General features: G+C 63.5%; 61 protein-coding genes and 1 tRNA gene (2 of these 62 only partly in view). 35 read left to right on the top strand and 27 right to left on the bottom strand.

Going from position 1 to position 54,486, the window contains the following annotated elements; genetic code table 11:
* The 5 genes from LB554_RS23440 to LB554_RS23420 form a co-directional block, all read left to right on the top strand.
* Positions 1–2,068, top strand: the end of a protein-coding gene (locus LB554_RS23440) for a hypothetical protein (protein ID WP_224587166.1). Its footprint begins 11,312 nt before the window's first position; 2,068 of the gene's 13,380 nt are visible here — the last part of the coding sequence; the start codon falls outside the window, past its left edge; the stop codon is at positions 2,066–2,068.
* Between the two features lie 222 nt (positions 2,069–2,290).
* Positions 2,291–2,788: a phage tail protein gene (locus LB554_RS23435; RefSeq protein WP_140793226.1), complete on the top strand. Its 498-nt coding sequence runs from the start codon at positions 2,291–2,293 to the stop codon at positions 2,786–2,788.
* Positions 2,789–2,800: 12 nt separating this feature from the next.
* Complete coding sequence (locus LB554_RS23430; RefSeq protein WP_140793228.1) at positions 2,801–3,304, top strand: phage tail protein; 504 nt, start codon at positions 2,801–2,803, stop codon at positions 3,302–3,304.
* A gap of 12 nt (positions 3,305–3,316) precedes the next feature.
* On the top strand, positions 3,317–3,838 hold the full coding sequence (locus LB554_RS23425) for a phage tail protein (RefSeq protein ID WP_140822928.1): 522 nt from the start codon (positions 3,317–3,319) through the stop codon (positions 3,836–3,838).
* Between the two features lie 193 nt (positions 3,839–4,031).
* Positions 4,032–4,559 carry a GNAT family N-acetyltransferase gene (locus LB554_RS23420; RefSeq protein WP_224587164.1) on the top strand — a complete coding sequence of 176 codons (528 nt, stop codon included), beginning with the start codon at positions 4,032–4,034 and terminating at the stop codon, positions 4,557–4,559.
* 250 nt (positions 4,560–4,809) lie between these two features.
* Here the strand turns inward: LB554_RS23420 and LB554_RS23415 are convergent, their stop codons facing one another.
* Positions 4,810–5,085 (bottom strand): DUF6916 family protein, encoded by a 276-nt coding sequence (locus tag LB554_RS23415; protein WP_140719629.1) that lies wholly within the window; start codon positions 5,083–5,085, stop codon positions 4,810–4,812.
* 306 nt (positions 5,086–5,391) lie between these two features.
* On the opposite strand from LB554_RS23415, the gene LB554_RS23410 reads away from it, so the two are divergent.
* Both LB554_RS23410 and LB554_RS23405 read left to right on the top strand, forming a co-directional pair.
* Positions 5,392–6,198, top strand: coding sequence for a SapC family protein (locus LB554_RS23410; RefSeq protein ID WP_224587162.1), 807 nt, complete (start codon positions 5,392–5,394; stop codon positions 6,196–6,198).
* A gap of 90 nt (positions 6,199–6,288) precedes the next feature.
* On the top strand, positions 6,289–6,489 hold the full coding sequence (locus tag LB554_RS23405) for a DUF2934 domain-containing protein (protein ID WP_140618224.1): 201 nt from the start codon (positions 6,289–6,291) through the stop codon (positions 6,487–6,489).
* 48 nt (positions 6,490–6,537) lie between these two features.
* Here the strand turns inward: LB554_RS23405 and LB554_RS23400 are convergent, their stop codons facing one another.
* Positions 6,538–7,272, bottom strand: coding sequence for a hypothetical protein (locus LB554_RS23400; RefSeq protein WP_224587160.1), 735 nt, complete (start codon positions 7,270–7,272; stop codon positions 6,538–6,540).
* Positions 7,273–7,421: 149 nt separating this feature from the next.
* On the opposite strand from LB554_RS23400, the gene LB554_RS23395 reads away from it, so the two are divergent.
* Together LB554_RS23395 and LB554_RS23390 are read left to right on the top strand one after the other, a co-directional pair.
* Entirely contained in the window at positions 7,422–7,604 is a 183-nt protein-coding gene (locus LB554_RS23395) for a helix-turn-helix domain-containing protein (protein WP_224587174.1), read from the top strand.
* A gap of 297 nt (positions 7,605–7,901) precedes the next feature.
* Positions 7,902–10,211, top strand: a complete 2,310-nt coding sequence (locus tag LB554_RS23390; protein WP_224587158.1) for an SIR2 family protein — start codon at positions 7,902–7,904, stop codon at positions 10,209–10,211.
* A 489-nt stretch (positions 10,212–10,700) separates the two neighbouring features.
* Here LB554_RS23390 and LB554_RS23385 read toward each other — a convergent pair.
* Positions 10,701–10,775: transfer RNA gene (locus LB554_RS23385), tRNA-Gly, on the bottom strand.
* A gap of 211 nt (positions 10,776–10,986) precedes the next feature.
* On the opposite strand from LB554_RS23385, the gene LB554_RS23380 reads away from it, so the two are divergent.
* The 4 genes from LB554_RS23380 to LB554_RS23365 all read left to right on the top strand — a co-directional run bounded on the left by LB554_RS23380 (position 10,987) and on the right by LB554_RS23365 (position 13,702).
* Positions 10,987–11,484, top strand: coding sequence for a prolyl-tRNA synthetase associated domain-containing protein (locus tag LB554_RS23380; protein WP_015314918.1), 498 nt, complete (start codon positions 10,987–10,989; stop codon positions 11,482–11,484).
* Between the two features lie 84 nt (positions 11,485–11,568).
* Complete coding sequence (trxA, locus tag LB554_RS23375) at positions 11,569–12,582, top strand: thioredoxin (RefSeq protein WP_224587156.1); 1,014 nt, start codon at positions 11,569–11,571, stop codon at positions 12,580–12,582.
* Positions 12,583–12,688: 106 nt separating this feature from the next.
* A complete protein-coding gene (locus LB554_RS23370) occupies positions 12,689–13,360 on the top strand; it encodes an LON peptidase substrate-binding domain-containing protein (protein ID WP_224587154.1) in 672 nt (223 codons plus the stop codon).
* Between the two features lie 102 nt (positions 13,361–13,462).
* Positions 13,463–13,702 carry a Trm112 family protein gene (locus LB554_RS23365; RefSeq protein WP_140618229.1) on the top strand — a complete coding sequence of 80 codons (240 nt, stop codon included), beginning with the start codon at positions 13,463–13,465 and terminating at the stop codon, positions 13,700–13,702.
* 77 nt (positions 13,703–13,779) lie between these two features.
* On the opposite strand, the gene LB554_RS23360 is transcribed toward LB554_RS23365, so the two are convergent.
* The 4 genes from LB554_RS23360 to ccmA all read right to left on the bottom strand — a co-directional run bounded on the left by LB554_RS23360 (position 13,780) and on the right by ccmA (position 15,973).
* Positions 13,780–14,355, bottom strand: coding sequence for a DsbE family thiol:disulfide interchange protein (locus LB554_RS23360; RefSeq protein WP_224587153.1), 576 nt, complete (start codon positions 14,353–14,355; stop codon positions 13,780–13,782).
* Entirely contained in the window at positions 14,352–14,519 is a 168-nt protein-coding gene (ccmD, locus tag LB554_RS23355) for a heme exporter protein CcmD (protein ID WP_023774434.1), read from the bottom strand. Before ccmD ends, LB554_RS23360 begins: the two co-directional genes overlap by 4 nt.
* Positions 14,520–14,649: 130 nt before the next feature.
* Entirely contained in the window at positions 14,650–15,315 is a 666-nt protein-coding gene (ccmB, locus tag LB554_RS23350) for a heme exporter protein CcmB (RefSeq protein WP_023774435.1), read from the bottom strand.
* Positions 15,316–15,364: 49 nt separating this feature from the next.
* A complete protein-coding gene (gene ccmA / locus LB554_RS23345) occupies positions 15,365–15,973 on the bottom strand; it encodes a heme ABC exporter ATP-binding protein CcmA (protein WP_015314925.1) in 609 nt (202 codons plus the stop codon).
* 285 nt (positions 15,974–16,258) lie between these two features.
* Here ccmA and acnA point away from each other — a divergent pair, with 285 nt between their 5' ends.
* Both acnA and LB554_RS23335 read left to right on the top strand, forming a co-directional pair.
* A complete protein-coding gene (gene acnA, locus LB554_RS23340) occupies positions 16,259–18,949 on the top strand; it encodes an aconitate hydratase AcnA (RefSeq protein ID WP_224587151.1) in 2,691 nt (896 codons plus the stop codon).
* Positions 18,950–19,332: 383 nt separating this feature from the next.
* Positions 19,333–20,142, top strand: a complete 810-nt coding sequence (locus tag LB554_RS23335; protein ID WP_224587148.1) for a DUF1223 domain-containing protein — start codon at positions 19,333–19,335, stop codon at positions 20,140–20,142.
* A gap of 60 nt (positions 20,143–20,202) precedes the next feature.
* Here the strand turns inward: LB554_RS23335 and LB554_RS23330 are convergent, their stop codons facing one another.
* From LB554_RS23330 to LB554_RS23305, 6 genes are read right to left on the bottom strand one after another with little or no spacing between them, the layout of a single operon-like run.
* On the bottom strand, positions 20,203–21,588 hold the full coding sequence (locus tag LB554_RS23330; RefSeq protein WP_224587146.1) for an NAD(P)/FAD-dependent oxidoreductase: 1,386 nt from the start codon (positions 21,586–21,588) through the stop codon (positions 20,203–20,205).
* Between the two features lie 20 nt (positions 21,589–21,608).
* Entirely contained in the window at positions 21,609–22,721 is a 1,113-nt protein-coding gene (locus LB554_RS23325) for an ABC transporter ATP-binding protein (RefSeq protein WP_224587143.1), read from the bottom strand.
* A complete protein-coding gene (locus tag LB554_RS23320; protein ID WP_140660404.1) occupies positions 22,718–23,515 on the bottom strand; it encodes an ABC transporter permease in 798 nt (265 codons plus the stop codon). Before LB554_RS23320 ends, LB554_RS23325 begins: the two co-directional genes overlap by 4 nt.
* Positions 23,515–24,378 (bottom strand): ABC transporter permease, encoded by an 864-nt coding sequence (locus LB554_RS23315; RefSeq protein WP_015314931.1) that lies wholly within the window; start codon positions 24,376–24,378, stop codon positions 23,515–23,517. The genes LB554_RS23320 and LB554_RS23315 overlap by 1 nt, the downstream gene beginning before the upstream one ends.
* 23 nt (positions 24,379–24,401) lie before the next feature.
* Entirely contained in the window at positions 24,402–25,472 is a 1,071-nt protein-coding gene (locus LB554_RS23310) for an extracellular solute-binding protein (RefSeq protein ID WP_181171355.1), read from the bottom strand.
* A gap of 35 nt (positions 25,473–25,507) precedes the next feature.
* Entirely contained in the window at positions 25,508–26,167 is a 660-nt protein-coding gene (locus tag LB554_RS23305) for a helix-turn-helix domain-containing protein (protein ID WP_140876172.1), read from the bottom strand.
* Positions 26,168–26,695: 528 nt separating this feature from the next.
* On the opposite strand from LB554_RS23305, the gene LB554_RS23300 reads away from it, so the two are divergent.
* Positions 26,696–27,076: a DUF2794 domain-containing protein gene (locus LB554_RS23300; RefSeq protein ID WP_015314934.1), complete on the top strand. Its 381-nt coding sequence runs from the start codon at positions 26,696–26,698 to the stop codon at positions 27,074–27,076.
* 75 nt (positions 27,077–27,151) lie between these two features.
* Here the strand turns inward: LB554_RS23300 and LB554_RS23295 are convergent, their stop codons facing one another.
* The 4 genes from LB554_RS23295 to LB554_RS23280 all read right to left on the bottom strand — a co-directional run bounded on the left by LB554_RS23295 (position 27,152) and on the right by LB554_RS23280 (position 32,081).
* Positions 27,152–27,730: a GNAT family N-acetyltransferase gene (locus LB554_RS23295; RefSeq protein WP_224587141.1), complete on the bottom strand. Its 579-nt coding sequence runs from the start codon at positions 27,728–27,730 to the stop codon at positions 27,152–27,154.
* Positions 27,731–27,835: 105 nt separating this feature from the next.
* Positions 27,836–28,609, bottom strand: a complete 774-nt coding sequence (locus LB554_RS23290) for a Bax inhibitor-1/YccA family protein (protein ID WP_015314936.1) — start codon at positions 28,607–28,609, stop codon at positions 27,836–27,838.
* 227 nt (positions 28,610–28,836) lie between these two features.
* Positions 28,837–31,386 carry an ABC transporter permease gene (locus LB554_RS23285; RefSeq protein WP_224587140.1) on the bottom strand — a complete coding sequence of 850 codons (2,550 nt, stop codon included), beginning with the start codon at positions 31,384–31,386 and terminating at the stop codon, positions 28,837–28,839.
* Positions 31,386–32,081, bottom strand: a complete 696-nt coding sequence (locus LB554_RS23280; RefSeq protein WP_224587138.1) for an ABC transporter ATP-binding protein — start codon at positions 32,079–32,081, stop codon at positions 31,386–31,388. Before LB554_RS23280 ends, LB554_RS23285 begins: the two co-directional genes overlap by 1 nt.
* An 85-nt stretch (positions 32,082–32,166) precedes the next feature.
* On the opposite strand from LB554_RS23280, the gene LB554_RS23275 reads away from it, so the two are divergent.
* A complete protein-coding gene (locus LB554_RS23275; protein ID WP_224587136.1) occupies positions 32,167–32,811 on the top strand; it encodes an arylesterase in 645 nt (214 codons plus the stop codon).
* A gap of 139 nt (positions 32,812–32,950) precedes the next feature.
* On the top strand, positions 32,951–33,547 hold the full coding sequence (thpR, locus tag LB554_RS23270; RefSeq protein ID WP_140618242.1) for an RNA 2',3'-cyclic phosphodiesterase: 597 nt from the start codon (positions 32,951–32,953) through the stop codon (positions 33,545–33,547).
* On the opposite strand, the gene LB554_RS23265 is transcribed toward thpR, so the two are convergent.
* Positions 33,451–33,969 (bottom strand): low molecular weight protein-tyrosine-phosphatase, encoded by a 519-nt coding sequence (locus LB554_RS23265; protein ID WP_015314941.1) that lies wholly within the window; start codon positions 33,967–33,969, stop codon positions 33,451–33,453. The two genes, thpR and LB554_RS23265, sit on opposite strands and share 97 nt — an antisense overlap.
* A 50-nt stretch (positions 33,970–34,019) precedes the next feature.
* Here LB554_RS23265 and LB554_RS23260 point away from each other — a divergent pair, with 50 nt between their 5' ends.
* From LB554_RS23260 to LB554_RS23250, 3 genes are all read left to right on the top strand, one after another.
* On the top strand, positions 34,020–34,316 hold the full coding sequence (locus tag LB554_RS23260) for a 4a-hydroxytetrahydrobiopterin dehydratase (RefSeq protein ID WP_015314942.1): 297 nt from the start codon (positions 34,020–34,022) through the stop codon (positions 34,314–34,316).
* A 138-nt stretch (positions 34,317–34,454) separates the two neighbouring features.
* The gene (locus LB554_RS23255; protein WP_015314943.1) at positions 34,455–34,817 is read left to right on the top strand and encodes a YkvA family protein; all 363 of its coding nucleotides are present in this window, start codon (positions 34,455–34,457) and stop codon (positions 34,815–34,817) included.
* 286 nt (positions 34,818–35,103) lie between these two features.
* The gene (locus tag LB554_RS23250) at positions 35,104–35,607 is read left to right on the top strand and encodes an invasion associated locus B family protein (protein WP_015314944.1); all 504 of its coding nucleotides are present in this window, start codon (positions 35,104–35,106) and stop codon (positions 35,605–35,607) included.
* A gap of 54 nt (positions 35,608–35,661) precedes the next feature.
* On the opposite strand, the gene LB554_RS23245 is transcribed toward LB554_RS23250, so the two are convergent.
* Positions 35,662–37,017, bottom strand: a complete 1,356-nt coding sequence (locus tag LB554_RS23245) for a chloride channel protein (protein WP_015314945.1) — start codon at positions 37,015–37,017, stop codon at positions 35,662–35,664.
* Between the two features lie 128 nt (positions 37,018–37,145).
* Here LB554_RS23245 and LB554_RS23240 point away from each other — a divergent pair, with 128 nt between their 5' ends.
* The gene (locus tag LB554_RS23240; RefSeq protein ID WP_140719665.1) at positions 37,146–37,703 is read left to right on the top strand and encodes a DUF305 domain-containing protein; all 558 of its coding nucleotides are present in this window, start codon (positions 37,146–37,148) and stop codon (positions 37,701–37,703) included.
* An 80-nt stretch (positions 37,704–37,783) separates the two neighbouring features.
* Here LB554_RS23240 and LB554_RS23235 read toward each other — a convergent pair whose 3' ends face one another.
* Complete coding sequence (locus LB554_RS23235; RefSeq protein ID WP_015314947.1) at positions 37,784–38,083, bottom strand: hypothetical protein; 300 nt, start codon at positions 38,081–38,083, stop codon at positions 37,784–37,786.
* A gap of 278 nt (positions 38,084–38,361) precedes the next feature.
* Here LB554_RS23235 and rlmN point away from each other — a divergent pair, with 278 nt between their 5' ends.
* From rlmN to LB554_RS23220, 3 genes are read left to right on the top strand one after another with little or no spacing between them, the layout of a single operon-like run.
* The gene (gene rlmN, locus LB554_RS23230; protein ID WP_224587134.1) at positions 38,362–39,597 is read left to right on the top strand and encodes a 23S rRNA (adenine(2503)-C(2))-methyltransferase RlmN; all 1,236 of its coding nucleotides are present in this window, start codon (positions 38,362–38,364) and stop codon (positions 39,595–39,597) included.
* A 32-nt stretch (positions 39,598–39,629) separates the two neighbouring features.
* Positions 39,630–40,043: a hypothetical protein gene (locus tag LB554_RS23225; protein WP_224529748.1), complete on the top strand. Its 414-nt coding sequence runs from the start codon at positions 39,630–39,632 to the stop codon at positions 40,041–40,043.
* Positions 40,040–40,513, top strand: a complete 474-nt coding sequence (locus tag LB554_RS23220; protein ID WP_015314950.1) for a hypothetical protein — start codon at positions 40,040–40,042, stop codon at positions 40,511–40,513. Before LB554_RS23225 ends, LB554_RS23220 begins: the two co-directional genes overlap by 4 nt.
* Here LB554_RS23220 and LB554_RS23215 read toward each other — a convergent pair.
* Positions 40,485–41,126 (bottom strand): LysE family translocator, encoded by a 642-nt coding sequence (locus LB554_RS23215; protein WP_140703788.1) that lies wholly within the window; start codon positions 41,124–41,126, stop codon positions 40,485–40,487. The two genes, LB554_RS23220 and LB554_RS23215, sit on opposite strands and share 29 nt — an antisense overlap.
* Positions 41,127–41,452: 326 nt before the next feature.
* Between LB554_RS23215 and LB554_RS23210 the strand changes: the two genes are divergently transcribed.
* Positions 41,453–42,676 (top strand): argininosuccinate synthase, encoded by a 1,224-nt coding sequence (locus LB554_RS23210; protein WP_224587132.1) that lies wholly within the window; start codon positions 41,453–41,455, stop codon positions 42,674–42,676.
* Between the two features lie 5 nt (positions 42,677–42,681).
* Positions 42,682–43,203 (top strand): hypothetical protein, encoded by a 522-nt coding sequence (locus LB554_RS23205; RefSeq protein WP_224587130.1) that lies wholly within the window; start codon positions 42,682–42,684, stop codon positions 43,201–43,203.
* Between the two features lie 50 nt (positions 43,204–43,253).
* Here LB554_RS23205 and LB554_RS23200 read toward each other — a convergent pair whose 3' ends face one another.
* The gene (locus LB554_RS23200) at positions 43,254–44,051 is read right to left on the bottom strand and encodes a lytic transglycosylase domain-containing protein (RefSeq protein WP_224587128.1); all 798 of its coding nucleotides are present in this window, start codon (positions 44,049–44,051) and stop codon (positions 43,254–43,256) included.
* Positions 44,052–44,382: 331 nt separating this feature from the next.
* On the opposite strand from LB554_RS23200, the gene LB554_RS23195 reads away from it, so the two are divergent.
* From LB554_RS23195 to rpsP, 6 genes are all read left to right on the top strand, one after another.
* Complete coding sequence (locus tag LB554_RS23195) at positions 44,383–45,480, top strand: putative zinc-binding metallopeptidase (RefSeq protein ID WP_140618257.1); 1,098 nt, start codon at positions 44,383–44,385, stop codon at positions 45,478–45,480.
* Positions 45,481–45,542: 62 nt separating this feature from the next.
* Positions 45,543–46,142: a DUF1236 domain-containing protein gene (locus LB554_RS23190; RefSeq protein ID WP_015314956.1), complete on the top strand. Its 600-nt coding sequence runs from the start codon at positions 45,543–45,545 to the stop codon at positions 46,140–46,142.
* Positions 46,143–46,319: 177 nt separating this feature from the next.
* Positions 46,320–47,276 carry a CPBP family intramembrane glutamic endopeptidase gene (locus tag LB554_RS23185; RefSeq protein ID WP_224587126.1) on the top strand — a complete coding sequence of 319 codons (957 nt, stop codon included), beginning with the start codon at positions 46,320–46,322 and terminating at the stop codon, positions 47,274–47,276.
* A gap of 295 nt (positions 47,277–47,571) precedes the next feature.
* Positions 47,572–49,167 carry a signal recognition particle protein gene (gene ffh, locus LB554_RS23180; protein WP_015314958.1) on the top strand — a complete coding sequence of 532 codons (1,596 nt, stop codon included), beginning with the start codon at positions 47,572–47,574 and terminating at the stop codon, positions 49,165–49,167.
* Positions 49,168–49,174: 7 nt separating this feature from the next.
* Positions 49,175–49,501 (top strand): chorismate mutase, encoded by a 327-nt coding sequence (locus LB554_RS23175; RefSeq protein ID WP_015314959.1) that lies wholly within the window; start codon positions 49,175–49,177, stop codon positions 49,499–49,501.
* A 48-nt stretch (positions 49,502–49,549) separates the two neighbouring features.
* On the top strand, positions 49,550–49,951 hold the full coding sequence (gene rpsP, locus LB554_RS23170) for a 30S ribosomal protein S16 (RefSeq protein WP_023774471.1): 402 nt from the start codon (positions 49,550–49,552) through the stop codon (positions 49,949–49,951).
* 79 nt (positions 49,952–50,030) lie between these two features.
* On the opposite strand, the gene LB554_RS23165 is transcribed toward rpsP, so the two are convergent.
* The 3 genes from LB554_RS23165 to LB554_RS23155 all read right to left on the bottom strand — a co-directional run bounded on the left by LB554_RS23165 (position 50,031) and on the right by LB554_RS23155 (position 51,893).
* A complete protein-coding gene (locus tag LB554_RS23165; protein ID WP_015314961.1) occupies positions 50,031–50,294 on the bottom strand; it encodes a YMGG-like glycine zipper-containing protein in 264 nt (87 codons plus the stop codon).
* Positions 50,295–50,473: 179 nt separating this feature from the next.
* Positions 50,474–50,884: a DoxX family protein gene (locus tag LB554_RS23160; protein ID WP_224587124.1), complete on the bottom strand. Its 411-nt coding sequence runs from the start codon at positions 50,882–50,884 to the stop codon at positions 50,474–50,476.
* A gap of 103 nt (positions 50,885–50,987) precedes the next feature.
* The gene (locus tag LB554_RS23155) at positions 50,988–51,893 is read right to left on the bottom strand and encodes a bestrophin family protein (protein ID WP_140712213.1); all 906 of its coding nucleotides are present in this window, start codon (positions 51,891–51,893) and stop codon (positions 50,988–50,990) included.
* A 174-nt stretch (positions 51,894–52,067) separates the two neighbouring features.
* Between LB554_RS23155 and LB554_RS23150 the strand changes: the two genes are divergently transcribed.
* Positions 52,068–52,475, top strand: coding sequence for an ACT domain-containing protein (locus tag LB554_RS23150; RefSeq protein WP_140712215.1), 408 nt, complete (start codon positions 52,068–52,070; stop codon positions 52,473–52,475).
* Positions 52,476–52,689: 214 nt separating this feature from the next.
* Here LB554_RS23150 and LB554_RS23145 read toward each other — a convergent pair whose 3' ends face one another.
* On the bottom strand, positions 52,690–53,724 hold the full coding sequence (locus LB554_RS23145; RefSeq protein ID WP_224587122.1) for an aspartate-semialdehyde dehydrogenase: 1,035 nt from the start codon (positions 53,722–53,724) through the stop codon (positions 52,690–52,692).
* 107 nt (positions 53,725–53,831) lie between these two features.
* Positions 53,832–54,146, bottom strand: a complete 315-nt coding sequence (locus LB554_RS23140) for a hypothetical protein (protein ID WP_224587120.1) — start codon at positions 54,144–54,146, stop codon at positions 53,832–53,834.
* A 35-nt stretch (positions 54,147–54,181) separates the two neighbouring features.
* Between LB554_RS23140 and LB554_RS23135 the strand changes: the two genes are divergently transcribed.
* Positions 54,182–54,486, top strand: the beginning of a protein-coding gene (locus LB554_RS23135) for a DEAD/DEAH box helicase (protein ID WP_140660419.1). Its footprint extends 1,564 nt past the window's final position; 305 of the gene's 1,869 nt are visible here — the first part of the coding sequence; its start codon is at positions 54,182–54,184; its stop codon lies off the right edge, out of view.

Genomic DNA, 54,486 nt, shown 5'->3' with positions numbered 1-54,486 from the left:
CGTCAGCGTCACCGGCTCCGGCAACACGATTTCCGCCGGCAGCGGCGCCGCGGTCAATCTGGACACGGTCGCCGTCGGCGTGGGCGGCATGAGCTTCGCCTCCACGAACGCGGGCGGCGGCGGCGGCAGCGCCGTGATACTGGACACCGTCACCGGCCCGGGAGCCATCAATCTCGGAACCGGCGCCCTGCTCGGCGGCAACCTCGCGGCAATCCGCATCGGCGACGGCGCCGGCGGCGCCAACAGCGGCGGCACGGTGGCCTTCAGCTATGCCGGCACCATCACCAGCGGAACCGGCCAGGCGGTCAACATCCAGGATCGCGCCGCCGGCGCCGGCAACATCACCCTGTCGGGCACCATCACACACAATGTCGCCGGCCAGACCGGCATCCTGCTGGACGACAACGCCGCCGGCACCATCACCTTCTCGGGCACCTCCAAGTCGATCACGTCGGGCAGCGCGGCCGGCGTCAGCCTGACCGACAATGCCGGCGCGATCATCGACTTCAGCAATGGTGGGCTGGTCATCAGCACCACCAGCGGCACCGGCTTCAACGCCACCGGCGCGGGTCCGGCAGCAACCACCGGCGGCACGGTGACGGTGACGGGTTCTGGCAACACGATTACATCCACGACCGGCACGGCGCTCAACATCGTCAACACGACGATCGGTGCGGGCAATGTCACGTTCCAGCGCATTTCGGCCACGACGTCGAGCGCGAATGCCGGCATCGTGCTCGATAACACCGGTGCTGCCGGCGGCTTGAAAGTGACGGGCACGGGCGCGGTTGCCTCCGGCGGCACGATTGCCAACAAGACCGGCGGCGATATCCTCAACGGCAATACGGCCAGTGGGAACACCGCTTCGGGTTCGGCCGGCACAGGCATCTTCCTGCGCAACACCAGCGGTGCTTCGTTCACCAACATGCAGTTGAACGACTTCTCGAACTTCGCCGTCTACGGCAACAATGTCACCGGCTTCATCCTTGCCAACTCCGTCGTCAGCGGCGTCAACGGCTCCAACAATAACGGCAATATTGAAGAAAGCGCGATCCGCTTCGACAATCTGCTCGGCACCGGTTCGATCACCGGTTCCAACATCAGCGGCGGCTATTACGGTAATGTCGCGGTCTGGAACACCAGCGGCACGCTCAACCGGTTGACGATGAGCGGCAACACGTTTGGCCTGATCAACGCAGGCGGTGGCAACGACAATGTTGACTTTACCGTTTACAACAGCGCGACGGCGAATGTGACTCTTGACAACAACACCTTCTCCGGTACGCGCTCCGACTTCTTCGAAGCGATCGCCAACAACAATGCTACCATGGATGTGGTCGCTACCAACAACACATTCCACAACGGCCAATCAATCATTCCGGGCGGCGGCACCGCGATTTCGGTCCGCGGCGGTTCGGGCGGCAACGTGTCGGCGGCGACCACCACCTTCAACATCACCAACAACCTCAACAGCGACGGCGGTGCCAATGCCTTCGACACCGTCGGCATCTTCGTCGCCAAGGGCCAGGACCTGGGCACGATGACCGGCAAGATCGTCGGCAACACCTTGGTTGCCAAAACGGGCTCGAACTCCGATGGCATCTTCGTGCGCGCGGCCGGCGGCGGTGCGTTGACGACGCTGATCCAGAACAACACCATTACCGGCTGGGGCAACAACGGCATCCATCTGCAAAACAATGACGGCAGCGCGACGATGAACGCTACGGTGTACGGCAACAGCGTCACCGCGCCAGGTGTCGCCTTCGCCTTCGCCGGGTTCTTCGCCGACAATGGTGCAACCGTGGGGCCGCCCGCGGATACCAGCAAGATGAATCTCGTGCTTGGCGGCACCGGCGCGCAGCAGAACACCTTTACTGGTGGCAGCATCAATGTGAGCTTGAGCAACTTCAATGCGGGCACGACGTTTAACCTGTCTACCAACGGATCTGGTTCCGGGTCGGTGACGGGCGTTGTGCAAGACGACAATGCCGGCAGCCCCACAGTTGACACGTCGGGCGGCGGCGGAACGATCAACCTCGTGGGCACGCTCCCGCCAGCACCACCCTGACCAATGTGCCAGTTGTTTAGCCGGCAAGATACGACTTCTCAGCGAACCACGGCGCCGGGAACGGCAGAGCCAAAGCGATAGCAATGGATTGTCGTGCGACGCTGCGAGAAGGGGCGGATTTCAATAAAGCCAAGTCGAAAATTTCTTCTATTTGTGTTCGGCTGACGTTGCGTAATATCACTACAGTGCGCTAGTATGCGTTAACAATGAGGGGCGGCGGCAATGGCGGAACCATTTCTTTCCGAAATCAGAATGATGTCTTTCGTTTTTGCGCCGAAAGGCTGGGCACTGTGCAACGGTCAGCTGCTTCCAATAAATCAGAATCAGGCCCTGTTCTCATTGCTTGGAACAACCTTCGGCGGTGACGGCAGGGTGAATTTCGCGCTGCCCGATTATCGTGGCCGGGTGCCGATCCATGTCGGCGGTGGCCACACGCTGGGTGAACGCGGCGGTGAGCAGGCGCACACGCTGTTGATCGGGGAATTGCCATTCCATAGCCATATCGAGCAAGCCACGACCACAAATGCGGACACGCCGGTGCCCAGCAGCAACCTGCTGGCTACCGTTGCCAACACCTATACGGCGCCTGGGAATCCCACGGCCATGGACCCTGGCACGCTGGCCCTTGCCGGCGGCAACCAAGCGCATATGAACATGCAGCCATTTCTGACCCTGAGCTTCTGCATCGCCCTGCAGGGCATTTTCCCGTCGCCGACCTGAGGAAAAGCAACCATGGCACAACCCTACGTTGGCGAGATTCGGATGTTCGCCGGCAATTTCGCGATAGCCGGCTGGATGTTCTGCGAAGGGCAATTATTGCCCATTTCGGAGAACGAGATCCTGTTCCAACTGATCGGCACCACCTATGGCGGCGATGGCCAAAGCACGTTCGGGCTGCCTGATCTGCGTGGCCGCCTTCCGGTCCACCAGGGCGGCGATTTCATTCTTTCGCAGACTGGCGGCGTTGAAGAAGTCACGCTTACCCCCCAGCAGATCCCTTCGCACACGCACGCCTTCCTGGCTTCGCTGAACAATGCCGGGGCAAGCACGCCGACGGGCAACATGACCGGGCAGGTCGGCGCGGCGCAGATCTACCGCGAGGCGCCGGCAGCCGCGCCGATGTCCCCGCAGACCGCCGGGCAAACCGGCGGCAGCCAGCCGCATACGAACTTCCAGCCCTACCTTTGCGTCAATTTCATCATCTCGCTGTTCGGGATCTTCCCGTCGCCGACTTAAGGAGGGACCGTCATGGCTGACCCGTTCGTCGCCGAAATCCGCATTTTTCCGTTCAATTTCGCACCCAAGGGCTGGGCCTGGTGCGACGGTCAATTGCTGCCGCTGTCGCAGAACACCGCGCTGTTTTCCCTGCTCGGCACCACCTATGGCGGCAACGGCAAGTCCAACTTCGCCTTGCCCGATCTGCAGGGCCGCGCGCCGATGCACCCGGGGCAAGGACCAGGACTTTCGCTGCACGACCTCGGAGAGCCGGGCGGTTCGGAAACTGTGCAGTTGCTGATATCGGAGATGCCGCAGCACGGCCACACGATGATGGGGAACGTCAATCCGGCCAATCTGGCGGCGCCAGGTCCGGCGCGATCTTTCGCGCGTACAGCTCCCGGTATGTCTTATTCGGCAACGGCCACTTTGACACCGCTCAGCGATCAAGCGGTGCGGCCGATCGGCGGCGACCAGCCGCACAACAACATGCAGCCCTTTCTCACCTGCTATTTCTGTATCGCGCTGCAAGGCGTTTTCCCGCCGAGAACCTGAATTCCGAGGCAACAAGGCAGGACCGATACGATGCCCAAGAAAGCAGAACCAAAGTCAGAAGCGTCGGCTCCAACGGCAAAGAAGGGGAATGGAGCTGGACGGCGCTGGCCACCGGCAACCTCAAGCAGATCGCCGTGGTGCCCGACTTGACGCCACCGGTGTGACGGCAGTCCTGACGGCACAGACGGGTAGCGTGACAGCCAGCACGCCCGCGCATTCTTCTTCGGCCTGGCCCCGCTCCGATGCGGCCGGGCTGAAGTTTCGCGCGGCTGGCGAGGCCGACAAACCGTTCCTGTCGCGGCTTTACGCCTCGACCCGCGTTGAAGAGCTCGCGGTGACCGACTGGGGCGAGGCGCAGAAGGCCGCCTTCCTCGCCATGCAATTCCAGGCCCAGCACGCGCATTACCACACGCACTATCCCGAGGCCGACTGGCTGGTGGTGGAGCAGGCGGGACAGGACATAGGCCGCCTCTATATCGAGCGCTGGCCGAGCCAGCACCGCATCATCGACATCGCTTTTCTGCCCATCCATCGCCGCAAGGGCTACGGCACGGCGCTGCTGCGCGATCTGATCGACGAGGTACGGTTAGCCGGCAAATATGTATCGATCCATGTCGAGAAGAACAATCCGGCGCGGGGACTCTATGTCAGGCTCGGCTTTACCGTCGTCGAGGACAAGGGCGTCTATGATCTGATGGCGTGTTCGCCGGCGGATCCATGATGGTGTTGGCGCTGCCCCACCCGTCTGCCGGCATCCCTTCCCGTGAACGGGACGAGGAACCTCCCGCCACCGATTTCGCCAATCTCTTGCGCCGCAAGAAAGGCGCTGCGTTGCCGCCAGCCACTCTCGCCCCGTTTACGGGGAGAGATGTCCGGCAGGACAGTGAGGGGCAGCGCCGCCGGTAAAGATTGTCGCATTCGACCCAGTCGGCTATGCGGGAACATCAATAAAATGCAGCTCAAGATGGGCGTTAGTTGAACACCGCCTCGTAGGTCCGACCGGTCGCGTCGGCGGCTACCGGTACGATGAAGATGTCGTGGATGCCGCCGGCGCCGGCAAGGCTGTAGGTCGCCTGCGGCAACGCGATCTCACGCGGCCCCCTGAACAGCAGTGAAAAACCACCGCCCGGGCGGGGGCTGGCCGCGATGCGGTTGACGGCGCTCAGTTCGAGCGAGATCCGTCCCGCTCCGGTCTCTATGGTGAACGCCTGTCCGATCGCCTGTTCGAAATCCGCCGCCGCCGCCATTTTGTCGCCTCAAAGCCGTTTGCGCGGCACTGTCGCCGCTTCGCCCCGGGCTGTCCAGAGCTCTTTGTCCGACCAAAATTCCCAGGAAAACCGTCGACCACTTTTCCTCGGAATTGGCGCATGGGCGCGGAGCGCTGGCGCGCAAGACATTTCCTCGCCGCAAACCCCAAAATACAGCAACGCGTCCTTTTATGCGCACCGGTGACACTGTAGTACTTTGTTTCGGCATGGGATTGTTTCGATACGGGCCGGCGCCGGACGCGGGTTGGCCGGCCTGATCGGCTTGCCGGAGAAAAAGGACCGACGATGGCTGAAGGTGCGAAAACAGGGACGGCGGCGACAGCAGGGGCCGAAGCATTGCCGCTTTTCTACTCCAGGCCGGAGGCGCTCAATCCGGCGCGGCACGGCTCGCTGGGGTTGACCGCGCGCAGCGACTTTTCCTTCGCGCGCTCGGCGCACGCCATCCCGGTGGTGGCGTCGGAGATGCCGGCGGCGATGCGCTCCTATCCGATCGTCTTCATCGGCGCCGCCAAGGCGCCCGTCATCATCACCGGCGTTCGCCAGGACGAGAACCTGTTCGTCGATGCCGACGGCAAGTGGAACGCGCCGCACCACATCCCGGCCTATGTCCGCCGCTACCCTTTCATCCTGGCCGAGGATCCGACCTCGGCCGGCCGGCTGACGCTGTGCGTCGACCGGGCGAGCGACCGTGTCGTCGACCAGCTGATGGCGCCCTTCCGCGACGACAAGGTGCTGCCGTTCTTCGGCGGCAACGAACCGACCGAGGCGACCAGGCAGGCGCTCGCTTTCTGCAACCAGTTCCAGATCGATTTCAGGGCCACCCGCGAGATGGTCGACAAGATCGACGCGCACGGTCTGTTTTCGCCGCGCCAGAGCAAGGTGACGCTGGAAGGCGGCGAAGTGCTCAACCTCACCGACTTCCAGGTGATCGACGAAGCGGCCTTCAACAAACTGAGCGACGAGGCCTTCCTCGACCTCAGAAAATCCGGCGCGCTCGGCCTGCTCTATTGCCACCTCGCCTCGACCAACAGCTGGACCTCGCTGGTGCACCAGGCGTCGCTTCGCAAGGCGGAGACCGCGAAGAGTGCCTGACGGCATTGCCCGACCTGCCGAGGTCGACGACATCCAAATTGGAACATTTCAGGCGTTGTCCGGTTGCTTCCTCAGGGAAGGAAGACGGCCATGGTGATCAGCCAGGAAGAACGTGTCGCGCATATCAGCAAGCGGGCCCGCGAACTCTGGGAACGGGAAGGCTTGATGCCCGACCGCGAGAAGGCCTGCTGGGACAAGGCGGTCGAGGAGTTCGAGTCCGGCCGGCTTACCGCTGGACGAAAGCAACCAGGCGCGGATGCCGCTGGCGACAGCGCGGGTACCAAACACTGACGCTCCGCCGCGTTTCATAGGATTCGAAAATCACGCGTGGTTTCGCTATCAATTTGTTGGCACTGCACCGCGAGGCCGGTCGTCATACCGTCCGGCAATGAAGTCCTCGCCCCAGCGTCCGCAGGTCTCTGTCGCGGCAACGGCCAGCCTCGCAGGACTCTCCGGATGGACAACAAGGAAGAAGGCCACATGGGCGGTGGTGAACGTCCACACTAATGCGTCCGAGGCAACCCCACGTAACCGCTCGACACAGGAAGCCAGGAAGGCGCGACGCTCGACCCTGGGAAAGTGCTGGTAGATCAGCAGAGATTTCCCCGATGCGTAGAAGGCAGCCATCTCGTTCAGGTACAGGTATTTGGACGAATTCTTGCGGCCCTTCGGTAGCGATGTCTCCAGACCGTTGTCCGGATCGAAAAAGACGAGATCGACGCTCTGAAACGCGGCCTGGCAACGTCCTAAGCAGGCAGTCCGAGCCGAAAGCTCATCCGGCAACAGTTCGTTGAAGTAGGCCGCACCAGGAACGGTGCCGCTGTCCTCGATAGCTTGCAGTCGGCGGCGATCCGGCTCGTCTGCGGCGTGCGCCAAGATGTCGAACAATTCCGGGTCGAAGTGCCGAAACCATTCTGGCTGTTGAAGATAGGCCAGTTTCCCGCCGTCTGAACTCCCGTCAGATGGCGCCAGCATCCAGCATACGCCGATGCGGTTTGCGCCGGCCCACGACAACGCTCGCAGCAAGGCATATTTGCGATAATCGCTGATGTCCCCGACGTACTGATGCTTCATGCGCCCGAATCCCCGTTCGGGCGAGAATGTCACAATACCCCGATTTGGGGTACTACAAAATCGGGTTCTATTGACACGCTGGTCTCAGCACTGGCGCTTCCTTGTCCTCACTTCGGTCCGACCTTTACATCCGCATAATCGAGCTGCTCGTGCAGGCTCGAAAGGATGCCGGCATCACCCAGGCAGAGCTGGGTAGACGTATCGGTCAGCGTCAGACGTTCGTGTCAAAGTTCGAGCTTGGGGAGCGGCGCCTTGACGTGGCCGAATTTATGGAGGTGAGCAGGGCCATTGGTGCCGATCCACATACCATAATGCGGGCCTCGGAAAGGTGATCGCGCCAAGGTCTGACCAGCGCCCGTTGCAGTCCGCCCGACGCCCTTCAAAACGCTCAATTTATTTCCGGCGAACGGTCGAGATGCGATCGATGGCCCCCAGTCGTTAATGGCGGCGACATTTGTACGTTGGACGGAGCGGCAAGACTTATGCTGCCCCTAGCTATCGTCCGAGAATCACGTTTCCTTTGGCCGTTGGGATTGTCATTCATATCTAGCTGGCAAGGGGCGTTGAGAACGCCGGCGCGCGAATTGACTTGCGCACCGGTTCGCAGTCATATGTTTGGGGGGCAACACATGAACACTGACCTTACTAACATTCTGAAGAATGATCTTACCAATGGGGTAAACTTACTCGTTGGTGCTGGATTTTCAAAGCTCGCCGTGGCCGGGCCCAAAAGAGCCGAGGTGCCTACGGGAAACGGGCTTCGCGACGAGCTAGTAGCAGCTTTCGACATCAAGGGTGGTCAGGCCCTCCTTCCGCTCCCCAAGCTTTACTCCATATTGATGGCAGGTGCGAAAAGAGATGCGGTAATTGATCATCTTACGAGCAGGTTTCAGATCAAGGGCTTTGATGATCTCTACAGAAACCTTGAAAACATAAAAATAAAAAATGTCATAACGACTAATATCGACGATTTGTTCTACAACATTTTTGCTGGCGGTCGTGCCTATGTTCACGACATGATTGCGCACGGGCCTGATCGTGAGAATGACGGCGCGGTCAACTATCTGCCTATCCACGGATCGGTTAAGCACCCGGAGCGCGGCTACACCTTTACCGCCGTGGACTTAGCAAGCGCATACAAGAGCAATATCTCCGGACACGAAACGCTTAAATTCCTCCTCGCGAGCGCGCCAACGATAATTATCGGCTATTCGATGGAAGACCCTGGCGTTCTCTCAATGTTTGAAAATTCGACATCGCTCGCGCGATCGACTGCTAATCGCTGGTACTTAACTCGGACTAGTGATGAGGGCGAGCACGAGTACTATCGCTCGCTCGGGTTGACTCCAGTTATAGGCGGTACAAAAGAGTTTCTTGAACTGCTGGGGACTATGGCGCCGGCTACAGTCACGTCTGCTAGGAAGCTGCGCAAGCTCGACGGCCTGCCACAGGTATCTGAGATTTCTGCCCAAGGTTTGGAAAGCTATTTTCGTGGCGACGCGCCCAAATGGTACGACATGTACTTCGATCGTATACCGCACCTACAGCGTTTCGCGGCTGTTCTTGACAGGGCGATAGGCGGCAAGAATTCGTTGCTATTAGGCGTGAACTACAGTGGCAAGACGACTATGCTTATGCAGCTCGCCACGTACTTAAAAAAGAACACCGAAACTGACATTATTTTCGTCGATTATCTAACAGCAGAGCGAGCCAATCACTTAGTAGGTTCGGGCGCCGGTGGCTACCTAATCGTCGATAATTGCTGCAGTTCTATCGACGGCTTCAACATAGCTGCAAGATCTGGAAAGTTTACAATCGTAGCTGCTGATCGGGAATTTAACTATGACATTTCGATCCAGCACCTCGATACGAAGAACTTCCATATTCATAACATCAGCTCGCTGGATGAACGTGATTTAGCAACTCTCTATTCCGCAATTCCACCGGCAATTCGTCGGAATCCGCTCGTGGTTCCCAGACTAAATAATAATTCGAAGCCATTCGCGCTGGAATTTGTTCAGCAAAACATAAGCTACGTTGAAGGACGGAACTGGCAAAAACGGCTCATAGAAGACGTCAAAAAGATAAACAGTGAACTTTCCAATATACTAATAATGAATTGCTTTGTATACAATTGCCGTGGGGCAATCTCCGATGAGCTTCTTTGCTCGTTTTTGGGAGAATATTCACAGAGGCCATTCGAGTTAATGGCTGCGCTGCGATCGTATCTTACAGAGACCGCAGCTTATGCTTCAGCTAAGGGACTTGTCGCAGCCTCACGACAGGATTTTTATGTACCGCGATCGAACCTTTTTGCCGACCAGGTTGTGAAGTTTGCGCCAGACGTGGACTTTAGTGCGATGTATCGCCAGTTTTTCCGCAACGTCAGAAGCGATGTGGTGCCGCGCTGGGATAACTTCAGAATTGCTGCTTACCAAGTTTACTACACGAAGCGGGTTTTTCCAGAATGGCGTGATGGAAAGGCGTTCTACGACGAACTTTTCGACAGAGATCAAAACTACTACGACCTTCAGCACGCTGCGCTTTACCTAAGCAACAAAGGGCAGCACAAACTCGCGTTCTCGTACATCGATGATGCGCTACAACGTTCCCGAAACCGCGTGTTTTCGATACGCAACACACATGCTCAGGTGCTGTTTGCTGCTAACATCCACAATGCACCTAGCGACGATGTTGCGAAGCAGGAGGTTTTGGAGAGCATGCAAATTTTGAGGGCTTGTCTAGAAGGGGACCGACGCAGTCGAAATCACGCCATAGTCTACGGCGAGCAGACGCTTCGAATTGCCAAAGTTCTCGGGGCAGGACATGCCGCGCCGTATCTTCAGTTGGCCAAAGAGGCGCTTGAAGCAGAGGCCGATAAGGGAGCCACCAAGAAGATCAGGGATTTGGTCCGCGACCTCGCCCGTTTGCCGCGATGACCATGGGCGTGGCAACGGGCAGCCATCCAAGAGGACTTCTAGGCCAACGCTGCGTGGCATATCTTAAATACGATGTCCTGAGGCAAACTGTTCCCCAGCGCCGTTGATGTCGGATGTCGGAACCTAGCGAGAGACTTGGTATTTCCAAGCCATCAAACCTCCTCGGCCTGGTACACCTCGGCTAAGCGGCAACTAGCCAGCGGATGGCTTCTAAAAGGTGGCAGTCCGCTTTTTACCCCGCTAAGGACATCTTTGGGAGGAAGGTTGCCCCGCGCGGGTCAGCCCCGTCATTGGTGAAGACAGGCCTCCACACGGTCGCGCACTCCAGCCGCGCCGCGATTTCGCGCTGCGTCGAGGCCCCAAACTGGTAACCCGGGTGTAACCGCAACCTTTTGAGTTCTTCCGGTAGCTACGATTTCTCGCGGTTCCAGAAACGAAAAAGCCGCGGAAAACCGCGGCTTTTCGATGCTTGATCCCCCTGAAGGAAACTGGAGCGGGTGAAGCGATTCGAACGCTCGACCCCAACCTTGGCAAGGTTGTGCTCTACCCCTGAGCTACACCCGCTCACACGGCGTCTTGGCCGCAAGCCGGGCCTATATGGCTGAAGAGCGCGGCGATTGCAACAGGGAAATAGCAGGCTTTTTGCAACCTTCCGAGCGATGCCGGCAAACCGCCCGCGACGCGCCGATTTCATCGCCGCTGGCGCGACGGTCTTGTGTCGGCCGCCTCATTGGCCGTAAACGGCAAGGCCGAGAAACCGACGAAGAAGAGATCCATGCCGAAGACCGAAGCTGACCTGATGGCCTTTCTTGCCGAACTCGGCATCGCGGTTTCGACGATACGCCACCCGCCGCTCTATACGGTTGCCGATTCGCAGGCGCTGCGCGGCGAGATCGCCGGCGGGCACACCAAGAACCTGTTCCTGAAGGACAAGAAGGACAATTTCTTCCTGGTCACCGTCGGCGAGGACGCGGTCGTCGATCTCAAGCAGATACACCAGCTGATCGGCGCCGCCAGCCGGGTTTCGTTCGGCAAGCCGGAAATGCTGATGGAGCTTCTGGGGGTCACGCCGGGGGCGGTCACGGTGTTCGGCATCGTCAACGACAGGGAAAACCGGGTCAAACTGGTGCTCGACAAGGATCTGATGGACCATTCCGTCATCAATGCGCATCCCCTGACCAACGAGGCGACGACATCGATCGCGGCCGCCGATCTCATCAGATTCGTCGAGGCAACCGGGCATGATGCTGCTATCTTGAAAGTCTCGGCGTGATCGCCACATGGGTGGCAAAGCCGATTTCCAATTGAGACAGGGCGCCGGGCCACGGGCCGGCGGCGCGACCGAAAGGGTGACGAGATGAGCGACAACAATCCGTTTGGCGGATCATTCGGAAACAAGGGCGGCCAGTATGCCACCACGGTGCAGTATGGCGGAACCGAGCCCAAAGCCGGATTCGGCGAGACGTCCGCGCCCCCAGCCGCCGGCCCCACCACCACAGGCGACGTCATCAAGGACACGACGACCGCGGCCTTTGCCGCCGACGTCATCCAGGAATCGCGCCGCCAGCCGGTGCTGGTCAACTTCTGGGCGCCGTGGTGCGGACCTTGCAAGCAGCTCACCCCGCAGCTGGAAAAGGCGGTCAAGGCCGCCGGCGGCAGGGTCAAGCTGGTCAAGATGAACATCGACGACCATCCCTCGATCGCCGGCCAGCTCGGCATCCAGTCGATTCCGGCGGTCATCGCCTTCAAGGACGGCCAGCCGGTCGACGGCTTCATGGGCGCCATTCCCGAGAGCCAGATCAACGAATTCATCACCAAGGTCGGCGGCAAGGGCAATGGCGCGCCGCCGGTGGCCGAGGCCCTGGCCGCGGCGGCGGAGGCGCGCGACGCCGGCGACATGCAGACCGCGGCCGACATCTACGATGCCATCCTGGCGCAGGCGCCGGAAACGGTCGAGGCGATTGGCGGGCTGGGCGACCTGCTGTTCGAGGCCGGCGACACCGAGGGTGCCGAGGCGCTCCTGGCAACGGCGCCGGAGGCCAAGAAAGACGCACCGCCGCTGGCTGCCCTGCGCGCCAAGATCGCGCTGGCCGCGCAGGCGGCGGCGCTGGGCAATCCGGCCGAGTTCGAGCGGCGGCTCGCGGAAAACCCCAAGGACCATCAGGCGCGTTTCGACCTGGCCATGATCCAGAACGCCATGGGCGATCGCACGGCGGCCGCCGACAATCTGCTGGCCATCATCAAGGCCGACCGGAGCTGGAACGAGGATGGCGCCAGGACGCAGTTGCTGCAGCTGTTCGAGGCCTGGGGCATGACCGACGAGGCGACGCTTGCCGCGCGCCGCAAATTGTCGGCATTGCTGTTTTCCTGAGCCGGTTACGGTTGTTTTGTCGCAAGGGCTTGTGGCGCCGGGCCTGTGCGCCAGATAGGACAAGGCAGGATTGACGCTTCGCAAGGGAAGCGATCGGAGGAACGAGGTGCAAGCGGGAAACGCGCATTACCGGCTCGCCAAGGATCTGCCGTCGACGATCCCGCTCTTTCCGCTCGAAGGCGCGCTGCTGCTGCCGGGCGGCCGCATGCCGCTCAACATCTTCGAGCCGCGCTACCTGCAGATGGTGGACGAGGCCGTCGCCGGCTCGCGGCTCGTCGGCGTCATCCAGCCCGGCCTCAATGGCGCATTGCGCGAGGATGGCGAGCCGGAGCTCTGCAACGTCGGCTGCATCGGTCGCATCATCGCCTTTTCCGAGACCGGCGACGGCCGCTACCTGATCTCGCTGCAAGGCGTGTGCCGGTTCCGCGTCGCCCACGAGCTGACGGTCAAGACGCCGTTCCGCCAGGCGAAGCCGGCGCCCTTCCTCGCCGATCTGCACGAAGAGCAGGCGGCTGATGAAATCGACCGGCCGGCGCTGCTCAGAGCCTTTCGCGCCTATCTGCAGGCCAATGACCTGGAAGCCGACTGGGAAAGCGTCAGCCGTGCCGAAAACGCCATGCTGGTCAACGCGCTGTCGATGATGGCGCCCTACGGACCGGCCGAGAAGCAGGCATTGCTCGAGGCGGCGGACCTGAAAACCAGGGCCGAAACGCTGATCGCCATCACCGAGATGACGCTGGCGCGCGAGAATGAGGATTTTGGCTCGAGCCTGCAGTAGGAATGCGCGATATCCAGCCGGCCTGCAAATGACGGCCTGACCGATCTCGACACATCCTGCATCCTGGCTGACATGCTTGGCGTGAAACCGGAAGAGGACCCAATGGCGGATGGGCGCGACGGAAAGAAGACGAATGTTGACCCCAAGCTGCTGGAACTCCTGGCCTGCCCGCTGACCAAGGGGCCGCTGGCCTGGGACCCCGAGCGCGGCGAGCTGGTCTCGCGGGTCGCCAAGCTCGCTTATCCGGTGCGCGACGGCATCCCGATCATGCTGCCCTCGGAAGCGCGGGTGCTCTCGGCCGAGGATGTGCTGTCGCCGCCACGGCCAGGTGGGCCGAATTGAGGTGGCGCGAGAGCCATCCGCTCCGCTTCAACCATATACGTGTACAAACCAAGAGATATCAGGTCTTCGACGTGGCTTCAGTTCGGCCTGGCAAGCGCCTTGTCGATCTGCGGCAGCAGAAGTTCCCTGGCGGACTCCGGCGTCAGCGGGCCGACATGTTTGTAGGCTATCTTGCCATCCTTGCCGATGACAAAGGTTTCCGGCACGCCATAGACACCCCAGTCGATCGCCGTGCGGCCGGCTTCGTCGACGCCGATCGCCTGGAACGGATTGCCGAGGTCGCCGAGGAAGCGGCGGGCGTTTTCCGGCCGGTCCTTGTAATTCAGCGCCGCCATCGCGAACCTTTTGTCCTGCGCCAGCGCCAGCAGCACCGGGTGCTCTTCCCGGCATGGCGCGCACCAGGACGCAAAGACGTTGACCAGCGTGACCTTGCCGGCGAAGGCTTTCGAATCGAGCCCGGGCAACTTGCTGCCCTCCAGGGGCGGCAAGTTGGTCCGTGGCGCCGGCAGGCCGATGAGCGCCGACGGCACTTCCGAGACATCGCGTCCCGACAAGAGCTGCGACAGGAACAGTCCGGCCAGTCCGAGGAAGACCAGCAGGGGCAAAAACACGAACAGGCGGCGACGGGCCGGCGTTTCCGTCTCTGTGCTCATGGCTTGGCTGCCTTGTCGGAACGGCGGCGCACGCCGGCCGCCTCGAGTTCGGCGAGTTCGCGCTTGCGCGCCCGCTGGTCGATGAGGATCCAGCCGATCAGCCCGGCCAGCGCCACGGCGGTGATCGCGTAGGCCGCCGCGACGTAGAGCGCATGCGCGCTCATGCGCGCCGCTCCATCGCCGCGTCTCGTTCCAGCCGGGTCTTTCCGCCTCGTTCGATCATGTCTTCCCTTAGCCGCGCGCCGGCGGCTCCGCAATCGGCCGCCACGCCGCAGCCTTCAGACCTCCGGCGCCTCAATCGGTGCCGTGGCGCAGCGCTAGCGCCGCCGCGGTCGGCCCCAGCACCCCAAGAAACAGCGTCAGCGCGGCAAGAATGAGGAAGGGCTGCAGGAACGGATCGGGATTGGCCGTCGCGCCATAGCTCGCCGAAACGCCGAAGATCAGCACCGGTATGGTCAGCGGCAGCACCAGCACCGAGATCAAGAGACCGCCACGCGGCAGCGCCACCGCCACCGCGGCGCCCACGGCGCCGATGAAGGTGATGGCCGGCGTGCCGACCAGCAGCGTCAGCGCCGTGGCGCCTATGGCCAACGGTTCCATGTTCATGAACAGGCCGAGCAGGGGGGCCGCGACCACCAGCGGCAGGACGCTGCCCGCCCAATGCGCAACGCACTTCACCAGCACCGTCAGCGCCAGCATGTGCCGGTCGTTGCCGAGCACCAGGAGATCGAGCGAACCGTCCTCGCGGTCGGCCTGGAACAGCCGGTCGAGGCCGAGCAGGCAGGCAAGCAGCGCGCCGATCCACAGGATCGCCGGACCGATGCGGGCCAACAGCTTGAGATCCGGCCCAACGCCGAAAGGGATGGTGGCGATGACGGCGAGGAAGAAGATGACGCCCGTCAGCGCGCCGCCGCCGGCGCGGATCGAGAGGCGGATGTCGCGCAGGAAGAGGGACCACATTACGATGTGGTCCCCTGTTGAAGAAGGGGAGCGCCGTAGGGTGCAGTCATCAAAAGGCCTCCCCCATCGCCAACTCTTTCGCCCCTTCCAATCCCAGCGGCAGATGCGTGGCCGCCACGATCATCCCGCCTTCCTCGCAATGCCTGCGCATCAGCCCTGCAAACCGCGCTTCCGAAGCCTTGTCCAGCCCTGCCGTCGGCTCATCGAGCAGCCACAGCGGCCGATGGCTGACCAAGAGTTTCGCGATCGCCGCGCGGCGTCTTTGCCCGGTCGAGAGATAGCCGAACGGCAAATGGCCGATGCCGCCGAGCCCGACCGTTTCCAGCGCCTCGTCCACATCGAGCCGGCCTTCGCCATGGAACTCCCGCCAGAAGCGCAAATTCTCGGTCACGCTCAGCGCCGTCTTCATCGCGTTCTGGTGGCCGAGATAGTGGCAGGCCGAGCCGATCGAAGGGAACTCGTCGCCGCCGCCTTCGAGCAGCAGCCGGCCCTCGGTTTTCGGCAGCAGGCCGGCGACCACCCTGAGCAAGGTCGATTTGCCCGAACCGTTCGGCCCGGTGACGACCAGGGCCCGGCCCTGATCGAGGACAAAGCCGATGCCGGAGAAAACCGGCTCGCCGCCGCGTTCGCCGCCCAGATTTTCGGCGATAAGCCGCATCCCTCGCCTGCCCTGAAATCAATGTTTCGCGAGCGCTGCCGCATCGCACAAATTTGCTCAGCAACTGTCTAGAACTATTCCAGAAAATTCTCTATATGCGGGGCATCCGTGCCAGCGGTCGGCGCGGGAACAGAATTAGCGCCGAACCAGCGCACGCGCCGCCTTGAACGGCTCGGGTTGCTTGGGAACGGACAGCGGAAATGGCCGTACCCGCACCTTTGCGCGTGATTGCATGCCATCGGCGTCCGTTCCCTTTCAGGCTGAACAGACAAGGACGGATCGCACGTGTCAAAATCCCTCGACAGTTTCAATTGCCGCCGCACGCTGAAAGCGGGCGACGCCGAGTATGTCTATTTCGACCTCGTCGAGGCTGAGAAGAACGGCCTCACCGGCATTGCCCAGCTGCCCTATTCGATGAAGGTGCTGCTGGAAAACCTGCTGCGCAACGAGGACGGCCGCTCCGTCACCAAGGAGAGCATCCAGGCGGTGGCAGGCTGGCTGACCGACAAGGGCACCGCCGGCGTCGAGATCGCCTATCGCCCGGCCCGCGTGCTGATGCAGGATTTCACCGGCGTCCCGGCCGTGGTCGACCTCGCCGCCATGCGCGACGCCATGGCCTCGCTTGGCGGCGATCCGCAGAAGATCAACCCGCTGGTGCCGGTCGACCTCGTCATCGACCATTCCGTCATCGTCGACGAGTTCGGCACGCCGATGGCCTTCGCCCGCAATGTCGAGCTCGAATATGAGCGCAACGAAGAGCGCTACAAGTTCCTGAAATGGGGCCAGCAGGCGTTCCGCAACTTCCGCGTCGTGCCGCCCGGCACCGGCATCTGCCACCAGGTCAATCTCGAATATCTCGGCCAGGTGGTGTGGACCAACACCGAGGACGGCGAAACCGCCGCCTATCCCGACACCTGCGTCGGCACCGATTCGCACACCACCATGATCAACGGCCTTGGCGTGCTCGGCTGGGGCGTCGGCGGCATCGAGGCCGAGGCGGCCATGCTCGGCCAGCCGGTCTCCATGCTGCTGCCGGAAGTCATCGGCTTCCGCCTCACCGGCAAGCTCAAGGAGGGCGTCACCGCCACCGACCTCGTGCTGACCGTCACCCAGATGCTGCGCAAGAAGGGCGTCGTCGGCAAGTTCGTCGAGTTCTTCGGCCCCGGCCTGTCCAACATGACGCTGGCCGACCGCGCCACCATCGGCAACATGGCGCCCGAATACGGCGCCACCTGCGGTTTCTTCCCGGTCGATTCCGAAACCATCCGCTATCTCACAATGTCAGGCCGCAGCGAGGACCGCATCGCCCTGGTCGAGGCCTATTCCAAGGCGCAAGGCATGTGGCGCGAGGCCGGCTCCGCCGACCCGGTCTTCACCGACCTGCTCGAACTGGAGCTGGACAGCGTCGTGCCGTCGATGGCCGGTCCCAAGCGCCCCGAGGGCCGTGTCGCGCTGGAAGGCATTCCGGCCGGCTTCGCCAAGGCGATGGACACCGAATACAAGAAGGCGGCGGAAATCTCCAAGCGCTATGCGGTCGAAGGCACCGACCATGACCTCGGCCATGGCGACGTCGTCATCGCCGCCATCACCTCCTGCACCAACACCTCGAACCCATCAGTGCTGATCGGCGCGGGCTTGCTTGCCCGCAACGCCAACCGCCTTGGCCTGAAGCAGAAGCCGTGGGTAAAGACCTCGCTGGCCCCCGGCAGCCAGGTGGTGGCGGAATATCTGGAAAAGTCGGGCCTGCAGAAGGAGCTCGACCAGATCGGCTTCAACCTGGTCGGCTTCGGCTGCACCACCTGCATCGGCAATTCCGGCCCGCTGCCCGCTCCGATCTCAAAAACCATCAACGACAAGGGCCTGATTGCCGCCGCGGTGCTCTCCGGCAACCGCAACTTCGAAGGCCGCGTCTCGCCCGACGTGCAGGCGAACTACCTGGCGTCGCCGCCGCTGGTCGTGGCGCATGCGCTGGCCGGCACCGTGACCAAGGACCTGACCACGGAGCCGCTCGGCGACGACAGGAACGGCAATCCGGTCTATCTCAAGGATATCTGGCCGAGCTCGGCCGAGATCCAGGAGTTCATCGAGAAGAACGTCACCCGCGAGCTGTTCGCCCGCAAATATGCCGACGTCTTCAAGGGCGACGAGTACTGGCAGAACGTCAAGGCGCCGGAAGGCCAGACCTATGCCTGGGACAACAATTCGACCTATGTGCAGAACCCGCCCTACTTCGCCGGCATGACCACGGGTTTCGGCAAGATCGGCGACATCAAGGGCGCCCGGGTGCTCGGCCTGTTCGGCGACAAGATCACCACCGACCACATCTCGCCGGCGGGTTCGATCAAGGCCGCCTCGCCGGCCGGCAAATACCTCACCGACCATGGCGTCGGCGTCGCCGACTTCAACCAGTACGGCACGCGGCGCGGCAACCATGAGGTGATGATGCGCGGCACCTTCGCCAACATCCGCATCCGCAACCACATGCTGGGCGAGAACGGCCGCGAGGGCGGCTACACCATCCACTATCCCAGCAAGGAAGAGGAATCGATCTACGACGCGGCGATGCAGTACAAGAAGGAAGGCGTGCCGCTGGTCATCTTCGCCGGCGTCGAATACGGCAACGGCTCGTCGCGCGACTGGGCGGCAAAGGGCACCAACCTGCTCGGTGTCCGTGCCGTCATCGCCCAGTCCTTCGAGCGCATCCATCGTTCGAACCTGGTCGGCATGGGCGTCATCCCCTTCGTCTTCGAGGAAGGCACCTCATGGGCTTCCCTCAACCTCAAGGGCGACGAGCTGGTCGAGATCGACGGATTGAGCGCCATCAAGCCGCGCCAGACGATGACCGCCAAGATCACCTATGGCGACGGCACGGTGAAGAACGTGCCGATCATCTGCCGCATCGATACGCTGGATGAGCTCGACTACTTCAAGAACGGCGGCATCTTGCAGTACGTGCTGCGCGATCTGGCGGCCTAGAAAACAGTGAGTAGCGAGTGGGATGCAGGGGACGCCCCTGCTCACTACTCGCTACTCCCCTGCCACGGCACAGCAGACCAGCATGCCGCACAGTCCTGCCGCGATGAAGGCAAGGTCGTCGAAGCATTGAACGGCCCGTACCAAAGTCCAGGGCCGGTGCGTTCGCAATAGAGATCGATGGCGGTGAGGAGAACCTGCCGCATGGCGATGATGCCGCCGCTCAATCGAACCACGCCTTGAAATGCAGCGGCTGCTCCTATTGCGGCCTTACCTCACGATTGCAGCGGTAAAATTTCACCGCAACGTGACTTCCCGTTGACTTCCCGTTCTGCCACATATTTCGGCAAAGCAGAACAAAGCCGGCATCACCGGCGGGAATTGGAATGGTCATGGCCTCGCGACGATCATTGTGGCTGGCAGCCTTCGCGCTGGCCTTCTCGGCTTTTGCCGGCGCTGGGCATGCCAGCGAGCCCGAAAGGGCCCAGGCCGAAAAATCCGACAGGCCGCTCGGCGTGGTCGAACTGTTCACCAGCCAGGGCTGCAGTTCCTGCCCGCCGGCGGACGCGTTCTTCGCCGAACTCGCCACAAGGCAAGACCTTGTCGCGCTCGCTTATCACGTCGATTACTGGGACTATCTCGGCTGGAAGGACACGCTGAGCCACAAGGAAAACACCGAGCGGCAATATGACTATATGCGCTATTTCAGCAGCCGTTCGGTCTATACGCCGCAGGCCGTCCTGAACGGCCGCATGCATGTCAACGGCGCCAATCGCGGTGAGGTCGACGGCGCGCTTGCCCGCATGGCCCGTGCCGGCGAAGGCATGCGTGTGCCCATCAAGGTCAGCCGCACCGGCGACCGTGTGATCATCGACGCAGGTGACGCCGGCGCCGGCCCGAACGACGCCCATGTCGTCATCGTCTATTTCGACGCGCCGCAGACGGTCAAGATCGGCCAGGGCGAGAACTCCGGCCGCAAGATGACCTATTGGAACGCGGTCACCGGGATCCAGACCGCCGGCATGTGGCATGGCAAGGCGCAGCGCTACGAATTTCCGCTGAGCGAGATCACCAAGAAAGGCGGCTGCGCCGTGCTTTTGCAGTCGGTCGGCAAGGATGGCCTGCCAGGCCCCATCCTGGGTGCGGCTTTCATCCACAGACCCGGATCCGAGACCTCCCTCGATCGTAAGCTGTAACAACGTCACGGGTTCGGCGCAATTCCAGACGGAAACCGCACATTTCCTGCTCGAATGCTTTCAGTGTCCGGTCAGGCGATCGGCGAAGGCCGCAAGGCGTGAGGTCCGGTCCAGGCCGTTTGCTTCACGCCGGTCGGCGATGCGATAGAGCTGGTACATTGTGTGCACGCCGAGCCAGCGCAGTGGTTCCGGTTCCCATTTCTTGACCGTGCGGTTGACCCAGGGCAGCCGGGTCAACTCGGTGTCGTGGCCGAGCACGAGGTCGCGCAAGGTGCGGCCTGACAGGTTGGAACTGGAAACCCCGAGCCCGACATAGCCGCCGGCCCAGCCGATGCCGCTTTCCCGGTCGAAGCCTGAAGTGGTGCACCAGTCGCGCGGTACGCCAAGCGTCCCGCACCAGGCATGGTCGAGACGCAAGCCCTTGGTCTGCGGCAACAGCCTGGTCAGCACCTCATGCAACTGATCGATGGTCGCCTGCTGGGTCCGGCCGCGCACATCGGTGCGCGAACCGAAGCGGTAGGGCACGCCACGGCCGCCCATGGCGATGCGGCCTTCGCGCGTGCGCTGCGCGTAGCAATAGGTGTGGGCGGCATCGCCCAGCACCTCGTAACCGTTCCAGCCGATCTGGTCCCACAGTTCTTGCGGCAGCTTCTCGGTCACCACGATGGCGCTGTTCAGCGGCAGCCAGAGACGCTCGTAGCCGGGAATGCCAGCCGTGAAGCCTTCGGTGGCGCGGATGATCTTCCCTGCCCGCACGATGCCTCTGCTGGTGGTGACCTTGCCCTTCTCGATCGCCAGCACCTGCGTCTGCTCGTAGATCGGCACGCCAAGCCGCTCGACAGCCGCCGCCAGGCCTTGCACCAGCTTCGCCGGCTGGACACGCGCGACGTTGCGCACGACGAAGGCGCCCAGCACCTTGTCGATGGCGATGCGCTGGCGCGCCTCCGGCGCGTCGAGGAAGGCCAGCCGCTCCGGCGGCATCTCCCAGCGCAGCAGCTCCTCGTATTCGGCCCTGGCACGCTGCAATTGTGCCGCGTTGGTGGCGACGGTGATGTTGTCGACGCGGCGGATATCGGCGTCGATGCCTTCGGCTTCCGTCACCGCGATCACCTCATCGACCGTGCCGAACATGGCGCGCTGCATGTCGATCACCGCGCCGCGCGAGGAGGTCTTTGCGTATTTCTCACGCGACCAGCTGAAGCCGCCCGAGAGCCAGCCGCCATTGCGGCCCGACGCGCCGAAGCCCGCGAACTCTTTTTCGACGATGGCGATGCGCAGCGCAGGCTGCGCCTTCTTCAAATAATAGGCGGTCCACAGGCCGGTGTAGCCGGCGCCGACGATGCACACATCGGCCTCGATGTCGCCGGGCAAGGACGGCCGATAGGCCGGCACGCCGCCGATATCGGCATACCAGAACGACACGTCGCCATTGTGCTTGGCTTGCATTTTTGAAATCCGTTCCGAAATCAGGTGAGCGTCAGGTCAGCCTTGTCGTCGTCGGCGAGCAGCTTCACGTCGGCGCCGGCGAACAGCACCTCGACCTCGTCCCCGATGGCGAAACTGTCTGCTTCCAGCGTCGAGCGCACGATGGCTTTCGAGCCGTCGGCCAGGTCGACCTCGTATTTTGAGCCGGAGCCGAGATAGATGGCTTCGCCGATACGGCCCGTGAGCCGGTTGCGGCCGTCGCCGCCAGCACCAGGGCGGGCGAGCGCCAGCTTTTCGGGGCGCAGCAGCATGACCGGCCTGCCGCCATTGGCGAGGCGCTTGGCGGTTGTCACCGTCTGGCCTGATATCTCGATCGCCGTCTCCTGGCCCGAGGTGGCGGCGGCCCCGCGCAGCACGGTGGAATCGCCGATGAACTTGCCGACGAACAGCGTCGCCGGCTCGTCATACAGCTCGCGCCCGGTACCGACCTGTTCGATCCGGCCCCGGTTGAACACGGCGATGCGGTCCGACAGCACCAGCGCCTCTTCCTGGTCATGCGTTACATAGACGAAGGTGGTGCCGAGTTCGCGGTGGATGCGCTTGATCTCGAGCTGCAGCCATTCGCGCAGTTTCTTGTCGAGTGCGCCGAGCGGCTCGTCCATCAACAGCAGCGGCGGATCGAAGACGATGGCGCGGGCCAGCGCCACGCGTTGCTGCTGGCCGCCCGAAAGCTCGCTGGGGAAGCGATGGCCGAAATCCGCCATCTTGACCATGTCGAGCGCCTGCCGCACCCGGCGTTCGCGCTCGGCTCCCGCCACGCCGCGCAAGGCGAGCGGATAGGCGACGTTGCGGCTCACCGTCATATGGGGAAACAGCGCGTAATGCTGGAAGACGACGCCGATGTTGCGCTTGTGCGCCGGCACGCCGACGACGCTCTTGCCGCCCACTTCCAGCGCGCCGGAACTGGCCTCGGTGAAGCCGGCGACGACGTTGAGCGTCGTCGTCTTGCCGGAGCCGCTTGGTCCGAGCAGCGTCATGAACTCGCCGGCCTCGATGTGCAGCGACACGCCGTCCAGCGCCTTGAAGCTGCCATAGGCCTTGCTGATCGACCTGAGATCGATCGCCGCGCCCCTGCTGTCTTGCCCCGGGGTCATTGGCGTCCTTTCCGCTCGCGGCCAAGAAGAAGCATGCCGCCGCCGATCAGGATCGTGGTGGCAAACAACAGGATCGTGCCGACGGCCGCGACCGTCGGGTCGGCGTCGCGCGTGATGGAAGCGAAGATCTGCACCGGCAATGTCTTGAGGTAGGGATTGGTGATGAACAGCGACACGACGATCTCATCGAAGGAGGTGGCGAAGGCGAACAGCAGGCCCGACAGCACGCCGGGTGCAATCAGCGGCAGCGTCACCGTGCGGAAGGTGGTGAGCGCGCTGGCGCCGAGGCTCGCCGCGGCTGTCTCGAGCCGCCTGTCGAAAACTTCGAGATTGGCCGAGACGGCAATCAGCACGAAGGGCAGCGCAAGGATGGTGTGGGCGAGCACGAAGCCGAGCAGCGTGCCGACAAGCCGCGTATCGAGATAGACCGCGTAGATGCCGATGGCCAGCACCACGCCCGGCACCACCATCGGCGTCAACATCAGCATGCGCAGCAGGTTTGCCGGCCGCGCCTTCATGCGGTCGAGGCCGAAGGCGGCAAGCGTGCCGAGGACCGTTGCCAGCACGGCAACGATCGAGGCGACCTTCAGCGAATTGAGGAAGCTGTTCGACCAGTCCGGGTTGGTGGCGAAATTCTGGTACCATTGCCAGGAAAAGCCCTGCGGCGGAAACGCCAGCGACTTGTTCTCGTTGAACGACATCGGCACCACGACCAGCGTCGGGGCCACCAGCCATATGGCCACCAGCAGGCAGACAAGGCCGAGGATGACGCGGGTGAGCGGCTTCATCTCCATTAGCGCCGCTCCGCTTCCCGGTACCGGGACCGCATGACGGGCGCGGCGAGCGCCAGCAGCACGAAGGTCGTGACCAGCAGCACCACGCCCATGGCGCCGCCACGGCCCCATTGCAGCAGGCTGAGCACCTGTGTCTGCACCAGGGTGGACAGCATGGTCGAACGCGGACCGCCGAGCAAAGCCGGCGTGATGTAGAAGCCGAGCGCCAGGATGAAGACGATGATCGCGCCGGCATAGACGCCCGGCAGCGACAGCGGCAGGTAGATGGTGAAGAAGGCGCGGGACGGCCGCGCGCCAAGGCTTTGCGCCGCGCGCATCAGCCTGAGATCGATGCCTTTCATGACCGAATAGAGCGGCAGGATCATGAACGGCAAAAGCACCTGCGCCATGCCGATGACCACGCCCGTCTGGGTGCGGATCAGCCTGACGCCACCGAGCCCGAGCGACCGCAGGACCGAGTTGATGACGCCTGAATCCTGGAGCAGGATCACCCAGGACAAAGTGCGCACCACGCCGCTCACCCAAAACGGGATCAGCACACACAAGAGCAGCACCAGCCGAACGCGGGGCCCGACCGCGGTCATCAGATAGGCGTAGGGATAAGCGCAAACCACGCACACCAGCGTCACCCACGCCGAAATGACGAAGGTCCGCTGGAGCACAACAAGGTTGATCGGCGCACTGAAGAACCAGACATAGTTCTGCGCTCCCCACTCCGGTTCCGACAGGCTGCGCAGCACGATGGTCAGCAGCGGATAGCCGATCACCGCGAAAAGCAGGACCAGGGCCGGCAACGCGAGCGCGAACGGCCGCCATGCCCTGCGCCTTTCGGCGGCCGGAATGATTGGCTCGGACGCGCTCACGGCCCTTGCTTCCCGTCAGCCGGTCAGTTGCCGGCCATCAGCGCCGACCACTTCTCCTGCGCCACCGCAAAGTTCGGGACCCAGAACTTGAAGTTCTGCTTGTAGCCCTGCTTCTGGCGTTCAGGCGTATTGGTCAGGTAGGCGGCGACGGAAGCGTCGACCTTGGGCTGCGCGTCGTTGTTGATCGGCGTGTAGGAGGTCTTCTCCGCCAATATCTCCTGGGCATGCTTGCCGAGATAGGCATTGAGCAGCGCGTAGGACGCATCCGTATCCTTGACGCCGACCGGAATCGTCATCTGGTCCATCACCACCAGCCAATCCTGCCAGGCGGGCGCGTACTTGGCGCCGTTCTTGACCGCCGTCATGGCGCGGCCCGTCCACATCATCAGCATGTCGGCCTCGCCGGATTCGGCGAGCTGCTGCGATTCGGCACCCGTCTTCCAGAAGATCGTGTCGGGGCCGAGCTTGCGGACCACATCGATGGCCTTGTCGATATCGGCCACCGTCATCGCCTTCGGATCGCCGCCGGCAACCTTGAAAGCCTGTTCCAGCAGGCCACCGGTCGGGCTGCCGGAGCCGTCGATGCCACGCACGCCGGGGAATTTTTGGGTATCGAAGAAGTCGGCCCAGCTCTTGGGCGGATTATCCCCGTACTTTTCCTTGTTGTACATCAGCACGACACCGTAGTTCATCGCCGGCACCGAGCATTCGCCGACCTGGCCTTCCGGGATTTTCGAGACGTCGAGCTTCGTCAGATCGAGCTTCTGGAACAGCTTGCCGCAATAGACATAGGGCGGCAGGTCGTCGGTATCGACGACGTCCCAGGTCACATTGCCGGACTCGACCTGCGCCTGCAGTTTGGCGATCTCCGTCGGGCCGTCATTGAGCAGCTTGACGCCGGACTTGTCGACGAACTCCTTGAGGGCCGCCGCCTGGCCGTCCTGGTAGATGCCGCCATAGGAAACGAGGGTCAGCGTCTTGCCCTTCAGCGAGCCTTCGGCGACCTCTCCCGCCACCGGCTTGGATTGCGCGAGCGCGGCGGTCGCCGCCATAAGCACGGCGACGGCCGCCGCATGTCCAAATCTCAGTTTCATGATCATCTCTCCCATTTGCAGAACTCGCATTGTTTTCATTCACCCGGATGCGAGCGGTTTCCGGGCCTGTATCGATCGAGTTCGAGCGCGCCGGCGGTCGGCGGCGCGATGATCCAGAGCACCTCGGCCGGCGTGTCGCCGACATTGACGGTCCGGTGCGGCACCGAGGTTGCGTATTCGACGCTGTCACCTTCGCGCATCAGATGGCGCTCGTCGGCAAGCGTCAGTTCGACGGTGCCCTTGAGCACCATGAACATTTCGTGTTCGCCGCCATGCACATAGGTCTCGTCGCCGGTCGAGCCGCCAACCTCGAAATGGCCGGCATAGACTTCGAATTGATGGATCGGCCGCCGCGACAGGAGCATCTTGCGGCCTTGGAGGCCGACCGGAACGACCGGCCGCTCCTCGCGCCTCAGCACCTTGTGCAGGGGACGGGCATTGTCCTCGAACAGATCGTTGATGCCGAGATCGAGAGCGGCGGCGATCTTGAGCAGCGTGCCGGTGTTGGCGCCGCACAGATTGCGCTCGAGCTGGCTGATGAAGCTCGCCGTGGTGCCCGTCATGTCGGCAAGCTGGCGCAGCGAGACGCGCCGCGCCGTGCGCAGTGCCTTGATACGGGGGCCGACGCCGCCGGCCTCCGGCACGGCCGCCCCGCCATTCAACTGTTTTACTGGGGAGTCCGATGCGTGTGGCATTGTCGTCTCCGTTTCCACTTAACACCCTATTAAGTGAAACGGAAAATGGCAAGCACGGTCGGCAGAATTGAATGGCGACGCGGGGTTGGCCGCTTTCGGCCCTACGCCGATGCCGTCGGCGCGCAGTCCCGGGTGCAAGGCCCAAAAACGAAAAAACCGACGTCAGCTTGCTTCTGACGTCGGTCATTTAGGTTTTGGGATCGTCGCACCTGGCTTTTCCGAGGAAAGGCCGAGGTTGGTTCGATCCGACGCAGACCCGTGGGCGGGGGGCTTGGGGTTTACGAGCCGGTGCCGGACCGAACCGTCTCAGGCAACGACGGTAAATTCGTCGGACATTGGGGCAGGAGCGCGGATAAAAAAAGGCGGAAATGTGGCGAAGCATCACCAATTCCAACACGCGTTTCACAAACGTGACTGGACGCAACGGAAACGGCGCGCCGCTGCCTTCGCTTCTCCGGCTCTTGCAATTGCGATGCGAAGGGGCCAACTTTGGTTGGCAAAGATTCATTTTGAAGGATCGAGGCAGGCATGATCGATGACGGCGGCGGGATGGGGGATGGAGACGCATCCGCAATATTGATCCCGCTGCACGAGGCGCGCAGCGCACGCCTCGACCAGCCGGTCCGCTTCGACCGGCGCGAACTGGACCAGATCCTCAGGCTTTACGGACGCATGGTCGCGGCCAATGAATGGCGCGACTACGCCATCGATCACCTCACCGACCGCGCTGTCTTTTCCGTCTTCCGACGTGCCAGCGAAGTGCCGCTGTTCCAGATCGTCAAGGATCCCAAACTGGCGCGCAAGCAAGGCGCCTTCGCCGTCATAGCGGCGGGCGGGCGCATCCTCAAACGCGGCCAGGAGCTTGGCCGCGTGCTCGGCGTCTTCGACAGCAAGCTGAAGCTGGTATAGGGGTGAATTGCGAACTGAAGAATTGAGGAACGAAGGACAAGGGGCGCTTACGTCAGGCGCCGCGTGTCCTGTTCCTCAATTCTTCAGTTCCCCCTTCCGGAACTTCCGCTCCGGCAGCGAATCCGGATCAGGTGGCAGCGATGCCCCGCCGTTGAGCGACAGCTGCATGAATACCGTGTCCAACCAGCGCCCGTGCTTGTAGCCGGAGCCTTCGAGGCGGCCGGAATGACAGAAGCCGAGCTTCTCGTGCAACCTGACCGAGGCGCTGTCGGCGCGGCCATCGCCGATCACCGCGACGATCTGGCGAAAGCCCGCCGCCTCGACCGCCGCGACCAGGCTTTGCATCAGCTTCAGGCCGACACCCTGGCCCTTGGCGTCAGGCGCAACATAGACCGAATCCTCGACGATGAAGCGATAGGCCGGGCGCGGCCGGAAGGCGCCGGCATAGGCATAGCCAAGCACGGCGCCTGCCTTTTCCGCCACCAGATAGGGAAAGCCGCCGGCCGCGAGTGCGGCGAATCGCGTCCCCATCTCGGTGCGGCTAGGCGGCTCCAGTTCGTAGCTCGCCGTGCCGTTGGCAACCGCGTCGGCGTAGATTTCGGTTATGGCGTCGAGGTCGGCCGGGGTCGCCGGCCTGATCGCGATATTGCTCATTCTTTATGCAAGCCTCTTTGGTGCTTTCGATAACAGCAGAGGCCCGCTTAAAAGAAAAGGGCGGCCGTTGGGCCGCCCTTCCAGGAGTCGATGGTCCAATACCGCTTAGCGGCGGTCGCCCATGAACTGGAGCAGGAACATGAAGAGGTTGATGAAATCGAGGTAGAGCGACAGCGCGCCCATGATGGCCTTGCGGCCCGCGACATCGGAAGCGTCGCCCTCGAAATACATCTCCTTGATCTTCTGCGTGTCGTAGGCGGTGAGGCCGGCGAAGACCAGCACGCCAATCGCCGAGACGGCGAAGGTCAGTGCCGACGACTGCAGGAAGATGTTGATCACCGACGCGATGATGATGCCGAACACGCCCATGATCAGGAACGAGCCCATCGCCGACAGGTCGCGCTTGGTGGTGTAGCCGAACAGCGACAGCGCGCCGAAGGCCGCGGCGGTGGCGAAGAAGGTCTGCGAGATGCTTGCCGTGGTGTAGACCAGGAAGATCGACGACAGCGACAGGCCGACCAGACCGGCATAGACCCAGAAGGTGGTCTGCGCGGCGGCGACGCTCATCGACTGGATCCTGAACGACAGGAAGAACACGGCGGCCAGCGGCGCCAGCATGACAACCCAGCGCAGCGGCGAACCGAAGATCGCGTAGCCGAACGAGGTCAGCATCTCGCCGCTCGGCAGCGTCGCGACGGCCGAAGCCGGATCGGTGGTGGTGGCCAGCATGATCGTGCCGACGGCGGCAAGGCCGGTGATGAGCAGGCCAAGCCCCATCAGATTGTAGACCTTGATCATGTAGGCGCGCAGACCCTGGTCGATGTCGGCGCGGACGCCGGGCACCGCCGACGTCTGATAGTTGCGAATGGGATCAGCCATTGGAAATCCTCGTTGCTTCTGCCCCGTCCGGTGTCGGGCCTCTTGCGGACCCAGGCGCCGCTGGGGGGCTCCAGCATGCCTGCGCGGAATATGATGGTTATTCGCGTCAAGAACAAGACCGTAACCGGGTGTAACGGTTCGTGACAGGCCAAATGCCGCTTCGCCGGCCGTTTCGGACGGCATTCTTACCAAGATTTAACCCGGGCAGGCGGGCGCCCGCCGGCGAATCAGAGGTTTCGCAGCACGGGTGCCGCCTTGTGGCCGAGCACCCGCCAGGTGCCGGCAAGGCCGATGCCGACCGTGATCACCAGCGAAAAGGCAATCGTCGCCACCGCCACCTCGGGCATGAAATGCGATGGCAGCGTCATGATGCGTGCGACCACGAACCAGGCGGCGGCGCTGCCGGCGGCGAGCGCGAAGATGGCGGTGGCCAGTCCGATCAGCATGTATTCCAGAGAGAATGCCGTGATCAGCGTTCGCCGGGTGGCGCCCAACGTCTTCAGCACCACAGCGTCGTGGATGCGCGCCCGGTTGCCGGCGGCAAGCGCGCCGGCAAGCACCAGAACCGAGGCGATCAGCGCCACGCCGGCCGCCGCCCGGATCGCCGTGCCGAGCTGGCCGACCAGCCGGTTGACGATGTCGAGTGCGTCCTTGACCCGCACCGTCGTCACGGCGGGGAAGGCGCGGGTGACGGCGTTGAGGACGCGCGCGTCGTCGGCCGCCGAGGCGTTCTTTTCGGTGAGCGTGGCTATCCAGCCATGCGGGGCGCCGGCGAATGTGTTGGGCGAGAACACCATGACGAAATTGATGCCCATCGTCTCCCACTCGACCTGGCGGAAATTAGCGATGCGGGCGGTGACATTGCGGCCGAGCACATTGACGGTGATGGTGTCGCCGAGCTTCAGCCCGATTTCCTTGCCTTCCTTGTCGGAAAACGAAACCAGCGGCTCGCCGGCATAGTTGTCGGGCCACCATTTGCCCTCTGTCAGCGTCGCGTTTTCCGGTTGCCTGGTGTCATAGGTCAGGCCGCGATCTCCCTTCAGCACCCAGGCGCCCTCGGCCGGCACCTTGACCTTGTCGACATCGACGCCGTTGAGAGCCATGACCCGGCCGCGCAGCATCGGCACCTTGGTCAGCGTTCCCCGCGGCACCTCCTTCGCCATCAGCGAGGAGAACGCATCGACTTCGCTGCCCTGGATGTCGACGAAGAAGAAGTTCGGCGCCCGCTCCGGCAGGCTGCCGGAGATCTGGCGCCTGAGATTCCCGTCAATCAGCGCCAGTGTCACCAAGAGCGTCAGCCCAAGCCCCAGCGACAGCACCACCGAGGGCGTCAGCGCCCCCGGCCGGTGGATGTTGCCGATGGCGAGCCTGAGCGCGACAAAGCGCACGCGCGGGCTTTTCCGGGCTGCCCATTGCACCAGTCCGCCGACGAGACGCAGCACCAGGAAAGCAAAAACGGTGGCGCCGACGAAGATCGAGGCGATGCGCTGGTCGCCCGAAAACAGGATCGCCAGCGCTGCCAGGAAAAGCGCGATGCCGAGCGCGCAAACGACATAGACGGGGCGCGGCAGGCCCCGGCCTTCCAGTCCCATCTCCCGGAACAGCGCGGTTGCCGGCACGTCACGGGCGCGGCCGAGCGGCAGCAGCGCGAAGGCCAGCGTCACCAGCAGGCCGAACAGGGCCGCCATGGCGAGCGCGCCGGGATAGAAGCCGCCCTGCGCCGGCACCGGAATGACCGACTGAAGCGCGGCACTCGCCGCGAACGGCATCAGCGCCCCGAGCACCAGGCCGAGCACGATGCCAAGTGCCGCGATGATCAGGATCTGCACGAGGTAGATGGCAAAGACGAAGCCGCCGGACGCCCCCAGGCTCTTGAAGGTGGCGATGACGCCGCGCTTGCCGTCGAGATAGGCGCGCACCGCATTGGCGACGCCGACGCCGCCGACCACCAGCGCGGTGAGCCCGACCAGCGTCAGGAACTGCGAGAAGCGTTCGATATTGGAGGATAACGCCGGTGCGGCGTTGCTGCGCGTGCGGATCGACCAGCCGGCCTGCGGAAAATCCTTGGCCGCCTGGTCCTGGACGGCCTTGAGCCGCGCCTCGTCGGCACCGGCGGGCAGCCGGACCTTGTAGGCGTTCTCGACCAGGCTGCCCGGTTGGATCAGCCCGGTGGCGGCCAGGCCCTCGGTCGAGATCATCAGCCTTGGCGCGAAGCCGAACCCGTCGGAGACCGCGTCGGGCTCGGCCACCAGCCTGGCGCGCAGTTCGAACGTGGCGGTGCCGAGTTTCAGCCGGTCGCCGATCTTGAGATGCAGCCGTTCGAACAAGAGATCGGGTGCCGCGGCGCCGAAAACGCCGAACTGCCTGCCGAACAGTTCCTGCTTCGTCAGCACCGGTTCGGTTTCCAGCGCGCCATAGAGCGGATAGGCCTCGTCGACAGCCTTGGCCTCGACCAGCGCCTGGTCGGATCCGTCAGCCAGGCGCGCCATCGAGCGCATGCCGGCGGTATGCGAAACCACGCCCAGCCCGTCGAGAAAGCCAAGTTCTGCCTGGCTGGCGTCGCGCTGGTTGATCTGGAAGCGAAGATCGCCGCCGAGCAGCGTCTGGCCCTGATCGGCGACACCGGCGGTGATGGAGCGGGCCACCGAATTGACGCCGCCGATAGCCGCCACGCCGAGCGCGATGCAGGCGAGGAAGATGAGGAAGCCGGACAGGCCGCCGCGCATCTCGCGTAGCGAGAAGCGGATGGCAAGCTTAAGGGTCCGCGCCAGCGGCATCAGGCGGTGACCCTGACCGGCGGCGGCGCCTCGATCCGGCCGGAGCGCATCGAAACCTGGCGCGAGCAGCGCGCCGCGAGCGCCGGATCGTGGGTGACCAGCACCAGCGTCATGCCGCGTTCGGCGGCCTTGGCGAACAGCAGATCGGCGACCTGCCGCCCCGTCGCCTGATCGAGATTGCCGGTCGGCTCGTCGGCGATCAGGATGCGCGGCGATGGTGCCAGCGCCCGGGCGATCGCCACGCGCTGCTGCTCGCCGCCGGAGAGCTCGCCGGGATAATGGGTGACGCGGTCGCTGAGGCCGACGGCCGCCAGTTCCCGCTCCGCCACCGAGAAGGGATCGGCGTGGCCGGCCAGTTCCAGCGGCACGGCGACATTTTCGAGCGCCGTCATATTGGGGATGAGGTGGAAGGACTGGAACACGATGCCAATGTTTCGGCCGCGAAACGAAGCGATCTGGTCCTCGCTTCTACCGTTGAGCAGCTCGCCGGCAATGCGCACCGTACCGGAATCGACCCGCTCCAGCCCTGCCAGCACCATCAGCAATGTCGACTTGCCGGACCCCGACGGACCGACGATACCCGTCGCCTCGCCGCGCGCGACGTCGAGGCTGACGCCCTTCAATACATGAACCGACGAAGCGCCTTCGCCGAGTGTCAGGGATACGTCTTTCAGCGCGATGACGGCTTCTGTCAAAATGAAAGCGTCCTATATGGAAAGGGAGGCTCTGCCTGTCGGAAGCCATCGCCGGAAGAATTCTCTGTCATATGGGGCCTGCCGCATGTCTTTCAAACGCCGCTTTGCCGCAGGTCTGGTCGTTTTCCTCGCCATCTGCGGCGGCATTTCGTCGGCGCGCGCCGCGCCTTTCAAGATCGTCGGCTTCGGTGACAGCCTGATGGCGGGGTACGGCCTTGGCCCGGGCGAGGGCTTTACCGACAAATTGCAGGCAGCACTTCGCGCCAAGGGCCATGACGTCATCGTCGCCAATGCCGGCGTCTCCGGCGACACCTCCAGCGGCGGCCTGGCGCGGCTCGACTGGTCGGTGCCTGAGGGCACGCAGCTGGTGATCCTCGAACTCGGCGCCAACGACATGCTGCGCGGCGTCGCGCCCGACATTACGAAACGGAACCTGGACGAGATGCTAGGCAAGCTCAAAGAGCGCAAGATTGCCGTGCTGCTGGCCGGCATGCGGGCGGCGCCCAATCTCGGCGCCGACTACCAGAGCGCCTTCGACGCCATCTTTGCTGACCTGGCCGGCAAATACGATGTTCCGCTCTATCCGTTCTTCCTCGACGGCGTCGCCGGCCAGCCCGGCCTGCAGCTCGAGGACGGCCTGCATCCGAGTGCTCGCGGCGTCGACCTGATGGTGGAACGCATTCTGCCCACCGTCGAGAAGACCATGGCGGCGGCGCCAGGAGGATCGTGACGTCGGATGGAACCGGTTCCGCCGCGGAAGCTTTAGATTGCATCTAGATTGCATCCGGGACCAACAAACCACTTGCTCCATTTGATTATCGATGATTCGCTAGGGATGACAGTTTCGATTCGAGGAAGGGAGGCTCTTCATGCCGCGTCTTTTCACCGCCCTCGAAATTCCGCGTGATGCCGCCCTTTCGCTGTCCCTGCTCCGGGGCGGCCTGCCCGGGGCCCGCTGGATCGACGTCGAAAACTACCATCTGACGCTACGCTTCATCGGCGACGTCCAGGGCCATGTCGCCGACGAGATCGCCAACGCGCTCGACCGGGTGCACCGTCCTTCCTTCTCGCTGACCTTGTCCGGTGTCGGCGCTTTCGGCCAGAAGAAGCCGCATGCGGTGTGGGCCGGCGCTTCGCCCTCGCCCGATATGGCGGCTCTTCAGGCCGAAATCGAGCGCATCTGCCAGCGGCTCGGCATTCCCGCCGATCCGCGCAGGTTCATGCCGCATGTGACGCTGGCGCGGCTGCGCAATTCGAGCCCGCTCGACGTCGCCCAATATCTGTCGGCGCGCGGCAATTTCTCGACGCTGCCGTTCCGCATCGGCCGTTTCGTGCTGATGTCGTCGCGCGATTCGGTGGGTGGCGGCCCCTATATCGTCGAGGAGGCATGGCCGCTGTCCGGCGTCGATACGCGTGCCGCCAGCCGTGTCGCCAGCACCTCCGACGCCTCGCGGATCATGCGATAGACCTCGGCAAACGCTTGCTGGTCCTCATAGTAGGGGTCCGGTACATCGCGCGGCCTTCCCTCGGCGAATTCCAGGAACAGGTGGATACGGTCGCGCACCGCCGCCGGCGCCAGCGCCTTCAGGTCGGCGACGTTGGACCGGTCCATGCCGAAGATCAGGTCGAAGCGGTGAAAATCCTCCGGCATGATCTTGCGCGCCCGCTGCCGCGAGATGTCGATGCCGTGGTGAGACGCGATGGCGATCGAGCGCGGGTCGGGAGCGGAGCCGACCTCCCAGCCGCTGGTCGCGGCCGAATCGAGCACGATATCGCCGCCATATCCGCGCTCAGCCAGCACGGCGCCAAGGATGCCTTCGGCCAGCGGCGACCGGCAGATGTTGCCGAGGCAGACGAAAAGAATGGAATTTATGGGCTTCGCGATCATGGATCCGGCGCTATGGTGACGACTTCAGCCCAATAGCACGGGAAGCGGACATGACGAGAGAGAAACTGGGCAGGGAGGCCGCCGAAGCAGCGCTCACAGGGCTTGATGGCTGGGCACTGGCGGACGACGGCGCCTCGATCGGCCGCACCTTCACCTTCGCCAATTTCTCCGAAGCCTTCGCCTTCATGACCAGGGTGGCGCTGACCGCCGAGAAGATGGACCACCATCCCGATTGGTCGAATGTCTACAAGACCGTCAGCGTTACCCTGAACACGCATGACGCCGGCGGCGTGACGGCGCTCGACATCGAATTGGCGAAGAAGATGAACCGCTATTTCGGCGGCTGAACACGGGCTGTCCAACGTCCAGGCCCGGCGCGGACCCGGCAAATCGGCGCCCGCATCTTGCAGCCGGGTTAAGCTTTCACCACATTTTGATCGGCGGACGTGCGCTGAGACGCGCATGAGGCCCGCAAGGAGAGATTGATGGCGCAAGAATCCGGTTTTGATTTCTTCGGCTTTGGCGACAAGCTGGCCGGCGAAGGCGAAGTGCGCGAAAAGTTCTGGCGCACGGCCAGGAAGGCCGCTCGGCAGATTCCGTTCATGGAAGATGTCGTCGCCGCCTATTACTGCGCCATGGACAAGAAGACGCCGCTGCGTGCCAAGGGCATATTGGTGGCCGCGCTCGGCTATTTCGTCCTGCCGGTCGATCTCATCCCCGACTTCATCTTCGGTCTCGGCTTCACCGACGACATCGCCGTGCTGACCGCCGCGATCACCGCCGTCAGCGCCCATATCACGCCCGCGCACCGGCAAGCCGCCAAGGACGCCATCGCCGATAAGAGCTGAAGTCCCGCCGGCCGAATCCCGCCGCGACGGCTCGACCGCTGGACAGGGGCGTTCAGCGGCGGGTTAGAAGTCAAACTCTTGCCGTTTTCGTGGCCTCCAAGTCGCCAAAGGGACACCGAGCCGGCCGCTGACAAGGCGGCGGCGCGGAAATGGCGGCGGTTTCCTGGGGTGAAGGTCCTTTTCTCTTGGGAAATTCACCGTTTGGTAACCCAGATTAAATCAAAATGAAGCGACGGCAGGACGCCACGCGGCCCGCCTCCGCACCATTTGGAATACGGGAAAAACGATGCGCGGATTGATTGCACTAGTTTCTAGCCTGGTCCTGGCGGCCTCGGCGGCGCCGGCGCTGGCGCAGCAGGCGACCAAGATCGGCCAGCACAATGCCTGGGGCACCTACAGCTACCAGGCTTCGGGCGGCAAGGTCTGCTACGTGCTGACCGTGCCGACCGACAAGCAGCCGCCGACGCTCGACCACGGCGACATGTTCTTCTTCGTCAGCCAGCGGCCCGGCCAGCAAGTGTCCTATGAGCCTCAGTTCATCGCCGGCTACAATTTCCAGGAAGGTTCCAAGGCCACCGTCACCATCGACAAGAAGAGCTTCTCGATGTTCACGCGCGGGAAATCGGCCTGGGTCGAGAACGCGGCGGAAGAGCCAGTGCTGATCGCCGCGATGAAGACCGGAACCGACATGAAGGTGTCGGCGAAGTCGGGCCGCGGCAATCCCACGAACTATGTCTTCTCGCTTAAGGGCATTTCGGCGGCGCTGTCCTCGATCGCCAAGTGCAAATAGGCCATCTTCGTTTTTGAACCGAAGGCCGGGCCGTAACGCTCGGCCTTTGCTTTTTCAGCCCAGCCCTGATTCCGGTGCGGCCTCCGCCCGCCGCCGCCGGATCGCCTCGGCGATGAACACCCGCGACAGGGCGTGATAAAGCGGCTCGTGCGAGATCAGCCGCGCCGTGCCGTAGCCCAGCATCGAAGCCAGCATCAGGCCGATGACATTGTCGTGATTGCCGGTCATTTCGAGGATGATGACGAAAGCCGTCATCGGCGCTTGCACGACGCCGGCGAAATAGCCCGCCATGCCGAGCAGGGCCGCGACGCCCGCGCTGCTCGCGAACATCAGGCCGAGCGAGCTGCCGATGCCGGCGCCGACCGCCAGCGAGGGCGCGAAGATGCCGCCGGGAATGCCTGAGATCATCGACAGCAGGCCGGCAGCGAATTTCTCGGCAAAGAAGAACCAGGGCAGCGGCGTGCCTTCGACCGCGCTACGCGCCTGCGCGTAGCCGGTGCCGAAGGTCAGCCCGCCCGAGGCGATACCGATCACCGCGACCGCCAGTCCGCAGATCGCGGCCACCAGCAGCGCGCGCCACAGCGGCTGCAGCGCGTTCCAGCGTCGGATACGCCGCGTCGCCTTCAACGCCAGCAACGAGAACAAGGCGCCAAAGCCGCCGCCGATGACGCCGCAGGCGATCACCAGCGGCCAGTCGACGGCAAACGAGATCGTCTCCTTGGACACGCCGAAATAGGTGTAGTTGCCGAGCACGCCGAGCGAGGCGAGGCCGGCCAGGATGACCGCTGTCAGCACCAGCCCGTTGGTGCGCGCCTCATAGGTCCGGCCCATTTCCTCGATGGCGAAGACGATGCCGGCGAGCGGGGTGTTGAACGCCGCCGCGATGCCCGCCGCCGAGCCGGCCAGGATCAGGCCGCGCGCCTGCGCCATGCCGCCCCAACGCGCCGCCTGCAGCATCAGCGACGCGCCGACCTGTACGGTCGGTCCCTCGCGGCCGATCGAAGCGCCGCAGAACAGGCCGACAAGGGTGAGCGCGATCTTGCCCGCCACCAGCCTGAGCGACAGGATATGGCTGCGGTCGTCATCGTCGCGCAGGTGGCGGGCGGCGATCGCCTGCGGAATGCCGCTGCCTTGCGAGCCCGGGAAGAAGGCGTGCGCCAGCCAGGCGCACAGCACAAAGCCGAGCGGCGTGATGGCCAGCGGCAGATAGAAACGCCAGCCGCCGTCATTGCCGATCACGACATGAAAAAGCGCCTGCGCCTTGTCGGCCAGCACGGCAAAGAGCACGCTGATCAGGCCGATCGAGATCGCACCGGCCCAGAACACCAGACGTGGCTGCCAGACGCGGCGCGAGGCCCACATGGCGCGCGAACGCCGCAGCATGGGGTGTTTTCGCGATTGGCCGGCCATGTCTATCCTCGGGGGAAAACCCAGCCCTAACACAGGCATGACGCCGATCAAGTGTGAGTCTGCCGATCGGACGGGATCAAAAAGCCCACCGTCGCGGTTGTGTCCCTTTGAACAAGGAGCCCGCAGTCATGAGCTATGTCAGATTCGCCGCGATGATCCTGGTTTCCACGGTCCTCATGTACGGGCTCATGTACCTGAACACCTATGCGCTGGATCATGTTTTCTTCAGCCAGACCCGGGTGTGGATGGCCATCGTGATGGGCGCCGCCATGGCCATCGTCATGATCGGCTTCATGTGGGGGATGTACGGGAGCGTGGCCGCGAATGTCGGCATCGTCATCGGCGGCATGCTCGTATTCGCTGGTGCCTTGTGGCTGGTCAGAAGCCAGGAAACCGTGAGCGACGTCTCTTACATGAAGGCCATGATCCCGCACCACTCGATCGCGATCATGACCAGCGAACGCGCCCATATCCGCGACCCGGAGGTGCGAAAGCTCGCGGACGGCATCATCGACGCCCAAGTGCGCGAGATCACGCAAATGAAGCGTCTGATCGCGCGACTCGAACCGAATCCCGTAGCGGCCGGCGCTCCTGACCTGCCGTCCTACCGAGCCCGCGGGGCCGCGCCGCCGCCACCGGAAACCGACCAGAGCACCGGGATCGATACGCTCTCCATCGACAGGTAGGCGCGGGGAGACGCGCGGATAATATGGAAGTTGCTCGTCCCGCCGGCCTCCAAGCCGGCGGGAACATCCTTGCGGGATCGTCACATAGCCATTTTTTCACATTCGGCCTGGGCCTTCTTGGTCGAGGTGTCGATCATGTAGGCTTTGCCCTTGGCGTCGGTCATCATCATCATGCAGTGCTTGATCGGCTTGGCCATCTTCATCATGTCGGCGCCCATCTTCGCGTCCGGCGTCATGGTGCCCATATGCCCGTCGGGCATGATCGCCGTCACTTGTCCGCCTTTCATCATGCTCATGGTGCCCATCGCGTCCTCGGCAAACGCCTGCGAGGCGCAAAGCGCGGCGAAGCCGGCAACGACGGCGAGCTTGATCGATTTCATCCTGCATACTCCCATTCTGTAGGGGCACAGTTGCCCCATTTAGGGTTCGAAGGCGCGATGGGGATCGTTACGCCAACACGACTAAGTGATCGCCGCCAACGACATCGCGTCCACCGGCGGCGATCGTCCTTCACGGGGACGGTGGCGATCGGGACACCGACGGCGGACCCCAGTTTGGCGTGCACGGCATGACTTCGCGCTCAACCTGTGCTATGCGCCGCGCTTCATATCGGGCCGATGGATGAAATCGGCCGCAAACCGCTTATATCTGTGTAACCATGACCCTTTCACTCGACCTTACCGCCGAAGGCGCCCGTGACGCCTTGCGCGGCCGTGCCGCGCGGATCGAAAAGCCATCGCTGATCGGCCTCACGCGGACGGAACTCGCCGCCGCTCTTGTCAAATCCGGCACCGTGCCGGAGCGTCAGGCAAAGATGCGCGCCCAGCAGCTCTGGCACTGGATGTATGTACGCGGCGTTTCCGACTTTGCCGGCATGTTCAACATCTCCAAGGATCTGCGCGCCGAACTCGACAAGCATTTCACCGTCGCCCGGCCCGAGATCGTCGAGGAGCAGATTTCCGCCGACGGCACGCGAAAGTGGCTGTTCCGCTTTCCGCCGCGCGGCGCCGGCCGGCCGGTGGAGATCGAGACGGTCTATATCCCCGAGGAAGGCCGCGGCACGCTCTGCATCTCCTCGCAGGTAGGCTGCACGCTGACCTGTTCGTTCTGCCACACCGGCACGCAGAAGCTGGTGCGCAACCTGACCGCCGAAGAAATCCTGGCGCAGTTGCTCACCGCGCGCGACCGGCTCGGCGACTTCCCCGATCGCGACACGCCGGATGGCGCCATCGTGCCGGCCGAGGGCCGGAAAGTGTCCAACATCGTCATGATGGGCATGGGCGAGCCGCTCTATAATTTCGAGGCGGTGAAGAAGGCGCTGCTGATCGCCTCCGACGGCGACGGCCTGTCCCTGTCGAAGCGTCGCATCACGCTGTCGACCTCCGGCGTCGTGCCCGAGATTTTCCGCACCGGCGAGGAGATCGGCGTCATGCTGGCGATCTCGCTGCATGCGACCAATGACGATCTGCGCGACCTTCTGGTGCCGATCAACAAGAAGTATCCGCTGAAGGAGCTGATCGCCGCCTGCCGCGCCTATCCCGGCCTCTCCAACGCCAAGCGCATCACCTTCGAATATGTGATGCTGAAGGACGTCAACGATTCCATCGAGGACGCCAAGGGGCTGATCAAGCTGCTCAAGGGGATTCCGGCCAAGATAAACCTGATCCCGTTCAACCCGTGGCCGGGCACCAACTACCAGTGCTCGGACTGGGAGACGATCGAGAAGTTCGCCGACTACATCAACAATGCCGGCTATGCCTCGCCGATCCGCACGCCGCGCGGCCGCGACATCCTGGCCGCCTGCGGCCAGCTGAAGTCGGAATCGGAACGCATGCGCAAGGTCGACCGGCTGGCGCTGGAGGCCATGATGATCGCGGGGCACGGCGAGGTGTGAGCCGTCTCGTCGCCGGCCTCACACGTTTCGCCATGATTGCAGTCGGCTACCTCGCCGCCGTGCTGACCTCAATCCTGGTGCCGGTACTGCTGATCGTTCTTCTGGCAGGGATCGAGGACGGCAACTGGTCGATCATTTTCACATTCGACTGGCTGGCCTCCTTCCCGCTCGCCGTGTTGACGGTGGCGATCTGCGCGCTGCTGATCGTCGGCCCGGCGATCTTCGTCGCCGAACGGCTGGCGCTGCGAGGATGGTTCTACTTCGCCGTCACGGGCGCGGTCACGTCGATCGCCTTCGGTGTTTTTGTGCCGGGGTCCGCCGGAGGCTTCGTTTTCAATCCGGGCTTCCTGGGTTTTCTGGCCGCCGCCGGCATTGCCGCCGGCTGGGTCTACTGGCTTCTGGCCGGACGCAGCTCCGGTCGTCTCACGGGCCGTGATCCCCGATGAACCGTCTCGTCGCCTATATCGTGCGCTTCGCCATCATCCTGTTCGGTTATGCCGTCGCCTCGCTGGCGGCGAGCGCTTTCCTCAACATCCTGTTCCTGGCCTCGCTCGGCTACGCGCCGGCGCAAGCGCATCCGGCGGCAACGGCATCGCTCTATTTTTCAATTCCCTTCGTCGCCCTGTTCGTCGCCTATTTCGGCTTCATGCCGGCGGCGATCGTCATCCTGATTGCCGAAATCCTCGGCCGGCGCGACTGGTTGTTCTACGCGCTCGCCGGCGCGGTGGTGGCGGGGGTTTTCCTCGGCCTCGTCGACAATGTCCGCGATTCCCCTTTCGCGGTCACCGAAGCCAGCGCCATCATGGCGGTGCTCGGTGGCGGCATGGTCGGCGGGATCTTCTATTGGCTTGCCGCCGGGCGCTGGGCGGGAAGCTGGTGGAAGGTCTCTACTTCGCCTGGGCCGTCAGGATCTTGAGCGCGAACGCCGAGAACACGCCGGCGAAGAGATAGTCGACCACCCGCGTCACACGGGGGCTGGCTTTCATTGCCGCCGAGAATTTTTCCGCCGCCAGCACCATCGGTACCGTCACCGGGATCGACAGCACGATGAACATGGAGCCGAGGAAGAACAGTTTCCCCGGCGCGTTCGGATCGTGCGCGGAGACGAATTGCGGCAGGAAGGTCATGAAGAACAGGATGATCTTCGGGTTGAGCAAATTGACGCCGAGCCCCGCCGCCCAGCTGCGCAACAGGGAAATTTGCGGACCGGTCTTCTTTTCCGGCGAGAAAGCCGAGCCCTTGGCGATCGCCTGCCAGGCGAGGAAGACGAGATAGCCGGCGCCAAAGATCTTCAGCACGAAAAAAGCCATCGGCGAGGCGACGATCAGCGCCGAGACGCCGACCACCACCAGCGTGGTGTGGATCAACGTGCCGCACAGCGCGCCGGCCATCGAGGCAAAGCCGGTGGCGCGGCCCTGGCTCAGCGTGCGCGACACGAACAGCGTCATGTCGGGGCCTGGCGTGATCGCCAGGATCACGGTGGCGATGGCGAACTGGATCAGCGTGGTGGTGTCGGGAATGAAGGACATGGCAGGCCCCGGGGGAACGCGTCGGCTATACAGGACCCGTCTCGCCGGCGCCAGATGGGGCCAGCGCGTCCTCCGGTGGAGTTGGCGCGGTTCGGCCAGTTTCGCCAGCTTACATTTCGCCAGCTTACAGGCGGCGTTCTTGAGCGCCTGGTAACCGGCGGCATGGCCCCGGGATCGGTCCTCCCGATCAAGCCCGGCGTCGCACTGCCGCGCTGGATCAGCAACCTTGCGCCGCGTGCGCTTGCTCGCTTTGCCGTTCCTGCTAAAAGGCGCTCCGACAATCCGTGACGCCTTGCCTCAGGCGTCCGCTTTTCGACGGAGCAGAAATGTCCAAGATCAAAGACGTCAAGAAGGTCGTGCTCGCCTATTCCGGCGGCCTCGACACATCCATCATTCTGAAATGGCTGCAGACCGAACTCGGGGCCGAAGTCGTCACCTTCACCGCCGATCTCGGCCAGGGCGGCGAACTGGAGCCGGCGCGCCGCAAGGCCGAGATGATGGGGATCAAGGACATCCGCGTCGTCGACGTACGCGAGGAATTCGTCGCCGACTTCGTCTTCCCTATGTTCCGCGCCAACACCGTCTATGAAGGCACCTATCTCCTGGGCACCTCGATCGCGCGGCCGCTGATCTCCAAGCACCTGGTCGAGATCGCCAGGGAAACCGGCGCCGACGCCATCGCGCATGGCGCCACCGGCAAGGGCAACGACCAGGTCCGTTTCGAGCTTTCGGCCTATGCGCTCAACCCCGACATCAAGGTCATCGCGCCGTGGCGCGACTGGTCGTTCAAATCGCGCACCGACCTGATGAACTTCGCCGAACAGCACCAGATCCCGGTGCCGAAGGACAAGAGGGGCGACGCACCGTTCTCCGTCGACGCAAATCTGCTGCACTCGTCCTCCGAGGGCAAGGTGCTGGAAGACCCATGGAGCGAGCCGCCGGAATTCGTGCACCAGCGCACCGTGTCGCCGATGGACGCGCCGGATGCCGTCACCGAGATCGAGATCGAATTCCTGAAGGGCGACCCGGTCGCGCTCAACGGCAAGAAGCTGTCGCCGGCCACCATGCTGGCGGCGCTCAACGATCTCGGCCGCGACAATGGCGTAGGCCGGCTCGACCTGGTCGAGAACCGTTTCGTCGGCATGAAATCGCGAGGCGTGTATGAAACGCCGGGAGGCGCTATCCTGATCGTGGCCCATCGCGCCATTGAATCGATCACGCTCGACCGGGGTGCCGCGCACCTCAAGGACGAGTTCATGCCGCGCTACGCGGAGCTCATCTACAACGGCTTCTGGTTCTCGCCCGAGCGCCTGATGCTGCAGGCGATGATCGACAAGAGCCAGGAAGACGTCGAAGGCACGGTGCGGCTGAAGCTCTACAAGGGCAATGTCATGGTCACCGGCCGCAAATCTGGGAAGACGCTCTATTCCGACGCGCTGGTCACCTTCGAGGACGACCGTGGCGCCTATGACCAGAAGGACGCCGCCGGCTTCATCCGCCTCAATGCGCTGAGGCTGCGGACATTGGCCGCGCGCAACCGCAACAGCTAGACGGAATGCGCTGTCTCGGTCGATGCCTGGTGCCGCTGCTCTTTCTGGCGGCGCCGGTCATGGCTGGGGACTTCGCGCCCACCTCCCTGGACCTCGCCGCCCTCATCGAATGCAGGGCCGATCTGCCGGCGTATAATGGTCTTGCCCTCTGGCTGGGCGGTGAGCCAGACGCGGCGCAGACCCTTGGCTGGAAGGAGGTCGCTTCCGGCAATCCCTTCCTGCGGCAGTATCGATTGCCGGTCCCGGTCCATGTCTTTGGGCGCGAGACCGCGACGATCGTCTTTACCGCGACAGGGCCGATGGCCGTGCTTGATGGCATCGCAGCGCCGGACCTCGCCCGCCAGCTCGACGTCCCGGCGACGGTCTCGACGCCGGACAAGTTCCTCGGCGAGAAGGTCATGGCCGAAAGCAGCGAGGATGCCGGCGGCGTGAGCCTTGCCACGCGCATCACGCTCAACGTCTCGACCGTCGAGTCCCACCCCGGCAGGACGCTGGCCGGCTGCTCCTATGCGCTCGACGTGAAATGAAAAACCCGGCGCGGTGGCCGGGTCTTTCGTTCAATGGCCGTGCGGATCGATCAATCGGCGTCGATCGCGGTGGCGATGCGGGCGATGGCCTGCTGATAGACGCTTGCCGAATTCCAGCCGGCGATCGCGCCCATATTCGATTGCGCGCTGGCGCCAGCCCGCCAGCCGTGACCCTTGAGGAAGTTGGCGGTGGAGGCCAAAGCTGTGGCCTTGTCGCGCAGGTTTCCGCTACCGACCGCATACTTCAAGACATTTCCGGGCAGGAACTGCGTGTGGCCGATCTCGCCATGCATGGCGCCGACCGACGAGGCGGTCAACGCTCCGCGATCAACCAGCTTCAGGGCCGCGATGGCGTGCGGATGGAAGTAATCCGGACGGCGGCAATCATAGGCAAGCGTCACAATGGCGGAGACCGTGTTCTGGTTGCCCATGGAAGCACCGAAGCCGGTTTCCATGCCCCAGATGGCGAGCAGCACGCCCGGCGATACGCCGTAGTTGGCTTCGATCTGGTTGAACAGCGCCGCGTTCGACTTCTTCAGCGACCGGCCCTTGGAGATGATCGCCGAGCCGCCGCGGCGTTTCATGAAATCGTCCACCGAGCCGCTGAAGGCCTTGTGGATGGCGCGGTCGGCGGAGATCGTCCTTGTTGCGTAGGTCGCGCCGGCCAGAGCAGCCAGACCCCTTGACCCGACACCTTCGGACTTGGCCTCGGCGGCGAAGTCCTGTTTCCAGGCGTCGAAGCCGGCGCCGGTCTTGCCGCAGCTGGCCGCCGCTTGCGCGCTGGTTGCCAGCCCGAGCACCGCCACCACCGCCGCCGCTAAAATCCTACCCTTGGCACGAAATGCCATGTTGTTCTCCTGGTTGCCTGATTCACGTCCCGTTTACGAATTTGCCAGCGAAACGCGCATTTGTCACCGTCTGTGGCGCGATGCTGGCGAATGCCGGGGAATTTGCCTACGATCAAGTGATTATTATGGCGAGTGTCAGGCATGAAAGACGCTGATACCGCCCATGGACCGGGGCAGGCGCGCCTGGACCGGCGAAGCAAAATAGTCGCGATGGACCGCGGAACACCGGCCGGTGGTTCGCGTTTGGGCACGGGCCGCCATGATCCCTTCCTATGAATCATGCATCCCTTTCAGATGAATCATGCATCCCTTCTGACGAATTGAGACCGAGATGAAACTTTTCGACTGCCCGCATTGCGGCCACCGTCTCTATTTCGAGAATGCCCAGTGCCTGAACTGCAGCAGTCTCGTGCTCTATGATCCCGAGGGCGCGCGCTTTGTCTTGTCCGGCGTCGACGGCGCGATCCAGTGCACCAATGCCGACGAATGCGCCTGCAACTGGATGGCCGAGCCGGGACAGGTCTTCTGCCGTGCCTGCGTGCTGAACCAGCTGATCCCCGATCTCTCGGTCGACGGCAATCGCCGCCGCTGGATTCGCGTCGAGGCGGCGAAGAAGCGCGCCATCTATTCGCTGCTCGCCTTCGGCCTGCCGGTGGCGCCCAAGCAGAGCCCGACGGACGAGATCGGGCTGGCCTTCGACTTCCTCGCCGATCCGATCGGCGGCGGCCCGGGCGGCGAACGGATTCTCACTGGTCACGACAACGGCCTGATCACGCTGAACGTCGCCGAAGCCGATTCAGCCGAGCGCGAAAAACGTCGCGTCCAGATGGGTGAGAATTACCGCACGCTGCTCGGCCATTTCCGCCACGAGCTCGGCCACTATTACTGGGACCGCCTGATCCGCGACGATCCGCAAAGGCTGGAAGCGTTCCGCGCCTTGTTCGGCGACGAGCGTGCCGACTACGAACAGGCGCTGAAGGCCTATTACGCCAATGGCGCGGCGCCCGATTGGCAGCAAGACCACATCTCGGCCTACGCCACCTCGCATCCGTGGGAGGACTGGGCCGAGACCTGGGCCCACCACCTGCACATTACCGACACGCTGGAGATGGTCCATGCGCTGAACTTCCCGCTCGGCCGGCTGGAGACGGTGGAGACGAACGAACTGCCGCGGGGCGATACCGGGGGCGAGCCGCAGGCAGCACCCTCGGAGCCCGCCAACACACCCGAGCCCTTCGACAAGATCCTTGCCCGCTGGCTGGTGCTGTCGGAAGCCTCCAATTCGATCAACCGCTGCATGGGCCTACCCGACCTCTACCCCTTCGTCATTTCGGACGCGACCGCGCGGAAACTGGCGTTCGTACACGATCTTCTGACCGGCTTGCCGATGGAGGCCGGAACAAATCGTGAGTTGGCTCGCGCATTTTAGCCGGAACGCATGCGCTGCTGTCCCGTTGTCACCGCCGAGGGACTGTGAAACGGAGAGAACCCATGAAATCCTTATTGTTTCCCGCAATAGCCGGGATGCTGACCGCAATGTCGGGCGCGGCATTGGCCGATACCGCTGTCTCGGCAGTCACCGATCTCAACGTGCGTGCCGGTCCCGGCCCGCAATATCCTGTCATTGGCGTTCTCGCCGCAGGCCAGTCGGCAACGCTCAACGGCTGCATCGAAAACAGCAAATGGTGCACCATCGCCGAAGCTGGCGGCCAGGGCTGGGTCTATTCCGACTACGTCACCGCCGATTTCGGCGGCAGCCGCGTGGTGCTGACGCAGCGCCGCTCCGCCGTTGCCGTGGTCTCGCCGCCGGACGACATCGGCAACTATTCGACCGACTATACCGGTGCGATCATTTCCAGCGATCCGGTGGTTGGCGACTTTCCAGCGCCGCCGGCCGCGGTACGGACCTATGTCGACACCCATCGCCTCGACCCCGTCTATCTCGACGGCGAGGTGGTCACCGGCGCGACCCTGCCCGATACGGTCGAGCTGCGCGAAATTCCTGACTACAACTACCGCTATGTCTATGTGAACGGCCAGCGGGCGCTGATCGATCCGCAGACACGGCGCATCATGTACGTCGTGCGTTGACGCGATGCCGGCGGTCGCCGAAGCGGCCGCCGGCGAAACCTGGATTGGCGACCGCGGCAGGCTGGCCCGCGCCTGCGTTCCGTGGCAATCGGAGTGCGCGTATTCCTGCTGATATCGATCCGGTTCCCGAAGCCATCAGCTGGATTAAGCAGCGATGGATTGGGATCGAGGACAAGCGTGACGATCGACGACACTGCCTTCGAGCGCTATCGCAACACGCCGAACGCCAGGACGACTTTGCTGCGCCTGTTGCTGGGAACGCTGATCGTCGTCCTGTTCTGGGCCGCCACCACCGCGGCCGTGCTGTTCGGTGGCACCCATGTTTACTTCGCCTGGCAGGGGGCGGCGGCTTCGCCATACGGCATGGAAGGCTTTCTCGCCTCGCCCATCGGCATCCTCTGCGCGCTCGCCTCTTTCGCGGGGATCTGGATCGGCCTGTGGATCGTGATGCGCTGGGTGCATGGCGAGCCGCTGTCGGCGCTGCTTGGCGCCGGCCGCCGCATAGCGCGACCGGACTTCCTCAAGGGGCTGATCGCGGTGCTGATCACCTCGGCCTTGTCCGAAATCCTGCTCTATCTGCTGCAGCCCAGCATTGCGCGCGGCACGATCAGCCTGTCGTCATGGCTGCTGTTCGCGATCCCGATCGCCGCGCTCACGCTGCTGCAGACGTCGTCGGAGGAGATGCTGTTTCGCGGCTACCTGCTGCGTGGCCTGGCCAATCGGTTCAGAAGCCCGTTCGCCTGGGCGCTGCTGCCCGGCCTGCTGTTCACCTCGCTGCACTGGAGCGGCGGTTCGTCGGCCGCCATCAACGCCAGCGTGCTGGTCTCGATCGCTGCCTTCGCGCTGCTTCTGACGCTCGTGGTCTACGCCACCGGCAATCTCGGGGCCGCCCTTGGAGCTCATCTTGGCAACAACCTCACCGGCTTCCTGCTGATCTCGCATCAGGAGAGCTACAATTCCTTCGCCTTGTTCACCGCAAAGCCGCTCGAAGGGCCGGGCTGGATGATATCGGATGCCATCCTCATTGCGCTCATCGGCATTGCCTGCAGCCTGCTGACGATTGTCTTGCTGCTGCATCCGCGCTCGCCGCTGAAGGTCACGGCCGAGGTTCCAAATGCTGTGGGTGCTGCCTGATCGCTGCCCGGAAAACATCGCAACACCGGCCTTGCCTTGACTCTCGCGCCAAATTCCTGTCTACAGCCCACCAATTCCGCGACGAGTATCCCTCCGAGCAAGCCGACCAGGATGCCGAAACCTCTTTGAGGCCGAGTGCTGTAAACAGATCCTGGAGGCCAACATCCGGCAGCGCTGTGCGCCCCCGGGTGCTTTTTGGTTTTGGGCTTTTGCTTGGACTGGCTTTTGCTTGGAGACTGGGCGCGAACGCATTACCTCTCGGGCACCATCCGGGTGCCAGGGAAAAGGAAAACGAATGTTTGAATCGCTGCAGGAGCGTCTTGGCTCCATCCTGAACGGCCTGACCGGCCGCGGCGCGCTGTCGGAGGCGGATGTCTCGGCAGCGCTGCGCGAGGTGCGCCGTGCGCTGCTCGAGGCCGACGTGGCGTTGGAAGTGGTGCGGTCCTTCACCGACAAGGTGCGCGAGAAGGCCGTCGGCGCCGCGGTGCTGAAGTCGATCAAGCCGGGACAGATGGTCGTCAAGATCGTCCATGACGAGCTGGTCGACATGCTCGGCGCCGAGGGTGTCGCCATCGACCTCAACGCGCCGGCCCCGGTCGTCATCATGATGGTCGGCCTGCAGGGCTCCGGCAAGACCACCACGTCGGCCAAGATCGCCAAGCGGCTGACCGAGCGGCAGAACAAGAAGGTTCTGATGGCCTCGCTCGACACGCGGCGTCCGGCCGCGCAGGAGCAGCTGCGCCAGCTCGGCGAGCAGGTCAAGGTGGCGACGCTGCCTGTTATCGCAGGCCAGAACCCGGTCGATATCGCCAAGCGCGCCGTGCAGGCGGCCAAGCTCGGCGGCCATGACGTCGTCATCCTCGACACCGCCGGCCGCACCCATATCGACGAGCCGCTGATGGTCGAGATGGCCGACATCAAGAAGGTGTCGAGCCCGCACGAGATCCTGCTGGTCGCCGATTCGCTGACCGGCCAGGACGCCGTCAACCTGGCGAAAAGCTTCGACGAGCGCGTCGGTATCACCGGCCTGGTCCTGACCCGCATGGACGGCGACGGCCGTGGCGGTGCCGCGCTGTCGATGCGCGCCGTCACCGGCAAGCCGATCAAGCTGATCGGCACCGGCGAAAAGATGGATGGGCTGGAGGAATTCCACCCCAAGCGGATCGCCGACCGCATCCTGGGCATGGGCGACATCGTCAGCTTGGTCGAAAAAGCCGCCGAGAACATCGATGCCGAGCAGGCGGCGGCGATGGCCAAGAAGATGCAGTCGGGCAAGTTCGACCTGAACGACCTCGCCCAGCAGCTTCAGCAGATGTCGAAGATGGGCGGCATGGGCGGCATCATGGGCATGATGCCCGGCATGGGCAAGATGAAGGACCAGATGGCCGCCGCCGGCCTCGACGACAAGATGTTCGGCCGCCAGCTCGCGATCATCTCCTCGATGACGAAGGCCGAGCGCGCCAATCCCGACATTCTCAAGCACTCGCGCAAGAAGCGCATCGCCGCCGGCTCCGGCACCGATGCCGCCGAGATCAACAAGCTCCTGAAGATGCATCGCGGCATGGCCGACATGATGAAGGCGATGGGCGGCAAGGGCAAAGGCGGTGGCCTGATGCGTGGCATGATGGGTGGCCTTGCCTCCAAGATGGGCCTTGGTGGTTTGGGGGGCGGCATGATGCCCGGCGGCATGGGCGGCATGCCCGATCTGTCGAAGATGGACCCCAAGCAGCTCGAAGCCTTGCAGAAGCAGGCGCAGGCCGCCGGCCTCGGCGGCATGAAGGGGTTGCCGGGCGGTCTTCCCGGCGGCGGCTTGCCAGGCCTGCCCGGCGGCATGAAGCTTCCCGGCCTTGGCGGCGGTGGCGGCCTGCCCGGTCTCGGCAAGAAAAAGTGAGGACGCTATGAACGAAGAAAAGGACATGGCCGACGCCCGCACCATCCTGGCCGGCTACCGCGCCTCGATCGACAACATCGACGCGGCCCTCATTCACATGCTGGCCGAGCGCTTCCGCTGCACCAAGGCGGTTGGCGTGCTCAAGGCCGAGCATGGCCTGCCGCCGGCCGACCCGGCGCGCGAGCAGCAGCAGATCGCCCGCCTGCGCCAGCTGGCGCATGACGCGCATCTCGACCCGGATTTCGCGGAGAAATTCCTCAACTTCGTCGTCCGCGAAGTGATCCGGCACCACGAACAGATCGCCGCTGCCAACGGCGTGACGAAAACGGGTTGAAGAAACCCTGACTTATCAAACGAAATCAGAGCTTTTAGGAGAAAAGAAATGGCACTGAAGATCAGATTGGCCCGTGCGGGCTCGAAGAAGCGTCCTTACTACCACGTCGTCGTTGCCGACGCCCGTTCGCCTCGCGACGGCCGGTTCATCGAGTCGCTCGGCTCGTGGAACCCGCTGCTGCCGAAGGACGGCGAGCGCATCAAGGTCGACGCCGACCGCGTCAAGCATTGGCTGTCGCACGGCGCCCAGCCGACCGACCGCGTGCTGCGCTTCCTCGATGAGGCCGGCCTTGCCAAGCGCGAAGCCCGCTCCAACCCGAAGAAGGCCGAGCCCGGCAAGAAGGCGCAGGAACGCGCCGCCCTGCTGAAGAAGGCCCAGGAAGACGCCGCTGCCGCCGTCGCCTCGGCCGCTGCCGCACCGGCCGAAGCGGAAGCCGCTACCGCCGAGTAATCGCGTCCTATTCCTTGCGGGAACAAAACGGCGGGTCAAAAGCCCGCCGTTTTGCTCTTCATGTTTGGACTGAGGCCGATCAATAACCGCTTGGGCAGCGATCGACATAGACCCGACCATGGCGATCGCGGTACCGGCATTGGCCGCTTTCGCTGGCATGGCCGATCAGCGCGCCGGCCACGGCGCCGACCGCACCGCCGACAACAGCGCCCTGCACCGGATCTCCGGCCACGGCCGCGCCAACCGCAGCACCGCCCAGGCCGCCCACGGCAGCCCCTTTTTCCGTTTGCGAACATGCACCCAGTGCCGTCGTCAGCACCAGAATGGTCAGTATTTTCTTCATTTGTCGTTCCTCTCACACGCGGATCGCCGTCTCGCCGCCAAGTGCTTAACTCTCAGACGGCTAATTTGATCCCGAGGAGAACGAAGATCGCGACGCTGCTCGCCCAAACAGACCGCATCGGCGGTATTGCCACCCGATGGCGTGCAGGCGAAGTGGACGCTGTTCTTGGCTCGGAACAGCTATCGGCTGAACGGGATCAGCGCACGAACCCTGGGGTCGCGCAGATAGAGGCCGCCCCATAGGATGATGCCGAGATAGACGCCGAACAGCATGTGCGAGAACAGCGGATTGCCGATGCGCGCATTGGTGGCGATGGCGCCGCCCATATAGGCGGTGAGCAGGAGGGCGCCGAGCACGGAGGTGCGCGGCAGCGCGTAGAGCGCGGTCGAGACCAGGCCGATGACGCCCAGCATGCGCGCGACGTTGGGATCGGCTGGCCACCCAAGCGGCACCATCGTCTGGGTGACCACGTCGAGCGGCGGCAGCTTGATGGCGCCGTCGAAGATCATGAACAGGACCATGAGGCCGCTGAGCGCCCGGCCGGTCCACAGGGCGCCAGCCGAGACGGGCGCGGTTTGAGAAATGCTCATTGGGTGTCCTCCTGATGGTCAGCCCCTTTTTCGGTGGGGTCGACCCAAGGACGTTCCATGAGGCGTCGATCCGACAAATGTTCGGATTTTTGACGGTGCGGCGTTACGAAAGATAGAACTTTTCGGCCGACAGCATCTTTGGTGGCGTCTCGCCCAAGGCCTCGAACACCGAGATTTCGCAGACCCGGCACAGGCCGTCGAGCGCGAGGTCGTTGGCTTCGGTGCCAAACGGATCCTCAAGCTCTTCCGAAAGCGCGTCGAGGCCGAAGAAGGTGTAGGCGATCAGCGCCGTGAACAATGGCGTTGCCCAACCGGTGGTCGAGATCAGGCCAATCGGCAGCAGCAGGCACACGATGTAGGCCGTGCGGTGCACCAGCAGCGTGTAGGCGAAGGGCAAGGGCGTGCCGGCGATCCGCTCGCAGCCGGCCTGGATGGCGGTGATTGACGCCAGCCTCTCATCCAGAATGCGGAAACCGATCGTGTCGAGGTCGCCAGCCCGGCGCTGCGCATTGGCACGGCGGCCCATGCGCCTGACCATCTCGTCCGCCGGATTGGCGAAACTAGCGGCCGTCCCGGCTTCAGCCTCGATGAAGGCATGGACCTCCTTGACGCTGTCGATCTTGCGCAACTGGCCGCGCAGAAAATGACAGAAGGCCAGCGCTTCCATCAGCAGGGCGCGCTGCTCGGCCCGATCGGGAATGAGGCTTGTCGTGGCGCGGGCCAGATTGCGGATTTCGAAGACCAGCGCGCCCCACAGTTTGCGCGCCTCCCACCAGCGATCATAGGCGGCGTTGTTGCGAAACGACAGATAGATCGACAAGGTCACGCCCACCAGTCCGAAAGGCGTGATGTTGAAGACGCCGAGATCGAGCTGGAACCGGCGCGCCACGACGAGGATGACCACCGAATAGATCGCGAAGCCGAAAATCTGCGGCAGGATGCGTGGCACCACCGAACCACGCATGATGAAGAACAGCTGCAGGAAGGTGGGGCGCGGACGAACGATCATTCGGGAGCCTTTCACGGGCGAGCGTCGGCCCTCAGCTCCTGTATTGTGCGATGCGGCGGCCATGCAAGCCCGGCCGCCAGCGACATTGCCATGTCGTCCGTGTGTCGACTACCGGTGTGTGCTGTTTGCGGATATTGAGAAGCTGCTGCCGTCCCGATGCAGGCGAGGAAAAAAATGACGGGCGAGACCGATCTGAGCACTCTGTTGGCGTCGATGATGCCGGAACTGCGCGATGGCATCTATGTCTTCGCCACGCTGGCGCCTGGCGTTCCACAGCCCGAAGGCCTCGAACCGGTCATGGCGTTTCGGGAGCGCGAAGGCACGACGCTGATCGTGACGGAGGAAGCCGCCCGGAGCACTGAGCTGACCGCCTCGTTCCGCTGCCGGATGATCACGCTGAACGTCCACTCATCGCTGGAAGCCGTCGGCTTCCTTGCCGCCATCACCGCGCGCCTAGCCGCCGCCGGCATGGGCGTCAATCCGGTCTCGGGTTTTTACCACGACCATCTGTTCGTGCCGGCTGGGCGGGCGGAGGAGGCGATGGCGATGCTGCGCGAACTGAGTGTGGATAGTGCGAGTTGAAATCGGCGCAAAGCGGCTAATCTCATGAGTCGCAGCGCCAAAATGGACAGGCCAGCGCCGCCCCTCATCCCCCTGCCGGGACCTTCTCCCCGTATAGTGACGGGGAGAAGAGGGCTAACGGCCGGAGGCCGGGCCCGCGACGGCGGGCCGCCGGTCGTCCGGCGCCCTCGCGGAGGGCCAGCCACGACAGCGGCGGTGCGGCCTGTGAGCGGGATTAAGCCGCCTTCTTCTTCGGCTGGATAAGGCCGCGCTCGACCAGGAGCTCGGCGATCTGCACGGCGTTCAGCGCCGCGCCCTTGCGCAGATTGTCGCAGACGATCCACATCGACAGGCCGTTGTCGATGGTCGAATCCTCGCGGATGCGCGAGATGAAGGTGGCGTCCTCGCCGGCCGATTCCAGCGGCGTGATGTAGCCGCCATCCTCGCGCTTGTCCAAGACCTGGCAGCCCGGGGCGTCCCGGAGAATCTCCCGCGCCTCATCGGCGGTGATCGGCTTCTCGAACTCGATGTTGACCGCTTCCGAATGGCCGATGAACACCGGCACGCGCACGCAGGTCGCCGTCAGCTTGATCTTGGGATCGAGCATCTTCTTGGTCTCGGCGACCATCTTCCATTCTTCCTTGGTAAAACCGTCATCGAGGAAGACGTCGATATGCGGGATGACGTTGAAGGCGATGCGCTTGGTGAACTTCTTGACGTCGACGCTGTCGGCGACGAACACCGCGCGCGTCTGCGTGAACAGCTCGTCCATGCCTTCCTTGCCGGCGCCGGATACCGACTGGTAGGTGGCGACGACGACGCGCTTGATGGTGGCGAAATCATGCAGCGGCTTCAGCGCCACGACGAGCTGCGCCGTCGAGCAATTCGGGTTGGCGATGATGTTCTTGCGTGTGAACAGCGAGATCGCGTCCGGGTTAACCTCGGGCACGATCAGCGGCACGTCCTGGTCGTAACGGAAGGCCGACGAATTATCGATGACGACGCAGCCCTGCTTGCCGATCTTCGGCGACCATTCCTTGGAGACATTGCCGCCGGCCGACATGATGCAGATGTCAGTGTCGGAAAAATCATACTGGTCGAGCGGCCTGACCTTCAGCGTGCGGTCGCCGAACGACACTTCCGTGCCCATGCTGCGCCGCGAGGCGAGCGCCACGACTTCGCTCACTGGAAAGCCGCGCTCTTCCAGGATGTTGAGCATTTCCCGGCCCACATTGCCCGTGGCGCCGACTATCGCAACCTTGAAACTCATAAAAATCTCCTGTCCCTCTCCGCTTGGTTTTTGGAGAAAACCCGCCGGCCAAGTGCGGGTTCCGTCCCCCGGGCCGGACCCGGGAGAGGGTGGTTAGGCCAAGGGAATCACACCGTTTTGTTGGTGGTTTTGGTGGTTTTCTTGGCCAAGAATGGGGTTTTGCCGGGACGAGGCGACGCAGCGACGCGCCCGGCCCAATGGTTCGCATTGAGGCTGGGGGCATCGAATGCAAGAAGAGCCATCAAAAGGCCGCGCATCGAAAAACGATCCCGTTCGAAGCGGGCTTTTACGCGGTTTGCGGCAGGAGTCAATTGGCGGTACGCCGCATAGCCTTCACGGCACCCTGTACAAGAAGGGCGGCAGGAAGTACGAACGGCCAAGATTGTTTGGCTGGCGTCGCCAGCCCCCGGCATGTGCTCCATGATGAGCGCAGAACCCTGAATTCCGAAAGAACGAGATGTCCAACTTCGATGGTATTGTTCCCGCGCTGGCACAAGCGCTGGAAAAACGCGGTTATTCCGACCTGACACCGGTGCAGAAGGCGGTGCTGGAGCTCGGCCAGGCCGACGCGCTGGTGTCGGCGCAGACCGGCTCGGGCAAGACCGTCGCCTTCGGCCTTGCCATGGCGCCGACGCTGCTCGACGGCGCGGAACGTTTCGGCCCGGCAGCGGCGCCGCTGGCATTGGCGGTGGCGCCGACACGCGAACTGGCGCTGCAGGTGACGCGCGAGCTCGAATGGCTCTATGAGCCAACCGGCGCCAC

The organism is Mesorhizobium sp. CO1-1-11 (genome assembly GCF_020164995.1).
Taxonomy (GTDB): domain Bacteria; phylum Pseudomonadota; class Alphaproteobacteria; order Rhizobiales; family Rhizobiaceae; genus Mesorhizobium; species Mesorhizobium australicum.
This window is presented reverse-complemented; position numbering and strand designations above follow the sequence as displayed.

Excerpts from the sequence above, each read along its gene's own strand:
- LB554_RS23435 (WP_140793226.1), top strand. The coding sequence starts at position 2,291 with ATGGCGGAACCATTTCTTTCCGAAATCAGAATGATGTCTTTCGTTTTT.
- LB554_RS23430 (WP_140793228.1), top strand. The coding sequence starts at position 2,801 with ATGGCACAACCCTACGTTGGCGAGATTCGGATGTTCGCCGGCAATTTC.
- LB554_RS23425 (WP_140822928.1), top strand. The coding sequence starts at position 3,317 with ATGGCTGACCCGTTCGTCGCCGAAATCCGCATTTTTCCGTTCAATTTC.
- LB554_RS23415 (WP_140719629.1), bottom strand. The coding sequence starts at position 5,085 with ATGGCGGCGGCGGCGGATTTCGAACAGGCGATCGGACAGGCGTTCACC.
- LB554_RS23410 (WP_224587162.1), top strand. The coding sequence starts at position 5,392 with ATGGCTGAAGGTGCGAAAACAGGGACGGCGGCGACAGCAGGGGCCGAA.
- LB554_RS23405 (WP_140618224.1), top strand. The coding sequence starts at position 6,289 with ATGGTGATCAGCCAGGAAGAACGTGTCGCGCATATCAGCAAGCGGGCC.
- LB554_RS23400 (WP_224587160.1), bottom strand. The coding sequence starts at position 7,272 with ATGAAGCATCAGTACGTCGGGGACATCAGCGATTATCGCAAATATGCC.
- LB554_RS23390 (WP_224587158.1), top strand. The coding sequence starts at position 7,902 with ATGAACACTGACCTTACTAACATTCTGAAGAATGATCTTACCAATGGG.
- LB554_RS23380 (WP_015314918.1), top strand. The coding sequence starts at position 10,987 with ATGCCGAAGACCGAAGCTGACCTGATGGCCTTTCTTGCCGAACTCGGC.
- trxA (WP_224587156.1), top strand. The coding sequence starts at position 11,569 with ATGAGCGACAACAATCCGTTTGGCGGATCATTCGGAAACAAGGGCGGC.
- LB554_RS23365 (WP_140618229.1), top strand. The coding sequence starts at position 13,463 with ATGGCGGATGGGCGCGACGGAAAGAAGACGAATGTTGACCCCAAGCTG.
- LB554_RS23360 (WP_224587153.1), bottom strand. The coding sequence starts at position 14,355 with ATGAGCACAGAGACGGAAACGCCGGCCCGTCGCCGCCTGTTCGTGTTT.
- ccmD (WP_023774434.1), bottom strand. The coding sequence starts at position 14,519 with ATGAGCGCGCATGCGCTCTACGTCGCGGCGGCCTACGCGATCACCGCC.
- ccmB (WP_023774435.1), bottom strand. The coding sequence starts at position 15,315 with ATGTGGTCCCTCTTCCTGCGCGACATCCGCCTCTCGATCCGCGCCGGC.
- ccmA (WP_015314925.1), bottom strand. The coding sequence starts at position 15,973 with ATGCGGCTTATCGCCGAAAATCTGGGCGGCGAACGCGGCGGCGAGCCG.
- LB554_RS23335 (WP_224587148.1), top strand. The coding sequence starts at position 19,333 with ATGGTCATGGCCTCGCGACGATCATTGTGGCTGGCAGCCTTCGCGCTG.
- LB554_RS23330 (WP_224587146.1), bottom strand. The coding sequence starts at position 21,588 with ATGCAAGCCAAGCACAATGGCGACGTGTCGTTCTGGTATGCCGATATC.
- LB554_RS23325 (WP_224587143.1), bottom strand. The coding sequence starts at position 22,721 with ATGACCCCGGGGCAAGACAGCAGGGGCGCGGCGATCGATCTCAGGTCG.
- LB554_RS23320 (WP_140660404.1), bottom strand. The coding sequence starts at position 23,515 with ATGGAGATGAAGCCGCTCACCCGCGTCATCCTCGGCCTTGTCTGCCTG.
- LB554_RS23310 (WP_181171355.1), bottom strand. The coding sequence starts at position 25,472 with ATGAAACTGAGATTTGGACATGCGGCGGCCGTCGCCGTGCTTATGGCG.
- LB554_RS23305 (WP_140876172.1), bottom strand. The coding sequence starts at position 26,167 with ATGCCACACGCATCGGACTCCCCAGTAAAACAGTTGAATGGCGGGGCG.
- LB554_RS23300 (WP_015314934.1), top strand. The coding sequence starts at position 26,696 with ATGATCGATGACGGCGGCGGGATGGGGGATGGAGACGCATCCGCAATA.
- LB554_RS23295 (WP_224587141.1), bottom strand. The coding sequence starts at position 27,730 with ATGAGCAATATCGCGATCAGGCCGGCGACCCCGGCCGACCTCGACGCC.
- LB554_RS23290 (WP_015314936.1), bottom strand. The coding sequence starts at position 28,609 with ATGGCTGATCCCATTCGCAACTATCAGACGTCGGCGGTGCCCGGCGTC.
- LB554_RS23285 (WP_224587140.1), bottom strand. The coding sequence starts at position 31,386 with ATGCCGCTGGCGCGGACCCTTAAGCTTGCCATCCGCTTCTCGCTACGC.
- LB554_RS23275 (WP_224587136.1), top strand. The coding sequence starts at position 32,167 with ATGTCTTTCAAACGCCGCTTTGCCGCAGGTCTGGTCGTTTTCCTCGCC.
- thpR (WP_140618242.1), top strand. The coding sequence starts at position 32,951 with ATGCCGCGTCTTTTCACCGCCCTCGAAATTCCGCGTGATGCCGCCCTT.
- LB554_RS23265 (WP_015314941.1), bottom strand. The coding sequence starts at position 33,969 with ATGATCGCGAAGCCCATAAATTCCATTCTTTTCGTCTGCCTCGGCAAC.
- LB554_RS23260 (WP_015314942.1), top strand. The coding sequence starts at position 34,020 with ATGACGAGAGAGAAACTGGGCAGGGAGGCCGCCGAAGCAGCGCTCACA.
- LB554_RS23255 (WP_015314943.1), top strand. The coding sequence starts at position 34,455 with ATGGCGCAAGAATCCGGTTTTGATTTCTTCGGCTTTGGCGACAAGCTG.
- LB554_RS23250 (WP_015314944.1), top strand. The coding sequence starts at position 35,104 with ATGCGCGGATTGATTGCACTAGTTTCTAGCCTGGTCCTGGCGGCCTCG.
- LB554_RS23245 (WP_015314945.1), bottom strand. The coding sequence starts at position 37,017 with ATGGCCGGCCAATCGCGAAAACACCCCATGCTGCGGCGTTCGCGCGCC.
- LB554_RS23240 (WP_140719665.1), top strand. The coding sequence starts at position 37,146 with ATGAGCTATGTCAGATTCGCCGCGATGATCCTGGTTTCCACGGTCCTC.
- LB554_RS23235 (WP_015314947.1), bottom strand. The coding sequence starts at position 38,083 with ATGAAATCGATCAAGCTCGCCGTCGTTGCCGGCTTCGCCGCGCTTTGC.
- rlmN (WP_224587134.1), top strand. The coding sequence starts at position 38,362 with ATGACCCTTTCACTCGACCTTACCGCCGAAGGCGCCCGTGACGCCTTG.
- LB554_RS23225 (WP_224529748.1), top strand. The coding sequence starts at position 39,630 with ATGATTGCAGTCGGCTACCTCGCCGCCGTGCTGACCTCAATCCTGGTG.
- LB554_RS23220 (WP_015314950.1), top strand. The coding sequence starts at position 40,040 with ATGAACCGTCTCGTCGCCTATATCGTGCGCTTCGCCATCATCCTGTTC.
- LB554_RS23215 (WP_140703788.1), bottom strand. The coding sequence starts at position 41,126 with ATGTCCTTCATTCCCGACACCACCACGCTGATCCAGTTCGCCATCGCC.
- LB554_RS23210 (WP_224587132.1), top strand. The coding sequence starts at position 41,453 with ATGTCCAAGATCAAAGACGTCAAGAAGGTCGTGCTCGCCTATTCCGGC.
- LB554_RS23205 (WP_224587130.1), top strand. The coding sequence starts at position 42,682 with ATGCGCTGTCTCGGTCGATGCCTGGTGCCGCTGCTCTTTCTGGCGGCG.
- LB554_RS23200 (WP_224587128.1), bottom strand. The coding sequence starts at position 44,051 with ATGGCATTTCGTGCCAAGGGTAGGATTTTAGCGGCGGCGGTGGTGGCG.
- LB554_RS23195 (WP_140618257.1), top strand. The coding sequence starts at position 44,383 with ATGAAACTTTTCGACTGCCCGCATTGCGGCCACCGTCTCTATTTCGAG.
- LB554_RS23190 (WP_015314956.1), top strand. The coding sequence starts at position 45,543 with ATGAAATCCTTATTGTTTCCCGCAATAGCCGGGATGCTGACCGCAATG.
- ffh (WP_015314958.1), top strand. The coding sequence starts at position 47,572 with ATGTTTGAATCGCTGCAGGAGCGTCTTGGCTCCATCCTGAACGGCCTG.
- LB554_RS23175 (WP_015314959.1), top strand. The coding sequence starts at position 49,175 with ATGAACGAAGAAAAGGACATGGCCGACGCCCGCACCATCCTGGCCGGC.
- rpsP (WP_023774471.1), top strand. The coding sequence starts at position 49,550 with ATGGCACTGAAGATCAGATTGGCCCGTGCGGGCTCGAAGAAGCGTCCT.
- LB554_RS23165 (WP_015314961.1), bottom strand. The coding sequence starts at position 50,294 with ATGAAGAAAATACTGACCATTCTGGTGCTGACGACGGCACTGGGTGCA.
- LB554_RS23160 (WP_224587124.1), bottom strand. The coding sequence starts at position 50,884 with ATGAGCATTTCTCAAACCGCGCCCGTCTCGGCTGGCGCCCTGTGGACC.
- LB554_RS23155 (WP_140712213.1), bottom strand. The coding sequence starts at position 51,893 with ATGATCGTTCGTCCGCGCCCCACCTTCCTGCAGCTGTTCTTCATCATG.
- LB554_RS23150 (WP_140712215.1), top strand. The coding sequence starts at position 52,068 with ATGACGGGCGAGACCGATCTGAGCACTCTGTTGGCGTCGATGATGCCG.
- LB554_RS23145 (WP_224587122.1), bottom strand. The coding sequence starts at position 53,724 with ATGAGTTTCAAGGTTGCGATAGTCGGCGCCACGGGCAATGTGGGCCGG.
- LB554_RS23140 (WP_224587120.1), bottom strand. The coding sequence starts at position 54,146 with ATGGAGCACATGCCGGGGGCTGGCGACGCCAGCCAAACAATCTTGGCC.